This is a genomic window from Paenibacillus mellifer, assembly GCF_023195895.1.
Lineage (GTDB): Bacteria > Bacillota > Bacilli > Paenibacillales > Paenibacillaceae > Fontibacillus > Fontibacillus mellifer.
In genome coordinates this window covers 57672-110286 of the sequence record NZ_JALPRK010000017.1, presented here as the reverse complement: position 1 = coordinate 110286, position 52615 = coordinate 57672, and the positions used below count along the sequence as shown (strand labels likewise).

At 52.6% G+C, this 52615-nt stretch carries 47 protein-coding genes and 2 other annotated features (1 of these 49 running past the window's edge); all 47 genes read right to left on the bottom strand.

The genetic code is table 11. The features are described 5' to 3' along the window. Positions 1–344 precede the first annotated feature (344 nt). The gene (locus M0651_RS17180) at positions 345–2450 is read right to left on the bottom strand and encodes a LysM peptidoglycan-binding domain-containing protein (protein WP_248552951.1); all 2106 of its coding nucleotides are present in this window, start codon (positions 2448–2450) and stop codon (positions 345–347) included. A gap of 164 nt (positions 2451–2614) precedes the next feature. Next, positions 2615–3493, bottom strand: coding sequence for a branched-chain-amino-acid transaminase (ilvE, locus tag M0651_RS17175; RefSeq protein WP_248552950.1), 879 nt, complete (start codon positions 3491–3493; stop codon positions 2615–2617). Beyond that, a complete protein-coding gene (gene pheA / locus M0651_RS17170; protein WP_248552949.1) occupies positions 3493–4389 on the bottom strand; it encodes a prephenate dehydratase in 897 nt (298 codons plus the stop codon). Before pheA ends, ilvE begins: the two co-directional genes overlap by 1 nt. A 78-nt stretch (positions 4390–4467) precedes the next feature. After that, positions 4468–5424 (bottom strand): homoserine kinase, encoded by a 957-nt coding sequence (thrB, locus tag M0651_RS17165; RefSeq protein ID WP_248552948.1) that lies wholly within the window; start codon positions 5422–5424, stop codon positions 4468–4470. After that, the gene (gene thrC / locus M0651_RS17160) at positions 5421–6491 is read right to left on the bottom strand and encodes a threonine synthase (RefSeq protein WP_248552947.1); all 1071 of its coding nucleotides are present in this window, start codon (positions 6489–6491) and stop codon (positions 5421–5423) included. Before thrC ends, thrB begins: the two co-directional genes overlap by 4 nt. 32 nt (positions 6492–6523) lie before the next feature. Continuing rightward, a complete protein-coding gene (locus tag M0651_RS17155) occupies positions 6524–7810 on the bottom strand; it encodes a homoserine dehydrogenase (protein WP_248552946.1) in 1287 nt (428 codons plus the stop codon). A 51-nt stretch (positions 7811–7861) separates the two neighbouring features. Beyond that, positions 7862–8299, bottom strand: a complete 438-nt coding sequence (locus M0651_RS17150; protein ID WP_248552945.1) for an ACT domain-containing protein — start codon at positions 8297–8299, stop codon at positions 7862–7864. A 124-nt stretch (positions 8300–8423) separates the two neighbouring features. Then, a complete protein-coding gene (gene obgE, locus M0651_RS17145; RefSeq protein WP_248552944.1) occupies positions 8424–9737 on the bottom strand; it encodes a GTPase ObgE in 1314 nt (437 codons plus the stop codon). Further along, the gene (locus tag M0651_RS17140) at positions 9728–10492 is read right to left on the bottom strand and encodes a Spo0B domain-containing protein (RefSeq protein WP_248552943.1); all 765 of its coding nucleotides are present in this window, start codon (positions 10490–10492) and stop codon (positions 9728–9730) included. Before M0651_RS17140 ends, obgE begins: the two co-directional genes overlap by 10 nt. Positions 10493–10647: 155 nt before the next feature. Then, a complete protein-coding gene (rpmA, locus tag M0651_RS17135; RefSeq protein WP_036620517.1) occupies positions 10648–10959 on the bottom strand; it encodes a 50S ribosomal protein L27 in 312 nt (103 codons plus the stop codon). 18 nt (positions 10960–10977) lie between these two features. Then, the gene (locus M0651_RS17130; RefSeq protein WP_248552942.1) at positions 10978–11310 is read right to left on the bottom strand and encodes a ribosomal-processing cysteine protease Prp; all 333 of its coding nucleotides are present in this window, start codon (positions 11308–11310) and stop codon (positions 10978–10980) included. A 14-nt stretch (positions 11311–11324) separates the two neighbouring features. Beyond that, complete coding sequence (gene rplU, locus M0651_RS17125; RefSeq protein ID WP_059040908.1) at positions 11325–11636, bottom strand: 50S ribosomal protein L21; 312 nt, start codon at positions 11634–11636, stop codon at positions 11325–11327. A 13-nt stretch (positions 11637–11649) separates the two neighbouring features. Further along, positions 11650–11737: a sequence feature (ribosomal protein L21 leader region), on the bottom strand. 55 nt (positions 11738–11792) lie between these two features. Continuing rightward, a complete protein-coding gene (locus M0651_RS17120; RefSeq protein ID WP_248552941.1) occupies positions 11793–12980 on the bottom strand; it encodes an Rne/Rng family ribonuclease in 1188 nt (395 codons plus the stop codon). Between the two features lie 91 nt (positions 12981–13071). After that, positions 13072–13929 (bottom strand): M50 family metallopeptidase, encoded by an 858-nt coding sequence (locus M0651_RS17115; protein WP_248552940.1) that lies wholly within the window; start codon positions 13927–13929, stop codon positions 13072–13074. Next, a complete protein-coding gene (locus M0651_RS17110) occupies positions 13922–14833 on the bottom strand; it encodes a M23 family metallopeptidase (RefSeq protein ID WP_248552939.1) in 912 nt (303 codons plus the stop codon). The genes M0651_RS17115 and M0651_RS17110 overlap by 8 nt, the downstream gene beginning before the upstream one ends. A 145-nt stretch (positions 14834–14978) precedes the next feature. After that, on the bottom strand, positions 14979–16124 hold the full coding sequence (locus M0651_RS17105; protein ID WP_248552938.1) for an FtsW/RodA/SpoVE family cell cycle protein: 1146 nt from the start codon (positions 16122–16124) through the stop codon (positions 14979–14981). A gap of 3 nt (positions 16125–16127) precedes the next feature. Then, positions 16128–16925: a septum site-determining protein MinD gene (gene minD / locus M0651_RS17100; RefSeq protein ID WP_248552937.1), complete on the bottom strand. Its 798-nt coding sequence runs from the start codon at positions 16923–16925 to the stop codon at positions 16128–16130. A 3-nt stretch (positions 16926–16928) separates the two neighbouring features. Next, positions 16929–17588, bottom strand: a complete 660-nt coding sequence (minC, locus tag M0651_RS17095) for a septum site-determining protein MinC (protein WP_248552936.1) — start codon at positions 17586–17588, stop codon at positions 16929–16931. A gap of 78 nt (positions 17589–17666) precedes the next feature. Then, positions 17667–18197 (bottom strand): rod shape-determining protein MreD, encoded by a 531-nt coding sequence (gene mreD, locus M0651_RS17090; RefSeq protein WP_248552935.1) that lies wholly within the window; start codon positions 18195–18197, stop codon positions 17667–17669. Further along, a complete protein-coding gene (gene mreC, locus M0651_RS17085; protein ID WP_248552934.1) occupies positions 18194–19072 on the bottom strand; it encodes a rod shape-determining protein MreC in 879 nt (292 codons plus the stop codon). Before mreC ends, mreD begins: the two co-directional genes overlap by 4 nt. A gap of 96 nt (positions 19073–19168) precedes the next feature. Then, positions 19169–20203 carry a rod shape-determining protein gene (locus M0651_RS17080; protein WP_248552933.1) on the bottom strand — a complete coding sequence of 345 codons (1035 nt, stop codon included), beginning with the start codon at positions 20201–20203 and terminating at the stop codon, positions 19169–19171. 153 nt (positions 20204–20356) lie between these two features. Beyond that, on the bottom strand, positions 20357–21046 hold the full coding sequence (radC, locus tag M0651_RS17075; protein ID WP_248552932.1) for a RadC family protein: 690 nt from the start codon (positions 21044–21046) through the stop codon (positions 20357–20359). A 125-nt stretch (positions 21047–21171) separates the two neighbouring features. Beyond that, a complete protein-coding gene (locus M0651_RS17070) occupies positions 21172–21777 on the bottom strand; it encodes a Maf family protein (RefSeq protein WP_248552931.1) in 606 nt (201 codons plus the stop codon). 217 nt (positions 21778–21994) lie between these two features. Further along, on the bottom strand, positions 21995–23206 hold the full coding sequence (locus tag M0651_RS17065; RefSeq protein ID WP_248552930.1) for an SPOR domain-containing protein: 1212 nt from the start codon (positions 23204–23206) through the stop codon (positions 21995–21997). 97 nt (positions 23207–23303) lie between these two features. Beyond that, positions 23304–25595, bottom strand: a complete 2292-nt coding sequence (locus M0651_RS17060) for a glycerophosphodiester phosphodiesterase family protein (RefSeq protein ID WP_308195535.1) — start codon at positions 25593–25595, stop codon at positions 23304–23306. A 63-nt stretch (positions 25596–25658) separates the two neighbouring features. Then, complete coding sequence (locus M0651_RS17055; protein ID WP_248552929.1) at positions 25659–26324, bottom strand: hypothetical protein; 666 nt, start codon at positions 26322–26324, stop codon at positions 25659–25661. A gap of 147 nt (positions 26325–26471) precedes the next feature. Next, complete coding sequence (locus tag M0651_RS17050; protein ID WP_248552928.1) at positions 26472–27284, bottom strand: carbohydrate ABC transporter permease; 813 nt, start codon at positions 27282–27284, stop codon at positions 26472–26474. 14 nt (positions 27285–27298) lie between these two features. Continuing rightward, complete coding sequence (locus M0651_RS17045; RefSeq protein WP_248552957.1) at positions 27299–28159, bottom strand: carbohydrate ABC transporter permease; 861 nt, start codon at positions 28157–28159, stop codon at positions 27299–27301. A gap of 39 nt (positions 28160–28198) precedes the next feature. After that, positions 28199–29560 (bottom strand): ABC transporter substrate-binding protein, encoded by a 1362-nt coding sequence (locus M0651_RS17040; protein ID WP_248552927.1) that lies wholly within the window; start codon positions 29558–29560, stop codon positions 28199–28201. A 58-nt stretch (positions 29561–29618) separates the two neighbouring features. Beyond that, positions 29619–30443, bottom strand: a complete 825-nt coding sequence (locus tag M0651_RS17035) for an HAD-IIA family hydrolase (protein ID WP_248552926.1) — start codon at positions 30441–30443, stop codon at positions 29619–29621. Positions 30444–30625: 182 nt separating this feature from the next. After that, complete coding sequence (locus M0651_RS17030) at positions 30626–31189, bottom strand: glycerol-3-phosphate responsive antiterminator (RefSeq protein ID WP_248552925.1); 564 nt, start codon at positions 31187–31189, stop codon at positions 30626–30628. 128 nt (positions 31190–31317) lie between these two features. Further along, positions 31318–32691, bottom strand: a complete 1374-nt coding sequence (gene murC, locus M0651_RS17025) for a UDP-N-acetylmuramate--L-alanine ligase (RefSeq protein ID WP_248552924.1) — start codon at positions 32689–32691, stop codon at positions 31318–31320. Between the two features lie 8 nt (positions 32692–32699). Continuing rightward, on the bottom strand, positions 32700–34079 hold the full coding sequence (locus M0651_RS17020) for a bifunctional folylpolyglutamate synthase/dihydrofolate synthase (protein WP_248552923.1): 1380 nt from the start codon (positions 34077–34079) through the stop codon (positions 32700–32702). A 315-nt stretch (positions 34080–34394) separates the two neighbouring features. After that, entirely contained in the window at positions 34395–37070 is a 2676-nt protein-coding gene (locus M0651_RS17015) for a valine--tRNA ligase (RefSeq protein WP_248552922.1), read from the bottom strand. Positions 37071–37186: 116 nt separating this feature from the next. After that, positions 37187–37447, bottom strand: a binding site (T-box leader). Between the two features lie 85 nt (positions 37448–37532). Further along, a complete protein-coding gene (locus tag M0651_RS17010; protein ID WP_248552921.1) occupies positions 37533–38972 on the bottom strand; it encodes a LysM peptidoglycan-binding domain-containing protein in 1440 nt (479 codons plus the stop codon). A 122-nt stretch (positions 38973–39094) separates the two neighbouring features. Next, the gene (locus M0651_RS17005) at positions 39095–40024 is read right to left on the bottom strand and encodes an RluA family pseudouridine synthase (RefSeq protein ID WP_248552920.1); all 930 of its coding nucleotides are present in this window, start codon (positions 40022–40024) and stop codon (positions 39095–39097) included. Further along, positions 40021–41325, bottom strand: coding sequence for a glutamate-1-semialdehyde 2,1-aminomutase (gene hemL / locus M0651_RS17000; RefSeq protein ID WP_248552919.1), 1305 nt, complete (start codon positions 41323–41325; stop codon positions 40021–40023). The genes M0651_RS17005 and hemL overlap by 4 nt, the downstream gene beginning before the upstream one ends. Positions 41326–41371: 46 nt before the next feature. After that, positions 41372–42376, bottom strand: a complete 1005-nt coding sequence (gene hemB / locus M0651_RS16995) for a porphobilinogen synthase (RefSeq protein WP_248552918.1) — start codon at positions 42374–42376, stop codon at positions 41372–41374. A gap of 54 nt (positions 42377–42430) precedes the next feature. After that, on the bottom strand, positions 42431–43978 hold the full coding sequence (cobA, locus tag M0651_RS16990; RefSeq protein ID WP_248552917.1) for a uroporphyrinogen-III C-methyltransferase: 1548 nt from the start codon (positions 43976–43978) through the stop codon (positions 42431–42433). Between the two features lie 6 nt (positions 43979–43984). Further along, positions 43985–44947 carry a hydroxymethylbilane synthase gene (gene hemC, locus M0651_RS16985; RefSeq protein WP_248552916.1) on the bottom strand — a complete coding sequence of 321 codons (963 nt, stop codon included), beginning with the start codon at positions 44945–44947 and terminating at the stop codon, positions 43985–43987. Between the two features lie 2 nt (positions 44948–44949). Then, entirely contained in the window at positions 44950–45600 is a 651-nt protein-coding gene (locus tag M0651_RS16980; RefSeq protein WP_248552915.1) for a precorrin-2 dehydrogenase/sirohydrochlorin ferrochelatase family protein, read from the bottom strand. Positions 45601–45783: 183 nt separating this feature from the next. Beyond that, complete coding sequence (hemA, locus tag M0651_RS16975) at positions 45784–47223, bottom strand: glutamyl-tRNA reductase (RefSeq protein ID WP_248552914.1); 1440 nt, start codon at positions 47221–47223, stop codon at positions 45784–45786. Positions 47224–47428: 205 nt separating this feature from the next. Next, positions 47429–47827, bottom strand: coding sequence for an adenosylmethionine decarboxylase (speD, locus tag M0651_RS16970; protein WP_248552913.1), 399 nt, complete (start codon positions 47825–47827; stop codon positions 47429–47431). Between the two features lie 323 nt (positions 47828–48150). Further along, positions 48151–48735, bottom strand: coding sequence for a non-ribosomal peptide synthetase module (locus M0651_RS16965; RefSeq protein ID WP_248552912.1), 585 nt, complete (start codon positions 48733–48735; stop codon positions 48151–48153). Positions 48736–48931: 196 nt separating this feature from the next. Then, positions 48932–49576 (bottom strand): ribosome biogenesis GTP-binding protein YihA/YsxC, encoded by a 645-nt coding sequence (yihA, locus tag M0651_RS16960; RefSeq protein WP_248552956.1) that lies wholly within the window; start codon positions 49574–49576, stop codon positions 48932–48934. Positions 49577–49628: 52 nt separating this feature from the next. Then, positions 49629–51965: an endopeptidase La gene (gene lon, locus M0651_RS16955; RefSeq protein ID WP_248552911.1), complete on the bottom strand. Its 2337-nt coding sequence runs from the start codon at positions 51963–51965 to the stop codon at positions 49629–49631. A gap of 148 nt (positions 51966–52113) precedes the next feature. Beyond that, positions 52114–52615, bottom strand: the final stretch of a protein-coding gene (gene lonB / locus M0651_RS16950) for an ATP-dependent protease LonB (protein ID WP_248552910.1). Its footprint extends 1217 nt past the window's final position; 502 of the gene's 1719 nt are visible here — the last part of the coding sequence; its start codon lies off the right edge, out of view; it ends in the stop codon at positions 52114–52116.

Here is a 52615-nt window from a genome sequence, read left to right as displayed (position 1 = left end):
ACAAACTGACGAGATTTAAAATCTCAGTTATTACTCACTCGTTGTTCAGTTTTCAAAGATCAACTTCGTTCTTTCATTCACCGCTGCGTTTCAGCGGCGACTTAAATAATATAACATATCGAGAACAGAATATCAAGCACTTTTTATTAAGCATTTTGTTCCAAGTGATTGGCAGCTCGTTTCTCTCTATTGCTCCTCCCTCAAACCAATTTTCTAGTAGTTTTCGGGGGACATTTAATATATCACATTCCGCTTGCAGGCTCAAGTCCCTTCCTAGAGGAAATGTAAACAACTCTGACAAAATACAAAGCAGGGGGATCTATCTCCCCCCGCTCCGATTTATCTTAATCGTTAATCCATGGATTCCGTCGTCCATTCGTTTTGTTGGCACGCTGCCGAGGTTTTGAAGTAGCCGTCCCTGCGCCGGTTTTACTCTGTTTACTTGTAGTTGATTGTGAGTCAAGACGGCCTGAAATTTTCACGTTTTTCTTGGGGGAAGCTTGCGTTCTAGATTTGGTTTCTGTTTTTTTTTGCCCGCTACCCTCCGATTCATCGTTGGATGCTGAAGCCTGGATCTCCCGGCCAAGGTGCCCCTTCATATTTTCGATCCCGCCAACTTCCCCTTTTAATGATTCGTTGGCGATCGGAGCCAGATTGTTCTCCCCAGGATAAGCCATCGGATACCCAGGCATCGGAGGAACGGAATAAGCGGCTGGCAATACTGAAGTAGGATAACCTGGAACGGGCGGACCAAAACAAGGCATATGTCCCGCTTGATGTCCCCAATCCATCGTCTGAGGATAGAAGGTGTTGCCATACGATTCAGGGGATACGGCTTGCGGCAAGTTCCCGTAAGGCTGATACCCCGCGTTTAGCGCTTGACTAGCGTATGGGCTTACTCCTCCCAAGTCGGGCATTTGTGAGAAAGGTGCATTCACATTTGAAATCCCCGGGTACTCCCCTTCCGTCGGGGAGAGTGCTGATGGTTGCTGTGGCATTGGAGTGTTGTCGTAAAAAGCGGATACAGGTTCGGCTGCCACCGGATATTGATAAAATGGAGGATAAGCTTCCTGGTCCGTATACGGATACGGGGTAGCTCCCGAGCACCCGCATGGCGATGGGGCGTAACCCATAGCAGGAAGTACAGTCGGAGATTGTTGTGTTGGATAGAACTGTGGCATACCATAACTCGGATACGAGGAATGTGCGTACAAGCTAGGTTGCGCATTCGGCCCATAAGCATAAGGACTGACTCCTGTAGGTTCGCCTTTCATCGGCTCATAACCATAAGGGCTAACTCCCGTTGGTTCACCTTTCATCGGCTCATAACCATACGGACTGACTCCTGCATGTTCGCCTTTCATCGGCTCATAACCATACGGACTGACTCCTGCATGTTCGCCTTTCATTGGCTCATAGCCATAAGGACTGACTCCAGTTGGTTCGCCTTTCATTGGCTCATAGCCATAAGGACTGACTCCAGTTGGTTCGCCGTTCATCGGCTCATAACCATAGGGGCTGACTCCTGTTGGTTCGCCCTTCATTGGCTCATAGCCATAGGGACTGACTCCCGTTGATTCGCCTTTCATCGGCTCATAACCATAGGGACTGACTCCCGTTGGTTCGCCTTTCATCGGCTCATAACCATAGGGACTGACGTTCGTTGGTCCATAGTTGTTAGGTGCGGTATTCATCGGTTGATATTTATAGGGTTCAACTTTAACCGGTTCCTGCTTTTGCGGCTGATATTGGATCGGCTGGAGTTTCGTGGACTCGTATTGAATTTGCTCCACTTCAATTTTGATCTCCATAGGTACTGTTTTAGGTGGTTCGACATGCACCGGTTGCTGCTTCGGCGGCTCCACATTGATGGGTTCTACCTTCGCTGGTTCTACCTTCGCCGGTTCTTCCTTCGGTTTCGGCTTTTCCGTTTGAATAGGCTCTACCTTGGGAACTTCCATTTTCGGCGGCTTCGGCGCCGTCATTTCCGGTTTGACACCTGTTGGAGCTTTCGTCCCCGCACCGGCAATAGGGGCTGTGTTCTTCTTACCGGTTTGTGCCGGCGACAAACTCATGTTAGGTCCTGGCGGGTTGGCGGCCCCACCGCCGGGCGCTCCCGTCCCCGTAGGTATATTTACAGTATCCCCTACCTTCAACTGGTTCGGATCGCCAAGCTGAGGATTTGCTGCAATTAGGGTCTGCAAAGGCAATCCCCAGGCTTTGGACAACTTCCACAACGTGTCCCCTTGCTTCACGATGTGCTTGTAGATATTGCCCGGTTCACCGCCGATCGGCACAGCCACGGCCGGAATCTTCACTTTGTCGCCGACGTTCAACTGATCCGGATTGGCGAACTGCGGGTTAGCTTCGTTCAGTTTCTCCAGAGGCACGTTATACTTTTTTGAGAGCTCAAACAAAGTATCGCCTTTTTTCACAATATGGATTTTCACGCGATAAAGACCTCCTAGGTTTCTTCTCCGGTACGTGATGATCGCCCGGGGCCCATTTATTACATCCTATGCAGACGCCCGGTTTTTGACATCCAGGAAAAGAAAAAATCCTATCTCCCTCTTAGGTCAAGGAAAATAGGATTTATGCCAGCTCGCGCGCGTTCTTACCAAACCTTCAATCCGTCCTGATCTACGATCGCACGGAATTCCTCCAGCAGCTTCAGCGTGATTGGACCGGCATGTCCCTCACCGATGATGCGGCCGTCGACTTCACGCACGGCGATAACCTCGGCAGCTGTCCCTGTCAGGAACACCTCGTCAGCGACATACACATCGTGAAGCGTAAACGGCTGTTCTTGGATGCTGTAGCCTCTCTTGCGGCAGATTTCGATGATCGCCTGTCGGGTAATCCCGTCCAAAGCGCCCAAATAACAAGGAGGGGTGGTGATCATTCCGTTCTTGATGATGAAAATATTATCGCCCGAGCCCTCCGTGACGTACCCTTGCGCGTTCAGCATGATTGCTTCGCCTGCGCCGGACAGGTTCGACTGGATTTTCACCAAAATATTGTTCAAATAATTCAGCGATTTGATTTTCGGATTCAAAGCATCGGGAATGTTGCGGCGCGTCGATACCGACACGGTTTTCAACCCGGTCTTGTAAGCTTCCTCCGAGTAGATGGCGAGTTGCTCAACAATGATGACGACCGATGCTTTCGGACAGCGGTTCGGATCTAACCCTAAGTTACCGGCGCCACGGGAAACAACCAGACGGATGTAACCGTTACGCAGCTCATTGCGGCGAAGCGTCTCGACCAGCGCATCCTCCATTTCTTGATACGTCAGCGGAATCTCCAACATGATGGATTTTGCTGAATCGTAAAGACGGTCCAGATGCTCCTTGCATTTAAAAATATTTCCGTTATAAATGCGGATGCCTTCGAAAATGCCGTCCCCGTATAAAAATCCATGGTCGTATACGGAAACCTTTGCTTGATCTTTAGTTACGAATTGTCCATCTAAGTAAATCCATTGCTCTGCCATTATTTTGGCACCTCCGCTTTTTGTTCTCCAAACGATAAGCTGGGATAACTCCCCAATACGCGTACCTGACAACCCAATGCCTCGATTTCTCCAATTGCGGATTTAAGCAGCACCGCATCAAGAGATTCAAGCACATCCATAATAAAGTAGTAATTTCCAAGCCGTTTCTTGGTAGGGCGCGACTCAATCCGCGATAAATTCAGTTTACGCCATGCGAACGCGGACAATACCTGATGCAAGGCACCTGGAAAATCCTCCGGCAGCGTCACAAGCAGGCTTGTTTTGTTCTGGGCTGCCGGGATTGCCGGTTCCAGCGGCCGAGGGCCGATTAGAACAAACCGGGTATAGTTGTTATCGTGGTCCGTCACTTGGCGGGCCAGGACATCCAAACCGTACCGTTTGGCCCCGAGTGCCGTCCCGATCGCCATCCAACCTTGTCCCGGATTCTTCTTCACCAATTCCACGGCTTCCGAAGTGCTGCCCGCATGCTCCAATTCCGCTCTTGGCATCCGTGAACGGATAAATTGCAGGCACTGAGCCATCGCAACGGGGTGAGACAACACCTTCGTCACTTTGGAGTAATCAATATCGCCAGGTTGTTCTCCCGATTGAAACTCCTCCCGTTTACCGATCAAATTCTGGATGGAAGGATATACCCATTCGATCTGCATCGGAATATCCACCTCATGGACAAGCCAGTCCATATGGAGGCTGACAGAGCCTTCGATCGTGTTCTCCATGGGGATGACGCTGTAATCACTGTGACCGCTGACAGTAGCCAAGAATACATCGGAAATCTGCTTGAAATGGAGCAGTTCCACCGGCTCATCGCCGAACAGGTGCAGCGCTGCTTCATGGGACACCGAGCCTTCCGGCAGCAATGCTATTCGTTTCATCTCCACTACTCACTCCCTAACTTCATCCAACGGTCTCGGTGCTCCAAATCGATTGAATGCAGCCGGTTTATCCGCCCTTTAAGCCTGGATATAATCCAAAAATGAACCTTCACTCTCCATAGTAAGCGCCACGGTCCCCATTGTGCAAGGTTTCAGCCGCATTGTCTGCGCGGTGATGCCCTGCTCGCCAAGCACTTCAAGCAGGAACGCTTCAAGCTGATCGTCCGCACCCTGGCGGCGATCCGTTAAACAGAGCAGTGTTGGGCCAGCCCCGCTCAAGGCAGCGCCTAACGCCCCGTGGGCCGTCGCCTCCTCAAGAATCCGCGCCATGCCCGGCACAAGCGAAGCCCGGTAAGGCTGATGCAGCCGATCGCGCATAGCGGCCGGGATCAGGTCCAATCGGCCGGCGGTCAGCGCCGCGGTCAGCAAGGACGTACGGCTGACGTTGTATACCGCATCCTGCAGACTGATTTGCTTAGGCAGCGCCTCGCGAGCCTTGGAGGTGGACAACTGAAAATCAGGGATGGCCACTAGCACCTCTAAATCCGCCGGCGGCTCGATGCGCAGCACATCCGCGTGAGTTCCGTCCCAGACGGCAGTGATGATCCCGCCGAAAAGGGAAGCACCCACATTGTCCGGATGCTTCTCCAGCGCCGTCGCCATGTCGAACAGCTTCGCTTGGCTCAAGGGTTCTCCGATCAGCAAATTGGCGGCAAACAGCGCCCCGACGATCGCCGAAGCGCTGCTGCCAAGCCCCCGAGTCAGCGGAATATCCGATTTCATCGAGATTTCCAGTTCCGGTAAAGTCACGCCGGCTTCCGCGAACACTGATTGCGCGACTTGATACACCAAATTGCTTTTATCGGTCGGCAGCCCCTCCAGGTTTCCCCCATGCAGGCGGAAAACCGTGGAATCGACCGGTTTCATTTCGATCCAGGAATAGAGATTCAGCGCCATCCCCAGCGTATCGAAGCCAGGACCTAAATTTGCCGTACTCGCCGGCACCTTCACCCGGACGCCTTCTTGGCGAATCATGCCCGGGCTCCTTGCAGCTTGGCGATTGCATCCAACACCGCTTCTTCCGTGTCCTGCACGACCAGCGGTTCGCCGCCGATGCTCTTGATGGCGATATTCGGGTCCTTCAGGCCATGCCCCGTCAATACGCAGACCACTGTCTCTCCGCCTTTGAAATAACCTTCCCGATGCAATTTATAAACGCCGGCGATAGAAGCAGCCGAAGCCGGCTCGGCAAAGATGCCTTCCTTGGCGGCAATGGTCCGATACGCGTCGAGAATTTCATCATCCGTTACATAATTGATCTGCCCGCCGGATTCTTCCGCTGCAGCAACAGCCGTCTTCCAGCTTGCCGGGTTACCGATCCGGATGGCGGTCGCAATGGTTTCCGGTTCCAGGATCGGTTCGCCTTTGACAATCGCCATCGCACCTTCGGCTTCGAAACCGACCATCCGCGGCAAGGAAGTCGATTTGCCACGCTCATGATATTCCTTGAAGCCTTTCCAGTAAGCCGAGATGTTACCGGCGTTGCCGACGGGAATCGCCAATACGTCAGGCGCCTTCCCTAGTTGGTCGCACACTTCGAATGCCGCCGTTTTCTGGCCTTCGATGCGGTAAGGGTTCACCGAGTTCACCAACGTGATCGGATGCTTGGCGGTAATGTCGCGCACAATCTCGAGCGCCCGGTCGAAGTTTCCTTCGATCGCGATCACTTTCGCGCCGTAGATCATCGCCTGAGCCAGCTTGCCGAGAGCAATGTTGTTATTGGGAATCAATACGATACAATCGATCCCTGCACGGGCGGCGTAAGCCGCAGCAGCGGCTGATGTATTTCCCGTAGACGCGCACATGATTGTCCGGCTGCCTTCCTCGACTGCTTTGGCAACGGCCATGACCATACCACGATCCTTAAACGAGCCAGTCGGGTTCAACCCTTCATATTTGAAGTATAGGTCAAGTCCCAGCTCCTTCGAGAGGTTCTCGGCGCGAACCAGCGGGGTATTGCCTTCCTGCAGTGTTAACTTCGGCGTCTTGTCGTTCACCGGCAAATATTCCTTGTACGTTTCCAGCAATCCAAGATATCTCATCCAATAAGAACTCCTTTATCTGATTAATGTGATTATCCCTCTACGCGGTACACGCTTTTGATCCGATGGATGACGTCCAGCGATTCGAAATGGGCCAGAACCTTATTCATACTAGCCTTGCTAGCGTTGTGCGTCACAATCATGATCTCAGCGCCGTCCAAATTCGTGTTCGGCGATTGCACGACCGATTCCAGGCTGACCTCGTATTCGGCGAACACTTGAGTGATTTGCGCCAATACGCCAGCTTTGTCGTCGACGTGAAGCAACAGGAAGTTCTTGTAGGCGATTTGTTCGTCCGTTTTCAGCTTCTTCGGCTTATACGGGACGATCGCCTTCAAACCGTTGACGCCAAGCTTGAGGTTCTTAACGACAGCAACCAGGTCCGCGACCACAGAGGTGGCGGTAGGCATCTCCCCGGCGCCTGCTCCATAGAACATCGTTTCGCCAACGGCTTCCCCGTGAACGTACACCGCGTTGTAAACGCCGTTTACGGCCGCGATTGGATGCGTTTTTTTGACCATGGTCGGCTGCACCGTAATGCTGAATTCGTCATCTTGCCGTTCGGCGATGCCAAGCAGCTTCATCTCGTAACCGAGGCGCTTAGCATATAAAATATCTTCCCTCGACACTGATGAAATCCCCCGGACATGCACATCATTCAATTCCACGTTCGTGCGAAAGCCCAGCGTCCCAAGAATCGTCATCTTACGGGCCGCATCCAATCCCTCCACATCGGAGGTCGGGTCCGACTCCGCATAACCGAGCTGCTGCGCTTCCTTCAGCACATCCTCGTAGGAGGCGCCTTCCTGGCTCATTTTGCTCAGAATATAATTTGTCGTTCCATTGACGATCCCCATGATTTTCATGATCCGATCGGAGGAGAACCCTTCAATCAACGTCCGGATGATGGGGATGCCGCCGGCCACACTGGCTTCGTAAAATACGTCGCATTGATGCTCCATCGCCTTGGCCAGAATCTCCGAGCCATACAGGGCCATCAAGTCCTTGTTGGCGGTTACGATATGTTTGCCGCGTTCCAGCGCCTCTAATATATAAGCTTTGGTCTGATCAACGCCGCCCATCACTTCCACGATGACGTCGATCTCCGGGTCGCGAATCACCGACCAGGGGTCCTCTGTCAGCTTACGCGGGTCCACGTCGATGCTGCGTGATTTATCTAATGTCTTCACGGCGATCTTCTCGATGACAATCGGCGAGCCGACCTGACTGCTGAGATCCTCCTGATGTCCTTCCAAGATTCGGACAACGCCAGTCCCCACCGTGCCGAGTCCGAGCAGTCCTATTTTCACAGGCTTCACAGCCGTCCCCTCCCGTTATCCAATTGCGGTATTCCCGCATGGCTTCTTCTCTTATCCTTGCCCAACGATCTGTGTTCTTCTTACTCCCGGAATGCCTTGCAGCGTATTCAGCATTACATCCAGCTCCTCGGTTAAGCGCGAAGTTTCCACGGAGATCACGACATTGGCTTTCCCTTGGAGCGGAATACTTTGGTTTATCGTCAGAACGTTACCGCCGGATCCAGCGATCGACGCAAGCACCTTCGACAAAATTCCCGACCGATGCTCCAGGTCAAACGAAATCGTCACGATGCTTTCCCGTTCAATTTGATTTAATTGATGAATGCCATCCTTGTATTTGTAGAAAGCACTGCGGCTCAACCCCACCTGAGCAACGGCTTCATGCACCGTCTTCGCGTCGCCGGAGGCCAGCAGCTGCTTCACCTGCAACGTCTTGACCACTGCTTCAGGTAAAATATCTTCACGTACCAAATAGTAATGCTCTTTCACAAACGTCCTCTCCTTAGAGACTCTTGTTTTCGTATAGTGGACATTATAACGGATATACAGTACGGTGGCAATGCTTTTTATCCCGTCTTATATAAAAAAAGCACCCAAAAGGTGCTCTTCTTCATCAATAATAGTAGCTGCTGCCTTCGACGAATTCAAACTCAAAGTCGCCGATACGTACCAGCGTACCGTCCTTAGCGCCTCGTTTGCGCAGCTCTTCATCAACACCCATATGCCGCAGCGTGCGGGCCAGTTTCAGAATCGCGTCATGGGAATTCAGCTGCATCCGCTTCATCATTCGCTCGATTTTCACGCTTTCCACAACAAACGTCTCGTTCTCACGACGAATGGTAAAGCTCTCGTCTTCCGTTTTATCCAATTTAAAGATTTTACGCTCCGCAAGCTCAGTGACTTCCTCGATCGCCGGTGCTTCTGGAATTTGATCGAGCAGATCCGACACGCGGTACAGCAGCTCTTGGATCCCCTGACGGGTCAGCGAAGAAATCGGCATGATTTCCAGATCCCCACGTACCTTCGCGACTTCCTCGCGGAATCTCTCCAGATGCTCCGCCGCTTCAGGCATATCCATCTTATTTGCGGCCACGATCTGTGGACGTTTCTCCAAATCCGCGTTGTATTGACGCAACTCATCATTGATCTTCTGCCAATCGTCAAACGGGTCGCGGCCTTCCGAACCGGCCATATCAACGACATGGACAATTAACCGCGTTCGCTCTACGTGGCGCAAGAACTCATGCCCAAGTCCAACGCCTTCATGGGCGCCTTCAATCAAACCAGGCAAATCCGCCATCACGAAGCTGCGCCCGTCACCCACTTCTACGACCCCGAGATTCGGAGTAATCGTTGTAAAATGGTACGCACCGATCTTCGGCTTGGCTGCGGATACGACCGACAAGAGCGTTGATTTCCCCACGCTTGGGAATCCAACCAACCCGACGTCGGCCATCACCTTCAGCTCCAGTACGACCCAGCGCTCCTCGCCTTCCTCCCCATGCTCTGCGAGTTCAGGCGCTGGATTGCTTGGCGTGGCGAACCGGATATTGCCGCGTCCGCCGCGTCCGCCGCGAGCGACAACGACCTGTTGTCCATGGCGTGTTAAATCGGCGAGTACTTCTTGGGTGTCATCATCGATCACGACCGTTCCCGGGGGAACCCGAACAAGCATATTCTCCGCATTCGCCCCGTGCTGACTTTTGTTCCGCCCTTTCTCCCCGCGCTGCGCCTTAAAATGCCGCTGATAGCGAAAATCCATCAACGTTCTGAGGCCCTCGTCAACGCGAAAGATCACGTCGCCCCCTTTACCACCATCGCCACCGGCTGGACCGCCCTCGGGTACGTATTTCTCCCGGCGAAAGGCCACGAGCCCATCGCCGCCGTCGCCCCCTTTGACATAAATTTTCGCTTTATCTACAAACATGCGTTCACCTCGTTTATTTTTCCGCAAAGCACCCGAAGCCGCAGCGAACCGTTCGCCGCATCACCCCGGTCAGTCCGTACTCGCATCCCCGAAATCCCTTCATCGATATGGCGAGCAAGCGCCTCTGGATTCGCTGTCGAACCGGTCTGATCAAATCGAACCACCACATCGCGGTCTTCGCGGTACATCGACATTTTCAGTTGCAACGTCTCGCCCCACGAAGAACGCCCGTTAAACTGAAATACACGGACCGTTTCCACGATGGCTTCCGTCAGTTCTTCCGATTCCTCGACAGTAAGCAAGCCGTCCAATTGCAGCTCGTCCTCAATGTCAATCTCGAGTTGAACCGAACCGTTCACCTCGCGGAATGATTGTAAATAGAAGACCAGAGCCGGAATCCCGAGCCTTGCGATTTTGCTCTCCACGGCCATTCGTCCTTTTATTCTTTCCACGCAATCGGCCAGTTTATCAATTTTCCGAAGCTGGATATATCCGTACAAAATCTGCAGATCGTTCATCCAATCATGACGATGATGACCTAAGGTAGCGGAGGCGGTTCTTTGGATCGACTCCAACAAATGCTTCCGCTCGGTTTCGGCCGTCTTCCGTAGATGCCGAACATACACCCAAAACAACACGAAAAGAGCCCCGCACAAGAGAACTTGTCCGATCGGCGATTTCAGGAAATAAGCAAGTGTCAGGCTAACGGCCGCAAGCAGCACGAACATTGCCCTCACCATGAACCGATGTTTCATATTTTCCCCGTTCCTCTAACAAATTGGGTGGAACCAAATTCCCACCCTGGCATCACTACCCAGTATAACACACCTAAATCAAGTTCGCTCTCGTTATGTATGTAAAAAAAGATAAGCCCTGACACCAACGTGCCAGGGCTCTTGCTTATAAGCTCTTAAGCTTCGACTGTAGCCGCTACAGGAGCGGTTTCCACAGGGTAGACGCTCACTTTTTTGCGATCGCGACCCCAACGTTCGAATTTCACAACGCCGTCAACTTTAGCAAACAGCGTATCGTCCGAACCGATGCCTACGTTCGTACCTGGGTGAATCTTCGTTCCGCGTTGACGAACGAGAATGCTTCCGCCCGTTACGACTTGACCGTCAGCACGTTTCACGCCAAGGCGTTTCGCGATGCTGTCGCGTCCGTTCTTCGTGGAGCCTACGCCCTTCTTGGAAGCGAATAACTGGAGATCCAATTTCAACATTGTAGTCTACCTCCTTCTTCAAATAATGACGTCCTGTATCTGAATATACTTCCCGTATGATTCTTCGATACTCTTCAGCATAACGACAAGCGAGGCAAGCAGCAATTGCGCTTGTTCTCCGGCTTCCGTCTGGGCCGCATTAGGAAGATTCGCGCTAAGAAAGCCGTTCTTCATCCTGGAGTCCATTACGATGCCCGTCAACGCTTCGATCGAATTGACCGTACCAACGGTCACGGCCGAAACGCCCGCGCAAACGATGTCCTCCCCAGCCTTGGCGTAGCCGGCATGGCCTTCCACCTCAAAGCCTGCGATGCCGTTATCGTTACGGCGCAATATGGAGACGATAATCAAATTATCGCACCTTCTTACGCTTGGATTTTCTCGATGGTTACTTTCGTGTAAGGTTGACGATGACCTTGCTTCTTGTGGTAGTTCTTCTTCGGCTTGTATTTGTAAACGATCACTTTTTGGCCTTTGCCGTGTTTCTCGACTTTCGCCGTTACACTAGCACCGGAAACCAATGGAGCTCCCGTTACCAAACCTTCGCCTTTGGATACTGCCAACACACGGTCGAACGTTACGCTTGCACCGTCTTCAGCGTTCAATTTCTCGATGTAAAGTACATCGCCTTCTTGAACACGGTATTGTTTACCGCCAGTTTCGATAATTGCGTACATTTGCTTGCACCTCCTCATGTCTCAGACTCGCCTGATTCAGGTGCCGATAGACCCCAAGGTCCAGCGGACTTGTAACCCGATCGGAGCGGTTGCAGCATGTGCACAAGCTGACTTATGACACATACCCTAATATACTATCATGGGCCTCGCAAAAAATCAACTGATTACCGTATTCTCTTCTCTCATTCTTTTCCGCGTCATTTCCAGCAAACCAAGCTTCGTCCAGCCCAAGATATGATGCTGCGTCCGGTCGCCGGACATCGCTTGCTCCAGTCGCTCACAAACGTCTGAGCGATGCTCGTCGCTGTCCATATCGATAAAATCGACAATGATAATTCCGCCGGTGTCCCGCAGCCGAATCAGCCGAGCCATTTCCTGAGCGGCTTCCAGATTCGTACGGAATACCGTGTCTTCCAGGCTGTCGCCCCCTGTAAATTTACCGGTATTGACGTCGATAACGGTCAATGCCTCTGTCGTATCCCATACCAGATAACCGCCCCCAGGCAGCCAGATTTTCCGCTGAAAATCCTTCTCCAACTGCGGCTTCACCTCATAATGATCAAATAATGGCGTTGCACCTTCATGCACGATGACGCGCGGTGTCTCCCCCGGCAGCATCGCCTGCAGGAAGGCAAGCGCCTCCTCCGCCTGCTCCGGACAATCCATGATCAGCTCGTCCGTTTCCGGGCTGTACACGTCCCGCATTAGACGTTGGATCATACTTAAATCCTGGTGCAACACGACCGGCGCCGCAGCGTGCTTCGCCTTCTCCAGGATGGCGGCCCACTGCTTGCGTAGCTGAGCGAGGTCATCTCCGATCGCTTCACCGTCTTCTTCATCGGCAACCGTTCGCAAGATCAGCCCTTCCTCTTCCTCACGCAGCTCCTCACCGAGCATCTTAAGACGGTATCTCTCCTCTTCGCGCCCGATTTTTTTAGAAACGGCAACATAACCGGACGTCGGCATATAAACAATCCAGCGTCCCGGCAAGGAATAATGAGTTGTTACCCGCGCCCCTTTATTGCCGATCGCTTCCTTTACAACCTGAACAACCAGCTCTTGGCCTGGCTTCAGCAGCAGCGCAATCGACGGCTTCTGCTTCGGCTGCTTCTCCAAATGGGGATGCAGCACGTCGTCGATATAAAGAAACGCATTCTTTTTCTGACCGATATCTACAAAAGCGGCCTGCATGCCCGGAATGACATTAACCACCTTGCCTTTAATGAAACTGCCAACCAGTCCTCTATGCTGAGAACGCTCTGCCGCATACTCCACCAGTTTGCCGTTTTCCAGAAGCGCGATCTCGGTAGAGCCGGGTCCGCAGTGAACCATCATCCTTTTCATGATTTCACCCTTCATACGTTCGTCATCCATGGATCATGAACTCGCCTTATCAAGTAACATGCCTGTTTCATTATATCACGACTTTCGTGCTTCAAGCCCCGGAACCCCCCTGTAAGAAAGAGGAAATCACTCGCTGTTCCGGCACGACCGCTACGATGTTCCCTTGGTGGTTCATCACATAAATAAAATGGTATTTTTCTCTTTTAAATAGACGCAAAATATGATCCAAAGGTTTCGTCTTATCGGCAACGATTGGCTGAGCCAAAGACCCGGTCAACAGATGTCTTGCGAAGCTGCGATCCCGGTTTACCAGAAAACGCAAGAAACGATAAGGAATGTTTCGATAATCCGTCAGATTGGAATATAGCAGAAAAAAGCCGATCAGCAGAAGATTCAACTGCATTCCCCCGAGTCCTAGCAGCAACGGCAAGAAGGAATACACCAGCAGCAAGGCGCTGAACAGCAGGCTGATGCGGTAGGACCAAATCAATGTGGCATAATAAGGCATCGTCAAGCTGCACAATGCCTGCGAGACTTTCCCGCCGTCCAACGGCAAGATGGGTAACAGGTTAAATAGGGCAATAAGCAGATTACTTTGGATAAAATAGTCCAAAAAGGGCCCGTCCCACATACCGGCAACATGCAGCAACAGGGAGGCGCCGATCAGCAGGACGTTCTGGAGCGGTCCCGCCAAGGCGATGGCAATCTCCCGTCCGGCCGTCATATCGCCTGCATCCTCCATAACCGCCACGCCCCCAAACGGAAGCATTTGAACGGTCAATACTTTAATCCCATACATGCGGGCCGCGAACACGTGGCCCATCTCATGAACGAACACGATCGCGAATAATGCAAGCAACTCTAGAAAATGACCTGTTAGCACCGACGTAAGCATAATGATGACGAACAAAGGATGAAAAGAAAACGCGATGCCTCGCCATTTAATCAAACGGAATCACATCCGCCGGATCGATATACCGGTCATCTTTTTGGATTGCAAAATAAAGCGTTGGTAATGGGGATTGCGTTCGCGGAGGAAGACTGCCCAGAACATCGCCCCCTTCCAGCCAGTCCCCTTTCTCGACGGAGATCTGCTCCAAATGTCCGTACACAGAGAGGTAACCGCCGGCATGCTGCACCGTCACCGTCTGACCGGTAACGGCATCCCGGGCAACGCGGAGCACCCGACCGGTCTCAATCGTTTTCACCTGCGAACTGCCGGTGTCAGGGATAATTTCGATCCCCTTTAAGCTAAGGGCAAATGGGCTGGCCAAATGGCCAGTGATCGGTGACGAGAATCCAGCCGCCGCTCCAACTCGCAGTCCGCTGTCCTCATTGGTTTTAAATATTGGAATAAACGACGGTGCTCCGCCGAAATATCGCGTATACCAGGCTTCGACCGCTTGAAAATCCATCTCCACCGTAAGCGACTTGGCAATAAACGTTCGGACCGGCGTCGACCAGGACGGCTCGTATCGGTTCATGCCCCAGATTGCCGCAAACAGAAGCGCGCTGATTACCAATCGGACGAACATTGCAGACCAAAATGTAGACCGTTTCCCCGGCCCGGGAACGATAGGTTCCTCGTTCCGACTTCCGTAGGCGCTCCCGTAGGGATCCTGCCAGCGGCCTTGCCCTCGTTTCCATAACAGTTCGGGATCGGGATCGGAACCGGCGATATCCGTACTCTCTACCTTCGCCTTTGGCTGAGCATGTTCCCGCCGCGGGACCGCAGCCTGTCCGGGTGCCGTTTCCCACCCCCGTTCCGGCGGCAACGGACCTGTGGCATCTTCCAGCGTCAGTTGGCGAATCCGCTCCGCTCTCCGTTTCTTGACATTTGATTTCACGTCCATGCTCTCATCCCTCCGGTCCAATGCACAGTTTGTCCTTGGCCTGTACTTATACTTATGAACCGCTATGAAGGAATATGAACACCCGGATAGCCCGCTACACCCACCGTCTACGCAAAAAAACCGATGCCCCTTGGCACCGGTTTGTCTATTCCACCTTATATTTCTCTTGATGCAGCTTAATGCTGAACACCAGTCCGATACATAACATATTGATTAAGAGCGAGGTTCCCCCGTAGCTGATAAACGGCAACGTAATGCCGGTGATCGGCATCAGGCCGATCATCATCCCCACATTCTCGAAAATCTGAAACAGGAACATCGCCACGATTCCAACGATGATGTAAGCTCCCCGTTTATCGATACAATGCAGGGCGATTAAGATCATCCTGTAGATGAATAAGAAGTAGAGCAACAGCAGCACCGAAGCCCCGATGAACCCAAACTCCTCGCCAACGACAACAAAGATCGAGTCCGAATACGGATACGGAACGAACTTCTTGTTCTTCAAGTCGCCTTTCATGTAACCGTCGCCGAGTAGTCCCCCGGAGCCGATGGCGATCTTGGCGTAGTTCGATTGGTGTCTGTCATCACTCGACGCTTGATCCGGGTTAATGAACGTATTGATCCGTTGGTACCAGTGGAGCTTCTGATGCTTCTCCAAATAGTCCTGAATCTGCGTGTTGTAGGCGTTAAACAACGTGACGAACAAGATCAATGCCGCCACGGCGGCCGTCAATGCGATCAAAACATGACTGTATCTGGCATTGCCGATCCAAAGCATTCCTACCAGCACGACCAGATAAATGATGGCATTCCCCAAGTCCGGCTGAATCAGCACCAAGACAAACGGCAGCAGCGTCACCAGCGTGATCGGAATGATGTCGCGCCGGAATTGAAGCGGTTGCCCCATTTTTTTGCCTAATAGATACCCCGAAGTTAGGATCAGAATAACCTTCACCAGCTCGGCTGGCTGAAACTGCAAGCCTCCGATCCGGAACCAGCTGCGCGCCCCGTTGATTTCCGGTGCAAACAGGTAGACCATCACCAGCAGCATGCAGCCCGCTCCGTAAACAAACCAGCTGTAGCGAAGCAGCGTACGATAATCGACCAAAGCCATGCCGAACACGACAACAAATCCCAGCAAGTAAAAAATAATCGTCTTTACATCGTAACCCTGGAACTCCGTTTCATAAGGAGCAATGGCACTGCGCACCAGGAGGGTACTGAAAAGCATGAACAAAGCGAGTATCCCCACCATGAGCCAGTCCACTTTTCTAATTTTAAAGAACAACGATTATCCACCCATTCCAAAAAACTTCTTGAAGCGCGTAAATACGCCCTTCTTCTGATCCAGCAGCATGAGCGGCACGGTGTCGCCCAAAATCCGCCGCGCAATGTTGCGGTAAGCGATCGCCGCCGAAGATTCCGGATTCATCACCGTAGGTTCGCCGTTGTTCGCGGCTTTGATGACCAGTTCGTCGTCCGGTACAATCCCGATCAAGTCGATGTTCAGCACTTGCAAAATCCCTTCGATATCCAGCATGTCCCCGGATTTCATCATATTGATCTTAATCCGGTTCACGACCAACTTCGGCGAATCGATATGCGAGTTCTCCAGCAGGCCGATAATCCGATCCGCATCTCGCACCGCGGCATGCTCCGGCGTCGTAACGACGATGGCTTGGTCCGCACCGGCAATGGCGTTCTTGAAGCCTTGCTCAATCCCGGCCGGGCAGTCGATAATAACGAACTCGAATTCCTTCTTCAACTCCAAAATAATATCCTTGACCTGTTCCGGTGAAATCGCATTTTTGTCTTTCGTTTGCGCCGCCGGAAGCATATAAAGCTCGTCGAACCGCTTGTCCTTGACCAGCGCTTGATTTAACCGGCAGCGACCTTCTGCAACGTCGATCAAATCATAGATGATCCGATTCTCCAGTCCCATGACCACATCCAGATTTCGCAAACCGATGTCCGTATCGACCAAGCAGACTTTTTTCCCCAGCAGCGCAAGCGCCGTTCCGATATTGGCAGAAGTGGTCGTTTTACCGACCCCGCCCTTGCCGGATGTTATTACGATAGCTTGTCCCATGATTCACACCCCTTTAAACACGTTAAGGTCCGGTCTTACCCGGGTCATACTAATGATCTTGTCGATCTGCATCTTCCCTTCTCGAAGAAAAGCGAACTCCATGCTCGTCTCCCGATTCTCCCACTCATCTGGAGGCCGGCTGATCGTCTCCGCAATCCGAAGCTGTGTCGGAGACAGGTACGAGGCTGCAATGATCGAATTCTCATTGCCCTCGAGTCCCGCATGGGCCATTCCGCGCAGGGCGCCAAGAATTAGAATGTCGCCGGTACAGCGGATCGTCCCTCCCGGATTAACGTCCCCGATAAACAGCAAGTTACCCTCATGGTGCAGCACCTGCCCTGAGCGGACGATGCCCGCAATCGTAGTCAAAGCCTGCGGACCATCGGCTCGAACGATCTCCGGCATTTCGAAGGAGCGTACAAGCAGATTGCCTTTTTGCTTCAATATATCAAGAATCAATTCTTTCTGATCGTCGGTGACGAGTCGCATCCCCAGCTTCACATCGACATGGATGATCGGCCCGGTCAAAATATGTTGATGGCTAAATTCCAATTTATACTTCAATTCCTCCAGAAGACTTGAAAAATCGCATTTGTCGTCCAGAAGGAAAACCAGGCCATCTTTTATGCCTTTAATCGTCACGTGGTTGGATTTCACTGTCATTAGCCTGTCCCTCCCCCCTAATCAATTCGCGCCGAAGCCGAAAAGTTCCTGCTTACGGCAAGCAAAATAAGCGGGAAGTCAGGCGTTCTCCTCAGGAGAGCGTCTACGGGTGATGATTTCGAGCTGACGCCGCAGCGGGACGTAAATCGCCAGGGCAAATACGAACTGGACGAACACGTTCGGGATAATATGATTTTTCAGCGCCCACGTGAACGGCTGGTGGATCAGTTCAAACAGCGAATACGTGCCAAACAGGATCGAGTCCAGTAGCAGGCTGCCGAGCAGGACAATGATCATCATCAGCGGCAGGGGCGCCTTTTGGTTGCGAGACAAGAGCCCCAGCAAATAACCGGACAGCCCCATAGCGAAGGAATAAGCCCCAATCAGCGCGCCGTAAAAAACGATATCGTGCAGCATCCCAAATACTAGCCCCAGGATGAGTCCCGTATGCCGGTTCTCATAGACAGAGAAATAAAGAATAACCATATAAACCAGGTGTGGAGCTATCCGCGATTGCCAAGCCGATGGAACCAGCCAGGGAACCAGCGTCCCCTCCAGAATGAACAACAGGAACATCAACAGGAACAGAATCAGTTTTCTCTTGTTCACTCGCCTTCACCTTCCGGTGTAAACACGATAAACAGTTCCTTCCAGTCCGTGAAGTTTGCAGCAGGTTCTACCGTAGCGGTATAGGTTAAGCCGTATTCACCAACCTGGATGTCCTTCACGGTACCCACAACCATCCCCCGAGGGAACACGCCGCCGATCCCCGATGAGACGATTAAATCTCCCTCCTTCAGCGGAGTGGCATCTTCAATCCGTGTCATCAGGAACATCCCCTGTTCGCGATCAAAAGTCTCGATCATGCCAAAGACGTCGTTCTCTTTCCCTTGCGCCGTAACAGCAATCCCATTAGAATTCGGGTCCTTGGCATCCATCGCCGTAGCGAGCCGGACGGTGGAAGTAAAGTTGCTGACATGGCTAATTACACCAACCAGACCTTTCTCGGAAGAGACGGCCATCCCCTCCTTGACGCCTTCCCGCGCCCCGAGGTTAACGACGATCGTGCGATTGACGGGGTCGTCGTTAACGCTGACAACTTGAGCGATCTTCCACGTATAGTCGTACATACGCTTCTGTTGCTCCGTAAAGTCGAGTTCATCCTTCAACCGCTTGTTTTCCTGCTCGATCCAGTTATAGGTCGCTTTGTCGCGAGTATAATGCGCCAGTGCGATCTTGAGCTGGTCGTTCTCCTCCTGCAGCGCGTGGAGATTCGAAATATCTTCAAACAAGCCCGCTACGTAGCTAGCGGGCTTGTAAAACACGTATTGCACGAAGCCAACCGTGTCCTTCACAAATTTCTCCGGCCAGGACAAGTTCGTTCTTGGCCCTAGCGTAAACCCCATCACCGCAATAAATAAAATAAGTCCCATCAACAAAATAAATAATCTTTTGTTGCCAAGCAGCTTAAACAGTTTCCGCACCCTCCAACCATACATTTTTCTTGGAAAAACGGCATAGGCCGTCCAATTCAGGACGGCGCCGCTTTAATATCAGGGGTGCCTTCTCCCGCGCGAACATTATCGTTTGGAACGAAGGGCTGAACTACTTTTTGATTTGAACAAATGAATATTATCCAAGGCGCGGCCTGTACCGATTGCCACGCAGTCCAATGGATTCTCCGCCACGATCACCGGCATGCCGGTTTCGCTGGCCAGCAGTTTATCCAGGTTGCGCAGCAACGCGCCGCCGCCAGTCAACACGATTCCTCGGTCCATAATGTCAGCAGCCAACTCCGGCGGGCATTTCTCTAAGGTGACCTTCACCGCGTCAACGATAGCGCCTACCGTATCGCTAAGCGCGTCGGAGATTTCGTCAGAGGTGATCGTGATCGTCTTCGGCAACCCCGACACAAGATCGCGTCCGCGGATTTCCATCGTTTCGACCTTCTCCAACGCAAGCGCGGAACCGATATCCATTTTGAGCTGCTCAGAGGTTCTCTCGCCGATCATCAGGTTATATTGGCGTTTGATGTACTGGATAATCGCCTCATCCATTTCGTCGCCCGCGACGCGGACGGATTTGCTGGTGACGATCCCGCCAAGGGAGATTACTGCGACCTCCGTCGTCCCGCCGCCGATATCCACGACCATACTGCCGGTTGGTTCCCAAACCGGCAAATCCGCGCCAATCGCCGCAGCAAAAGGCTCTTCGATCGTATAAGCCTCGCGCGCGCCGGCTTGCTTCGTCGCGTCTTCTACCGCCCGCTGCTCAACGGCCGTGATCCCCGACGGAACACAAACCATTACGTTCGGGTGGCGTTGAAACAACGAACGCTGTTTTTGCGCTTGGCTGATAAAATATTTAATCATTGTTGCCGTTGTATCGAAATCGGCGATCACGCCGTCCTTCATTGGACGGATCGCCCGAATGTTGCCAGGGGTTCTGCCGATCATCTTCTTGGCGGATTCGCCGACGGCCACGATATTCTTCGTGTCAGTATGAATCGCTACTACGGAAGGTTCCCGGACGATAATGCCCTTGCCTTTCGTATATACCAGCGTATTTGCCGTCCCTAAGTCAATACCCAAGTCTTTTGTAAATCCACCCAACATGCTGCTTCTTCCTTTCCTTCTGTATCTAACCCATTATATTAGAGGTTGTTCAAAAAGTCATCTTCCGATCACGAAGCCCCTCACTGAAGCGAATGCGGCGGCGAATCTTGAATTCAGCCGGGTCTTCCGTTGCTCACGTAGATCTGTCTACGCTTATATCAAGCCCCGCTCCTTCAAACTGACGAACTTCCCATCCCCGATGACGATGTGATCGAGTACGTCGATCCCTACGATCTCCCCTGCTTCGCAAAGCCTTCGCGTCATCCGGATATCCTCCGGACTCGGGCTGGGATCGCCGCTGGGATGATTGTGGGCGCACACGACGGAAGCGCTGCTGCATTTGATCGCCGCGCGGAATACCTCTCGCGGATGCACGATCGAAGCGTTTAGGCTTCCGATGGAAAGCGTCTCCTGAGCAATGATATGATTTTTCGTATTCAAAAAAAGACAAACAAAATGCTCTTTCTGTAAATAGCGCATTTGCTCCATCAGAAATTCGGCCGCATCCTCCGGGCTGCGAATCGTGCCTTGCTCCGGCAGCCTCGTTTTGGCTAATCGCTGTCCCATTTCGATCCCCGCCTTCAACTGGATCGCTTTAGCCGGTCCGATGCCTTTCAGCTTGGTCATTTCGTCCAGGCTGACATCCACCAGCCCGCGGAGTCCGCCTACGCCGGACAACAGCCGCTGTGCCACATGAACCGCCGACTCCTGGAGTGTTCCCGTGCGCAGCAGGATGGCCAGCAATTCGGCGTGGCTGAGCGCACCTGCGCCGTATTTGATCATTCGTTCCCTTGGCCGCTCCTCAGAAGGAAGATCACGCAGCATATAGGGAGCTTGTTCCATCGTTATCCCCCGCTTCCGAATGGTTTCGAGCAATCCCCGGCGATGCCGTTTGCCCGTCCTAAGTTCGGAAGGATATGCTTTATCACTTCCTGATGACCTATCATCGCGACAAGTCTAACTGCTATTTACAGCACCTGAATATTAAAATCCTCCAGCATGTCGACAAGCAGCGATAAAGGTAAGCCAACGACATTAAAATAACAGCCTTTAATCCCGGTAACGATGGTCGCGCCTAGTCCCTGGATGGCATACGCCCCCGCCTTATCCAATCCTTCCCCGCTTCGGGCATAAGCCTGGATTTGCGCTTCGGACAAGGCCTTCATCGTTACAGTCGTCGCTCGGTAGTCGACAAGGCGTGTGCCGGTCAAGGCGTCCACGCAAGCCACGCCGGTATACACCACATGGTCTCGTCCCTGCAGGCTACGCAGCATGTCCGCGGCCTCTTGCACGTCCCGCGGCTTGCCTAAGACGTCTCCGTCCCGGACCACAATCGTATCACTGCCGACGATTACTGCATTTCGGTCTCCCGCTGGGTCGAGCCCACGGTAGACGGCATCCGCTTTACGTCCGGCAAGCTCCTTCACGATTTGCTCCGGCGACAACGTCTCCTCATAAGATTCGTCCGTATGGCTGGGTACCACCTCAAATGGAATCGCCAGTGACGCGATTAATTCACGCCTACGGGGTGAAGTGGAAGCAAGTATGATTCGGCGTAAATACGCGGTATCCAATGCGGAGCTCTCCTTTGAAAAGACGATTTGATGTCCTGATTGGTTACAAACCTAAGTTAGCAAAAAATGGGTGAACATTCGACAGTGAATGCTGTCATCCCCGCCATTTTTTGACACTAATCTATTATAAGATTATTTTAGCCCCAGGCGCAAACACAAAAAAGACAGGGGAAACTTTTTCCAGCCCCCTGTCTTGTCTTACGTCAACGGCATCTGTCTAGACTCCCGCGTCTACTAGAGATTGCTCGGCCATGATGAAGCGCATCATCTCATTTTGCACTTCCCAGAGCAAGGTTTTTGCACCGCTTTTTTGGTATTCGCCCATGGCCTCTACTGCGCCATTAATCGCTTTCTCCATTTCACCGGCCAAGTGTGCTCCGGCTACTGACCATTTGCCGCGGATGGCCGAGGCGCTTTCCGTCCAGGCTTGATGCTTCGCGCCTAACTGCTCCAGCTCCGTATGTCGCTGCGGCTGTGGATCCGCCTCGGTCAGCAGAGCCGCAGACGTGGTGCTAAGCAGGCGAACCAGCTCTGCGCTTTGGGTCATGAAGCCTGCCAAAGCCTCGCGTTCCCCGGCAAATTCGAGATTGGCCGCCGCCGGGAACGAAATTTCGTGTAGAATAAGATTCACACCGGCCGCCTTCAGTTGGCCGCTGAGCAATTTCGATTGTTCACGGTCTGTCGAAACCCCGGCGTACACCCGTTTCTCGTCGACGGTATCCCTCGCTGCGGCGATACCCGAAGTCTGCAGCTCCTCCTGCGCGAGCTGCACCCCTTGTGCGGTGCTGAACACCCCATATTGCAGGAAATAATACGTTTGTTCCGGTATCGCAACACTGATAAGCGGGATATTCTCTTCCAGTGTCGTCACCGACTCTTCCATGTCTCCCATGGCCGGCAAACTCGCCTCCTCCCCCATATCGGTCTGCTCTGGCACACCTATTCCCGGAATCGGGAACTTGATATCCTGATTAAATAAGGATAATACGACAAACCCAAACAAAGCGCCCGTAACGATCGCACCGGTCAAAGAGCCCGCGACCTTCCACCACGAGGTCTGTTGGGGACGAGAATAGGACGGTGGAGCTTGCTCCTCCTGCCATTGGGTCTGCCAGGGGTCCTTTCCGTAGAGTTCCTCCCAATCATCGGCCGCGGGAGTGGTATAGTCCTTCGTATATTCCATTTCACGTTCGACTTGGTCGACCTCTCTCGTGTCTGGATTCAGATGGCGATCCCGTCCGCCCGGAAACACGGTCAACCCCATTCCCGTATGGTCCGTAAAAGGATCTCCCCATTCGTCCACCGTCTCGACCGCTCGATAACGAGGCGCCGCCTCCCGCTTCGGCATCTTCGCAATCTCCCGCGGCAGCTCCGGCCGGATTTCCCGACCTTCCCCATCAAACCGGAATGTCATTTTGGCTTTGTTCACGGTCTGCACGCTCCTTGTCCATTCTTCTACCCTATCCATATGAATGTTAAAGGAACGATATGCAAATTCCTCTTACTTTCGCAGCAATGTCATGCCTTTACTTACCGCGCCCTTTCTTAACTACAAGGAGGACCGGTTCCGTGTATACGTCATACTGGTTCTCCTCATCAATTACCGACGTATATCTAAGAAGCGCATAGGTTCGGCCGGCCTTATTTCCCGTTATACGGTTTCCTTCCACAGATACGATTCCGTCGTCTTCCAGCAACACGATGCTTGGTTTCACCGCGGTTCGAGCCCGATTGTAGCTCTCCACGTTAGCCGAAACCTCCATGCTGTTCCCAACCTCAAGCACATACTCCGCTTTTTCTGGTTGAACGGAGTATACCCAATCCTTGGACCAATACGCATAATCGGTTGTAATTCCATATGCACCTTGCAAGAAAACACCTTTATAATCGGATAAATTGTTATAAGTCCATGGCGAGATTAGAAGACCACGATGATGCGCCGCCTCCATAAACTTCTCGCCCAGGCCGCCGTAACTAATATTTAACGTACTGTTGTAGGTTTGCACGGTCCTTAATGCATCGCGAAGACCTCTGTTTACATTGTTTTCGTTGGCATATCCCGACGTCAGAAGCCCAAGCGGCATGTCCGGTAATTGTTCGGCAAGCCTGTCTAGCTGACTGGTATTAAAGGACATTACGTTGATCAAGTCCTCCGCTCTCTTCTTCTTCACCAGTTTCACAAAAGCGTCCACCGCCGCAGGATTGTCCGTTTTAATCTCCGCGTAGATCATCGCTCTTCTCTTTCTTGCCAAATCGATCTGTTCCTCAAGAGTCGCGATTCGCGCCTCGGGGTAATACGTCCCCGGCACTTGATTCACCTGGAGCTGGCGCAATTGCTCCAGTGTAAACTCCTCGACACGCCCTGATCCATTCGTCGACGAGTCTACCGTGCTATCGTGAATGATAACCAGATACCCGTCCTTGGATAAGAAGATATCATTTTCGATAAAATCCGCACCAGTGTCCAATGCCAATTCGTTGCTGATAATCGTGTTCTCCGGCGCGACGGACGGCATCCCCCGATGCCCAATAATCAATGGTTTACGGATAAGCGTCCTCGTATGGGAGTAAACCTTGAGCGCCCGGAAGGCCTCACTTGGCGAAGTAGTAACGATGCCATTTGCACCGGATGTTATCATCTGATGTAGACTCACGTATTGCTCGTTGCGATGTTTTGTTGTATCTTCCTTCACCCAAACGACAATCGTCCGTTGCTGCAGATAGGATACGTGCTCAATTGTAGCTTCTGCCTGCGACAAGATAGCAATTTTGGATTGGGCTAAAGTTGTCTTTTTGCGTATCTTCATAAGATCTCCGGTCGTACCAACTCGCTCCTTGCTGAAGTCCATGATGCCCCGAAGCATCGGATATCCCTCTCTTGCTCGAGCCACAAGGTCAGCCTGGTCGGACACGACAAAAGCATCCTCCAGCTCCATGCTTTTCAGATAAGGAACCAGCGCATCGACGGTTTGCCGATCATTGACGTAAAAGGCGGGCATCATTCGGTTGCCTATGGCATCCAGCGCATCCTCAAGACTTATCATGCTTGTTCTTCGATCCGAGGTTTTCACCCTTAACCGAGCATCCACATGCATGATGACCGTAGCTGGCAACTGGCCATGATCCATATTCTCCAACTGATGCTTACTACTAAACTCTGTGATGATAGAAGGTGCCATGGCGATTTCGGTATCCACCTCTCTCACCTGAACGAAGTGATCCTCCGGACGAGGTGGAAGCTCCTTGAGCTGTAACGCGATTCTTAGGTTGTCTACCTTCATTTTACTGCCGTTCGCCTGCAGACCAATGCCGCCTTTCAAATAAGAGCCTCCATTATCCGTGTCGATCAGCAATTCATCATTGATAAACTCCCGCACCCGGTTCCCTTGAGTCTGAATGGTATAGTGGTACATTTGGCCGGCGTCGATCGGTTCGCTAAAAGCACTTTTATTCATCACATTCCATGCGTTGGCGCTTGTGCGCTCTGCGAATTCAACGCCGTTAGGTGCCGTGGCATTTTGTCTTACCGCCATTTGATAATACGGGTAATTATTGTTTTGGATACGGTACATGATCGAATGCCATCGGGTTGCTTCATTGGCGGACAGATGAGTTACATCCGCTTCAATCTTGTAATCACCGAACAAATTTAAGTACTCTGGAAGCAGTAGCCTGGAAGGGTTATCTGGAGATGTGCTCGCATCAATCTCCAAAGCGCCGGATTTAACAGCAGCTTTATCGGCTGAAGTTCCCTCAATGCGACTCCAACCGGTCGGTAACGTCCCCTCCGCTTCAGCATCAAAATCATTTTCATAAATGACGTACTCTGCGTCATCTCCCCCCTTTACTACAATCAGGATCGTTACGGTAACGTCATCCTTCTATCCGATGACGAAGTGAACACCTTGGGACAACGCCATCAATTCGCCTCCATCCACTACCACCTCACTATCTTCTGTGGACCAGGTCAAATCCGAACCCGTTAACGTCGCTGTGGAAGAATCACTCATCACCGCTTCGAATTCCAGGTCCTTTAGGGAGATTCCTTCCCCCGTGTTCGCCAGCACATATCCCGGATCATGCGAAAGCGACGTAAGGGTCGCCTCAGCCTCAACTGCGGAAGGCGTGACGGTGATTTCCCTTGTCCATTCTGCATTTCCATAAATTGCGGTAAGCGTGACCTTCCCCGGCTTCATGGGGTACAGCTGATCCCCGGTCACCTTTAGCACGTTTTCATCCGAAGAAACGAGCTGAACGCGGTCCATCGGAAGCGGTTCGTACGCTCCATCTAGAAAATAAACGCTTCCTGTTACGGTCACGGGACCTGTCAAAGCTTCCAACAAATCGGGCACATCCAAGTCAAGGTCTAGTTCTAGCTCAGTAGAATCATCAAGTTCTTCATCGATGACAGGTGCTGGTAAGGCTTCCCCTCCTTCCACCGACTCTGCGCCTGCGGCTGCTGCTGTAGAAATCCCTAAAACCTGAACGACATTACCCAACAACACCACAAGCAAAAACAAGCTCATAAACTTTGCATTTCTCCTCATTTTCTATCTCCTCCTCATCGTTTGGACATATGACAACGCAAAAACCCTTTATCGCAACAGATCAGAATGCGTAAATCGCGCTCCTCCGTTGGATAAAGGGTTTTCTCCGCGTCTCCTACCCTTGTTCCTGGTCCATCTATTTAGTTTTCACTTGATGCCAGCGTGCATAAAACTCTCGACGAACTGTTTCTGGAAGAAGAAAAAGGCAATCAACAATGGCGATATCACCAGGAGGGTCGCGGCCGTAACGACTCCCCACTGCGCCCCAGTCTCAAAGGATTGGGCGAATATCGCGATACCGACAGTAAGCGGTCGATTAGCCACGGAATCTGTAACGATGAGCGGCCACATAAAATTGCTCCAATGTGTACTGATCGAGATTAACGCAAATGCAACGTATGTAGGAATCGTAGAAGGCAAATAAATATGCCACAGCGTTTGCCACCACCTGCACCCGTCCACCCTAGAGGACTCATCCAGCTCGTAAGGAATTTGCTTATATGACTGCCTCAGCAGGAAAACGCCAAACGAGGAAGCCCAGTACGGAATCATGATCGCCCATTTCGTGTCGATAAGATGAAGCTCTTTCATAATCGAATAGTTGGGAAAAATCAAAATATCCGGCGGTATCATAACTTGTACAAGAAATAAGATGAACATGGCACTTTGTCCGAGGAACCGTAACCTCGCGAAGGCATAAGCCGCCATCGTAGCGGTCAATAGCTGCACTCCCAATATCCCTCCTACGATCAGCAGCGTATTCCGGTAATAGACCGGAAACGGGATGGTGCTCCACGCCTCAAGGTAATTGGCAAAGGTCGGATTCTGTACCGCAAACGGGTTAATCCGAGTGAGCATGTTTTCCGCTGGTGTGACGGAAGTGACCGCGGTCCAAAGCAAGGGGATCATAAATAGCAAGCCAAGGCATATGATCCCTATCCTGTTAATGATGCGATGCATCCCCGACTCCCCCTTTAGTAATGAATCCGCTTGTCCAAAACGCCGTAATAAATGATGGAAAACGCCAGCAAAATGACAAGCAAAATTACGGTGAGCACAGACGCATTGCCCATATCCCAGAAGCTAAAAGCCGTCTCATAGATATGATATAGCAGCAGGTTGCTAGCGTTATTGGGTCCACCCTTAGTCATAATGTATAGGTGGTCGACCAGCTTAAATGAATTAGTCGTAGCAATGATTAAGACAAACAAGGTCGTCGGCATTACCAGAGGAAAGGTCAGCTTCCTAAATCTCTGGAACGGTTTAGCTCCGTCCAGAGCTGCCGCCTCATACACCTCCTTCGGCAGAGCCTGAAGCCCTGCTAGGTAAAAAATCATGAAATAACCCGCTTCCTTCCAGATGAGCATCACCATCATGGAGATCAGAACCCACTTCGGATCGCCTAGCCAGCTTTGCCCCTCGAGGCCAAAACACCCCAGGAACTTATCCAGCAGCCCATAATCCGGGGTATAAATGAACAGCCAGATATTCGCGATAGCAATCATGGGAAGGAGGGTGGGATAAAAGAACGCCGCCCGGATCAGGCTGGTGCCCCGCATTTTGTCATTCACCCAGACCGCCATGTACATTGCGAGCAAAATGCTGATAGGTACGGTTACGGCGGCCAGCAGTAAATTATTGCGCAGTACCTTTAGAAACACTTCATCTTGAAATACCTGCTGATAAAGATCCACACCAACGAACCGTTTGACGGACATGACGGATTCATAAAAACTCCAATCCAGCACTTTGATGATCGGATAAAACGTGAATATGGCAAGAAACGCAAGCGAAGGAAACAGCAGCGCGTAAGCCAGTAAGTTGTCCTTCAGCATTTGCTTCGTCAAAATAGTCTCACTTCGCTTCCTAAATCTCTATTTGCGATATTTTTGCAAAATTTCATCCGCCTGCTGCTGCGATTGGTCGAGTGCCTCTTCCACTGTCATATTCCCGAGCAACGCGGCCTGGATATTATCATTGAAGAGCTTTGTAATTTGCCCGTTCTGATAGGTGGACAATTCGCTGGAGGCATATTCCATTTGGTCGCGCGCTACAGCCGCTTGAGGGAAATCAGCCACATATTTTTTCAGCAGCTCCGTTTCGTAGGCAGCCGGTGTCGTTCCTACGTATCCTGTATCGATAGACCATTGTGCTACGCGCTCAGGCTGAGTCAGGAATTCGATAAACTTCAACGCCGCCTGTTTGCGTTCTTCAGGAATATCCTTGAACACGTACAAATTACCGCCGCCTGTCGGTGAACCGTAAGTTTTGTTGGCTGGTAGGTACGCTACGCCGAAATCAAAGCTCGCATCGGCCTTCACCTTCGAAAGATTGCCGGTCGTATGGAACATCATCGCGGTCTTCCCGCTAATGAAGTCAGAAGGAACTGTCGCCCACTCGAGCACGCCTTCGGGCATTACTTTGTCCTTCCGACCCAGGTCCACGTAAAATTGCAAGGCTTCTTTCACTTCCGGCTTATTCAAATATACTTCTTTCCCGTCGTTCGAGACGATATTGGTCCCTGTCTGAAGGGCAAGCGCCTGAAGCATCCAATATTGATATCCCGTGCTCGGAATTTCCAGACCCCACTGGGTCACTTTACCGCTACCGTCTTTTACCGTCAGTTTCTGGGCGTAATCTCTGAGTTCATCCCAATTGGCCGGCGCTTGCTCCGGATCCAGGTTCGCGGCTTTAAACTTATCTTTGTTATAATAAAGAACGATGGTGCTTCGTTGGAACGGCACGCTCCAAACTTGATCCCCCGCTTTGGTGTTGCTCATGAACGCTTCATAAAACCCGTCAAAGTATACGGGCTCAAAACGAGTGGTTAATTCCTCCAGCGCGTTGATTTCCAGCAAGCTATATAGTTCTGTGGACAAAAGCACCGCAAGGTCCGGCGAGTTACCGCCCTGCACGGCCGTAACCACCTTCGTCATCGTATCCTGATAGCTGCCCGCATAGACCGGTTTTATTGTGATCGAGGGATTTTCGGTATGAAAATCAGCGGCCAGTTTATCGATAAAGCTCGTAATCGGCCCGCCGACTGCTACCGGAAAATAAAAGCTAAGCTCAACCGGCTCCTCCGCCGGTGGGTTTTCCGTGCCGCCGCTTGCCTCTGAGGTATTTTGCGTTGACGCCGCCCGGTTGACACCGCTCCCACCGTTATTGCTTGTCCCCCCCCCGCATGCTGAGAGTATCAGCACGAAGGCTATAAGCAAAAAGCTTAATTTCTTCATGTTCTTTCCTCCTCATTAATCTACTTATATTGGCTCCTTCATGCTGCACAATTGAAGGTTACACCCCAAGTTTCTCTGCATAATCCAACTCGTTCTCCTCGACAATAGTTCTAATGGATGGCAACACGTAATCGGGAACGATTCCCGTCCGCCTTATCGCTTCCCGATTGTCCGCCCCAGTCAATACTAACGCGCTACGCATCCCAAACCTGATGCCAAGCACAATATCCGTATCCAGACGATCGCCGACCATTAGACAGGCTTCGGGCCTGCAGCCCAGCTGTTTCAACGCATAATCCGCATAATATTTCGAAGGTTTTCCTACGATCGCATCGACGGATAATCCGCTAGCCGTTTCAATGGCTTTGACGATGGACCACGTATCCGGTACCGGCCCGTCCTCAGTTGGACAAAAGGGATCCGGATTCGCAGCAATAAGCCTCGCCCCATTCCTTAGGGCTTTCATGCCTAACGTCAGTTTTTCAAAATCAAATGTCTTATCCAAACCAACAAGCACATGCGAAGCCCGGTCTGCTTGATACGTCATTTCGATGGCGTTTCGCTCCAGTTCTTCCCGCATGGCCTCTCCGCCAAACAGCAGCACCTTAGCGCCGGTTGCATAATCCCGAAAATACATCGACGATGCGGTGGCGGCCGTAATGATCTCCGCCGTCTTGCAGTCAATATCCAACCGGGTCAGCTTGGCTTGGATCTCTTCCCTCGTATACAGCGTCGAATTCGTCGCAAATAAAAGCTTCTTCCCTCGTTCACGCAGAGCTTGAATCACCATAGAAGCACCGGGTACAACCTCGTCTCCCAAGTAAATCGTGCCATCCAGGTCAAACAAATAATTCGCATACTTTACCAAACCTCTCGGATGCATTCCTTCTCAAGCTGCTCCCTTCCAACAAAAATAACCCTTGTTCAATGCAATGGGACACGAAACAAAGACCGTTTGGCGGCCTTGCCGAATCCACATTACCGAACAAGGGTTTTCTCCTCATCTCAACCCATGATTACAGTAATCTGTTAAGTGAAGTATAGAAGCCGATAATCATTGGAGAGTTATGGTGATGTCATTTTTGTGTAAAGTCGCCAAATTTGCGGGTCGCCGCTGGAAATGTAATCGGCGCCACAAGCTAAAGCTTCTGCGATTTCATGCTCGTGCCTGATCAACCCGCCAACGATTAGGGGTTGCTTGATCATCGTCTTCAGCTCTCGGATTACACGCGGCATCAATCCCGGCATCAATTCGACTTCGTCCGGTTGGGTACTGTTAATCATCCGTATCGCGGTATTGATCGCGGCAGTATCGATGGCGAAGAAGCGTTGAATGCTCTTCAGACCGGCTTGTTTGGCGGCCGCAACCGCATTGGTTTTCGTAGTGACAATCCCATCAGCATGAAATTTATCACTTAAATAAGCAATCGTGTGCGCATCTCTCCCCAGTCCGGCGATCATTTCGATGTGCACATACACCTGTTTACCGGCCTCATGAAGCCGCTCGATAAAGCCTTCCAAATTCCCGATATGCCCTGCCATTAAATTAACCCGTTCGACCTCGCTGGCCAACACTTCGTTGAGTTGTTCCTCGGCGGTTATCGAAGCGATGATTGGATAATCCCTCATTTTTTCACCTACCTCATGATCTAGTCCAAAGTCTAACAGCCGAATATTCGTGAAGTGTTAACGCATTCTAAAAAGCCAACAAAAAAGGCCCCTTCCTCAAATCATTTGAGAAGGGACCTTCCGATAGGTTAATCCGCTAATTTCTTCACCAGCTCATATCCGACTTTATATATGTCGCCCGCGCCCATGGTTAGCACAAGATCGCCAGGCTCCAACCGGTTTTGCAAATCCACAAGCACATCCTGCTTCGTCGGCAGATATCGGGCTCCGGCATTACTGTTCTCCTTGATCAACTCGACCAGCTTTGAGGAATGAACGCCCTCAATCGCCTTTTCCCCTGCCGGCGAGTAAATATCGGTAATGATCACTTCATCCGCTTCCCCAAACGCCCGGCTGAACGCATCCAGCAGGAAGAAAGTCCGCGTATAACGCTGCGGCTGGAATACGGCGATGATCCGCTTCCCAGTCGCTTTGGCCGCTGCGATCGTCGCTTGGATCTCCGTCGGATGATGAGCGTAGTCATCGATGATCAGGATGCCGTTTTGTTCTCCAAGCACCTGGAAGCGGCGTTTTGCTCCATGAAAGTGGCGTAAAGCCACTGCGATTTCGTTAAACGGAATACCCGCTTCCAAGCAGACGATAACGGTAGCCATTGCATTGTAAACATTATGCCGACCAGGCACAGACAACTCCACTGTACCGAGTTCCAGATCGCCTTGATTCATTTTGAAGGTGACGCAGCGGTCCCCAAGATCAATCTCGTGAGCCGTATAGTCGCATTTCGATTCAATGCCGTAAGTAATGACCTTGCTTTGAACCTGAGGCAGCAGTTCTCGGACGTTCCCGTCGTCCCCGCAAACCACCGCTTTTCCATCCGGCTTGATCTGATTCAAGAATTGTACGTAGGCTTCCTTCAGCTTGCCGAAATCCCCGCCGTAGTTCTCCAGGTGATCCGCCTCGATGTTGGTCACCACGCCAAGCGAAGGGTGGTACTGCAGGAAGGAGCCGTCACTTTCGTCAGCCTCTGCGACCACGCATTTGCCTTGCCCGGCTTTCGCATTGGTGCCCATGTCCATTATTTCCCCACCGATAATGTAGGTCGGGTCCGTCCCGCAATGCTCCATCACGAGCGCGATCATCGACGAGGTCGTTGTTTTTCCATGAGCCCCGGCAACGGCAACACCGGTCCGTTCATTTAACAGCCGGGCCAGCATCTGGGAACGGTGCAGTACCGGGATCCCTTGCTCCTGAGCTTCCAACCGCTCCACGTTATCCTTCGGCAGCGCGGTCGAGTAAACGACCAGATCCGCCCCATGCACGTGTTCGGCGGTATGGCCGATGTAAATCTTCGCTCCCTTCGCAGCGAGCTTCTCCGTCAATTCTTGGGAGGCAACGTCCGATCCCGTGACGGTATAACCCATTTCCAGCATCACACGAGCGATGGCACTCATGCCATACCCGCCGATACCGATAAAGTGTACATGTTGTTCGGTCGTATTCAACAAAATGGTCACCAGCCTTTTTCAGAATCGGTTTGATGCAAAAGGGCCGCCCGCACATCCGAGATCAGATACAACGTGCCGGTTACCACCCCAAGATCTTCCCGTTCCGTCCGTGACTCCAAAAGTGAAAGGGCTTTTCTCCAGTCACGTTCCACGATGATATCCAAATCCGCCTTCGCTTCCGTCCCCTGTAGTTCGGCCACGAGTTCGTATAACGCCTCGGCGTCCATTTTTCGGCGAAAATCGGGCTCGGTCAGAATAAGCGTATCCACTATTGGTAATATATGCTTCAAGTAGCCATGATGATGCTTATTGGCCAGCATCCCCATCATCAAATGCAGTTTTCGGTAACTGAACGCTTCCGGCAGGCTTTGCACTAGCGAAGCGGCTCCTTCCGGATTATGCGCTCCATCCAGTACCAGACGCGGTTCTTCTCGAACCACCTCCAGCCGTCCTGCCCAAGAGGTAGTGCGGAAACCGTCCTGCACTTGCTCATCCTCGAGCATAAAAGCCATGTATTGCCGCAGCACTTCCAATACCATCATCACACCGGCGGCGTTCTTGCATTGGTGCTCCCCAAGCATGCGGATCGTAAAGTCCAAATCCCGGAATGGACCTTTGAAATGCAACTCCTGCTCCTTGGCATCAACGCTAAGCCGCTCGTATCGGAACTGCTCGCCCATCAGATATAGGGTGGCATGTTTGGCCGCGGCCGTTTCCTTCAGTACGGAGATCGCCTCGGGCTGCTCGACACAGCTGACTACAGGCACACCCGCCTTGATAATGCCGGCCTTCTCAGCGGCGATTTGTTCAATCGTGTCCCCAAGAACGTCCATATGATCATAACCGATATTCGTAATCAGAGAGACGATCGGAGTCACGATATTCGTAACATCCATCCTTCCCCCAAGCCCCGTCTCCCATACTATTACATCGGGATAACACATCTCCGCAAAATACAAAATGGCGATCGCCGTGCTCACTTCAAACATCGTCGGAGAGCCCAGATCGGTGCCAGCGATTTTTTCTACCAACGGAACAACGCGATTTGCCAGCTCCAGCAGCGCCGTTTCAGAAATGTCCTCTTCATCATACTGGAAGCGGTTGGTGAACTTCGTGATGTATGGGGACGTATACGTCCCCACATGATAGCCACATTCCCGCAATGTCCGAGTTAAAAAAGCGCAGGAGGAGCCTTTACCGTTCGTCCCCGCCACATGAATGAACTTCAGCCTCCGCTCGGGATGCCCCAATCGTTCCATCATGAGCTCGATTCGTTCCAAGCCGGGCCGAATGCCAAACGGCAGCAACCCGTTGATCCAATCGACCGCTTCAGCATAGCTGTTCAGCGGCAGCGGTCGTATTTCTTCCTCTGTACGATCCCCCATATCAGTCACCTTCATCAATTAATGGTAGTCAAAAAGTCATCTTCGGATCACGAAGCAGAACCAACGAAGCGGACTCGACGTCGAATCTTGAATTCACCCGGTCGCTCCGTTGCTCACGTAGATCCATCTACGCTCCGCTACTCACTCCCTAGCTTCGTTCAACCTTCTCGGTGCTCCAAACCTGACTTCTTGAACCTTATTGAAATGGTAGTTCAAAAAGTCATCTTCGGATCTCGAAGCAGAACCAACGAAGCGGACTCGACGTCGAATCTTGAATTCACCCGGTCGCTCCGTTACTCACTCGCTCAAGTTCACTTAACCCTTCAGCTCCGCGATTCGGGCCAGTACCTTGTCGCGCTTCTCGGAATAATCGGCCATCTTGGCGCGTTCTTCCTCGATCACCTTCGCCGGCGCTTTCGCCACGAAACCTTTGTTCGCCAGCTTCTTCTCGACGCGTTCCACTTCTTTGTTCAGGTTGTCGAGTTCCTTCGTCAACCGTTCGATTTCCTGACTGATGTCAATGAGCCCCGACAGCGGCAGGAACAACTCAGCCCCGGTCACGACAGCGGTCATCGCCTTATCCGGTACGGCCGCGGTCAGCGCTGCCTCATACTCGGACGTATTGCAGAACCGGCGAACGTAATGTTCGTTGCGGGTCAGCACTTCCAACACGTCGGCGCTGCCCGGCTTGATCACCAGCTCAATCTTTTTGCTCATCGGCACATTCACTTCCGCGCGGATATTCCGCACCGAGCGAATTACGTCGATCAGCAGATTCATTTCCTGAACGGCGTCCGGCGCCTCTAACGAAGCGTCATATTCCGGCCAGGCCGCTAGCATAATCGTTTCGCCATGATGCGGCAAATGCTGCCATATTTCCTCGGAAATAAACGGCATAAACGGATGGATCATACGCAGCGTACGATCAAGCACGTAGGCAAGTACCGATTGGGTTTTCTTCTTAGCCGCAGCATCTTCTCCGTACAGGGACAACTTGGCGAATTCGATATACCAGTCGCACAGATCGTCCCAAATGAAGTTGTACAGCAGCCGACCGGTTTCCCCGAATTCGTAAGCGTCGATCAGGCGGGTAATTTCCTTGGCCGTCTCGTTCATCCGGTGCAAAATCCAGCGGTCGGACGTCGACAGATCGCTGCTGATATCGATATCCTCGTAGGATACGCCTTCCAGATTCATCAAGGCGAAGCGGGAAGCGTTCCAGATTTTATTGGCGAAGTTACGCGCCTGCTCAACACGCTCCCAACGGAAACGTAAATCCTGCCCCGGCGTATTGCTGGTGGACAGCATGTAGCGCATCGCATCGGTGCCGTATTTCTCGATGACCTCAAGCGGGTCTACGCCATTCCCAAGCGACTTGGACATTTTGCGTCCTTCGCTGTCGCGGACAAGGCCGTGCATCAGCACGTCTTTAAATGGCATTTCGCCGGTAAACTCCAGCGACTGGAAAATCATCCGGGCTACCCAGAAATAGATGATATCGTAACCGGTCACGAGTACGTCCGTTGGGAAATAACGTTTGAACTCTTCGTTGTTCTCGTCTGGCCAACCCAACGTAGAAAACGGCCAGAGAGCCGAGCTAAACCAGGTGTCAAGCACGTCATCATCCTGCTTCAGATCTTCACGCCCCAGCTTGGCGCGCGCTTCTTCCTCGCTGCGGGCGACGACCATCTCTCCAGTAGCTTCACAATACCAAGCCGGAATGCGATGACCCCACCAGAGCTGGCGAGAGATGCACCAATCACGTACGTTTTCGATCCAGTGCAAATAGGTTTTTTCGAAACGGTCCGGCACGAAATTAACGCCTTTCCCCGATTGTTGCGCTTCGATCGCCGCTTCAGCGAGCGGCTTCATTTTGACGAACCACTGGGTAGACAAATACGGCTCAACAACCGCTCCTGTCCGCTCGCTATGGCCAACTTGATGCAGGTGATCTTCGATTTTGATCAAGACGCCCATTTCCTGCAAATCCTTCACGATTTGCTTACGGCATTCGCTGCGGTCCAAACCTTGATATTTACCGGCTTCGCCGTTCATCGTGCCGGTCTCATCCATAACGTTGATCTGCGGCAGATTATGACGCAAACCTACTTCAAAGTCGTTCGGGTCATGTGCGGGAGTGATCTTCACAGCACCGCTGCCGAACTCTTTCTCAACATACTCATCCGCGATAATCGGAATTTCACGGTCCACGATCGGCAAGCGTAGCGTTTTGCCGACCAGATGGCGGTAACGTTCATCCTCCGGATGGACAGCGACGGCGGTATCGCCCAGCATCGTTTCAGGACGAGTCGTTGCTACCGTGATATGACCGCTCCCATCGCTTAGCGGATACTGAAGATGGTAAAGGTGCCCGTTGACTTCTTTGTATTCAACCTCGATGTCGGATAGGGCCGTGCGTGCGGCCGGATCCCAGTTGATGATATATTTCCCGCGGTAAATCAGACCCTTCTCATAGAGCTTAACGAAAACCTCGCGAACCGCTTGAGAAAGCCCCTCGTCCAACGTAAAACGCTCTCGCGAATAATCGAGAGCGAAACCCATTTTGGCCCATTGCTCATGAATGGTAGCAGCATATTGGTCCTTCCATTCCCACACCTTCTCCAGAAACTTCTCACGTCCCAAGTCATACCGCGTTATGCCTTGCTCGCGCAGCTTCTGCTCTACCTTCGTTTGAGTCGCAATTCCCGCATGGTCGGAGCCTGGCAGCCACAAGGCATCGTAACCTTGCATCCGCTTCGTCCGTGTCAGAATATCCTGCAGTGTAAAATCGAGCGCATGCCCGATATGCAGCATTCCTGTTACGTTTGGCGGCGGTATCACAATCGTATACGGTTTGGCATCCGGCCGTTGTCCCGCTTTAAAGAACCCGCTCTCCAGCCAATAACGGTACCATTTCTGTTCCGCCGATTTCGGATCGTATGTCGTCGGCATTTCCGCCGACGAGGCTTGTTGACCTTGATTTTCTGTCATCCTATTCAACCTCCGTTACAAATAAGCATAGCCTTGGCGATCCCAAGATAGTCGTCTGTCGTCGGCTTTGCGCCTTTATTCTTGGTGTCTAAGAAAAACAAAAAAAGCCTTTCGTCTCAAAGGACGAAAGGCTTTACTTTCGCGGTACCACCTTTGTTTCGCACATCGGTATCCGAGCCTTCCGGCAACCGGCACATGACATGCGACACTCATGCAGATAACGGCTGCTACCGGTCCGTTCTAACCATCGTAAAAACTGCCTCAAACGGACAACTCCCGGGCGACTTCGGCGAGCTACATGTCCTGCGGAATCTCTCAGCCGTGGGTTCCGCTCTCTGAAGGGTATGCTGCCTACTCTTCCCGTTCCAAGTCTTTGCCATAGATCTAATTGCTTGAATCTATATTATCATAACTTGGAAAGGAACGGGAGTCAATCATCCGCCTTTTTTCGCAGTCTAAACTTTATGGAATGTACAAGATTTGTCCCTCATTGACCTGGTGCTCAGCGAGTCGGTTATACAACTGCAGCTCCCGCGAACTTAAGTGGTAGCGCTGAGCGATATCGTCCAGCGTTTCCTCGCGCTGCACGATGACCAGCCGTACTGTGCGGAAAGGAGTTTGATCTTCGTTACTGATAAACAGGTTCTTCCACCGCAGTTCTTCGCCTTCTCCCTGATCACTGCCAGCAATCGGCAGCTCCGAGGCGTCCTCCAGCGCTTCCTGGATTACCCGCGAGGAGGAAGAGATTAACTTCGTTAACCCAAAGCTTTCTCTTCCGCTTTCGTCCCCTTTTTTAGCCCCCAGAGCGATCTTCATTTCTTTCTTCTCTTCTGGCTGATGGTCCGCCTCAACGGCCGCTTCAGGCTCACCCGCGGCCTCAGCAAGGGCCTCGTTTGGTGTTCCAGCGTCCTCTTCACCTAATTCGAACGCAGCCCCAGACTCCGCCGCTTCAACTTCTACGGACTCACTGGCACGATCGGTCGCCTGGAATTCCTCCGATGGGCGAACCTCATCCTTAAACCATATGTTGGCGTCCGATTCCTCCGCATGCTCCGCAAAGGCTTCCGCAGAAGCACCAAAGTACGCAACGGATTCCTTGTCCGTCCAAGGGTTGGACTCCTGGAATGCCGATACGTCTTCGGTCCAGACTGGGACCTCCTGCGGCTCGTCCGCATTTCGTTTCTGGGCATTCAGCATATCATCCGGAAACGCCTGCCACGAAGCAAATTGAGGGACATGCGGAACCTCTGAATCTTCTTGCGCCAGTTCCAAATCCAGTTCTGCTCCCGGCTCTTGCTCTACATTTGCATCCTCGCGCGCTAACGAATTCCAAGAGAATACCGGCTCCTGGCGCACCTCATCGGTAAGCAATGGCTCTGGACGGATAGGATCTGGTCCTGATTCCTCTTCCGTTTCGAAAGCCGCCAACTCCGCCGTGTCCGTATCCAAGTTCGCTTCCGGCTCGTCGCCTCGGATGGCGGATACGACATGGGCCGTTGTAAACTCCCGATCCTTCCAGGCATCTTGCTCGGCCAACAAAGAGGAAGTCTCTACACCTTGAAGCGACAATACGCCTGTAATATTCAAGCTGCGCGAACTGAGCAGGTCAACGTCGAAATTCTCAATTTCGACCGTGATATCCTCCAACCGATTAACCCGACTTAGCGGGATCGTGATTTCGACGGGAATATAGTGCGCAAGCTCCCGTGTCTCTCCTTCTCCCCGGTATAACCCCGACAACAGCAAATGGCCGCGCAGCGCGGCATACTCTTCCCCGGGAATTACCTGGATTTTCGGATAGAGCTCGATCTCCTCTAACTCTTCAATGCCGATCACATCTTCAGAAAGATGTATGCGCTCGTAAATATCAAACCTGAGACCATAGGATTGATCAGCCAACATGTTACCTCCCTTCAGCATATCCAAACGTGATTTAAAATCGATGAATCATGATCCAAATCATCCTCGTTTAATCTATATGCTTAAAATAGGAGTGCATGCCAGCTTTTTACCCACGCGCTAGATTAACCTCTAAAGCGATCGCGGAGATGAATCAACGCCGGGGGCCACGGATCGTCAAGCTCCACCGCATCTCCTGAGAACGGGTGCGGGAACGACAAACGTTCCCCATGCAGCGCCTGATGAGACAGCCACTTCGTACTACCGCCATACAGCGCGTCACCCACAAGCGGGTGACCCGCCGCGCTCAGATGGACGCGAATTTGATGGGTCCGACCGGTTTCCAAGGTGAGCCGAACAAGACTTATGCCATGGTTCGGATAAACCTCCAACCGCTCTACATGCGTTACAGCCGGTTTGCCGCCGGGAGAAACCCGGCGCCGCTGGTTATGATGCCGGTCCCGGCCGATCGGCTGATCGATCACTTTAAGCTCAGGGCTAACGATCCCTTGTACGAACGCAATGTAGGTCCGGTCGATCGCTTTGCGGCTCATCGCTTCATCCAGCTTCAAATGGGCATATTCATTTTTGGCAAACAACACCGGTCCTGACGTATCTTCATCAAGCCGGTGAATATGTGCAGCGGCGACAGGCTCACCAAGGGCGGCATACCACCCGGCAACGCGGTTGGCGAGCGTGTCTGGCGAAACCAGCGGCTGGCTAGAAGTTTCGCCGCCGTCCGGATGGACCTTAAGCCCTGCCGGCTTGTGCACGACAAGGCAAAAATCGTCCTCATATAAAAGCGGAAGCTCCGCCTCAAGCGGAGCATATTGTGAAGCTCTAGGCGGAAATGCCAGCAACCTCAAACGATCTCCGGCGAGCTTGATACCATCTTCGGCCCGCAGCTTACGCAGCAGCTTAGGAGGAGCCAGCAGCTCCTCCTCCAGCCAAGCCGCCGCTGCATCCAGACGGTTCTGCCCTTCGCGCAAAGGCAGTTTGCCAGGCATCAGTTCAAGCCATTCCCCGCGCCGGGTCCACGATAGTTTACGGCTCACAGCTTTTGCAACGCCAACCGATGCGCTTCGATCGTCAGTTCGATATCTTCATCGGTATGCACGCCCGAGACGAACATGCCTTCGAACTGCGAAGGTGCTACGTTGATGCCTTGCTCAAGCAGTGCCGCGAAATAACGGCGGAACAGGTCGAGGTCGCTCGTTTTGGCCGTATCGTAATTGATAACTCTCTCCTCCGTAAAGAACGGGCAAACCATCGAGCCAACGCGATTTATCGTGCACGGAATCCCCCGTTCCTTGGCGTTGCGTGTGAAGCCCTCTTCCAGCTTCGCCGACAGGCGTTCCAGGCGATCGTATACTTCCGGAGTGAGCAACGACAACGTCGTATAACCCGCAACCATCGCCAGCGGGTTTCCGCTTAGCGTCCCGGCTTGATAAATCGGCCCGCTTGGCGCGATTTGCTCCATAATTTCACGTTTTCCGCCATACGCTCCGACAGGCAATCCCCCCCCGATGACTTTGCCGAGGCAGGTCAGGTCCGGCGTGATGCCAAAGCGTCCTTGCGCACAGTTCAGACCAACACGGAAGCCTGTCATGACTTCGTCGAAAATCAGCAAGCTGCCGTATTGCTCGGTGATCCGGCGCAAACCTTCAAGGAATCCCGGCAACGGCGGTACGACACCCATGTTCCCGGCCACCGGCTCGACGATCACGCCGGCAATCTCCTCGCCGAAACGTTCAAACGCCAGCTCTACAGAGGCCAGGTCGTTATATGGCACCGCAATCGTATTGGCGGCGACGCCCTCCGGTACACCCGGGCTGTCCGGCAATCCCAACGTGGCAACACCGGAGCCCGCTTTGATCAGCAGACTGTCGGCATGACCGTGGTAAGAGCCCTCGAATTTCATGATTTTACTGCGGCCGGTATACCCCCGCGCCAGACGAATCGCGCTCATGGTGGCTTCAGTCCCTGAGTTGACCATGCGCACGACATCAATCGAAGGCACACGCTTCGCAACCAGTTGGGCCATTTGCGTCTCCAGCAGTGTAGGCGCTCCAAAGCTTGTCCCTTTGGCGGCCGTCTCCTGCAGGGCTTGAACCACCTCCGGATGAGCATGACCCATAATCAGCGGGCCCCAGGAACCCACATAATCGATAAAGCTGTTGCCATCGATGTCGTAGATCCGAGAACCGCTCCCATGTTCGATATACATTGGCGTCAAGCCAACGGATTTAAACGCCCTCACCGGGCTGTTGACACCGCCGGGCAAGACCTTCTTCGCTTCTTCAAAGGCCAACCGCGATCGTTCGTCGCCCCGCCGGCCTATTGTGTCCATGCTCATCGATACCCCTCCTAAGCTCTTCAGTAAAGCCGATACTCGGCGAAGCTTATTGCTTCTCGCGCAGCCAGCGTGCCATATCTTTGGCAAAATACGTAATGATGATATCCGCGCCTGCCCGCTTCATGCCAAGCAGCATTTCGGTGACGATCGCTCGCTCGTTGATCCAGCCTTGCTGAGCAGCTGCTTTAACCATCGAATATTCACCGCTCACGTTATAGGCAACCAGCGGCAAATCAAACTGATCGCGCAGCAAGCGCAAAATATCCATAAAGGCCAGCGCCGGCTTGACCATCAGCATATCCGCGCCTTCCATCACATCGGATTCCGCTTCCCGCAATGCCTCGCGGACGTTGGCCGGGTCCATCTGGTACGTCTTCCGGTCGCCGAACTGCGGCGCCGAGTCGGCCGCTTCACGGAACGGCCCGTAAAAGGCGGAAGCGTATTTGACGGAATACGACATAATCGGCACATGGCTGAAGTCGGCTTCGTCGAGCCCGGAACGGATGGCTTGCACAAATCCGTCCATCATGTTGGACGGGGCGATGATGTCGGCGCCCGCACGTGCTTGGGAGACGGCGGTTTTCACCAACAGCTCCAGCGACTCGTCGTTCATCACGTCCCCGCATACATGCCCGTCACGTTCAAACGTATGTACCATGCCGCAATGCCCGTGGTCGGTGAATTCGCACAAACAGGTATCGGCAACAACCAGTAAATCCGGATACCGTGACTTAATGATTCGTGTCGCTTCCTGAACGATACCGTCCTCCGCGTAAGCCGAGGTGCCCACGCTGTCTTTCGTTTCCGGAATCCCAAACAACAGCACCGCTGGAATACCCAGATCAACGATCTCCTTTACCTCTTCCTCCAGCGTGTCGAGCGAAAAATGAAAAACCCCGGGCATCGACGAGATTTCATTCTTAACGCCGCTCCCATAAGCCACGAAGATCGGTTGAATAAAGTCGTCCACCGTCAGAACCGTTTCACGTACCATCCCGCGAATGGCGGCCGACTGACGCAGACGGCGATGTCTTACGATAGGAAAATTCATGGTTTGTACCCTCCTAGTATGTAACACGGGGCACCCCCGTGCTGTTAAATCCATTCACTCCGCCGGAGTGCTCCGTTCTTTCCAGGCGCACAGCGATTGAATCAGGCTGTCGATGGTTGCTTCTTCTGCAAGAATCGTCACGTTCAGACCGGCGTCCTCCGCCGTTTTGGCCGTAACCGGTCCGATGCAGGCGATGTCCACGTCCCGCAGCGCCGCGGCTGGATCAGCCACGCCCATGGCGCTAAGTGCAGCCAGCAGGTTCGTCACCGTTGATGAACTGGTAAAGGTAACGGCATGGATCCGTCCTTTTTCAAGCATCTTCAACAGCTCGTCGTCCGTTTCCCCGGCAGGCACCGTTTGGTACATGACCGCTTCGGTGACGGTTAAGCCCTGCTCACTTAGGGCAGCGGGCAGCCAGGCACGGGCGAGATCGCCGCGCGGCAGCAATACGTGCTGCCCCGACTGCAGTTCACTGCCGAAGGTTTCCATCAGGCCCTCGGCCTGGAACTTGCCCGGCAAGCCTTCCGCTGCGATACCGTGCTGGCGCAGCGCCGCTTGCGTCGCCGGCCCTACGGCCGCGATTCTCGCTTTGTGCAGGCCCCGTACGTCTTTCCCCAGTCTCTCCAGGTGCGAGAAGAAATACTCGACGCCGTTCACGCTCGTAAAGAATACCCAATCGTATTGTTCCAGCTGTGCCAGTGCATCGTCGGTATGAGTCAACTCGCGGCCTTCCGGCATCACGATGTCGATAACGGGGAACTCGTATGGCTCTCCGCCAAGCTCCTCGATGCCGCGCACCAGTTCGCTCGCCTGCGAACGCGAGCGGGTGACGAGAATGCGCTTGCCGAACAACGGCAACGATTCCGCCCACTTGAGCTGCTCGCGCTGAGCCACAACCTCGCCAACGACCGTAACGGCCGGCGGTTTGAAGTCAGCTTCGCGAACTTTCTGCTCAATATCGGCAAGCGTGCCGATCAGCGTCTCCTGCTCCGCCCTTGTCCCCCAACGGATAAGGGCGACCGGCGTTTCGGGCGGGCGTCCATAATGGATCAGCTGTTTGCTGATATGACCGATATTCGCTACGCCCATCATAAACACCAGCGTGCCGGTCGCGTTGGTCACTTTTTCCCAATTGATCGACAAGTCGAGTTTATCCGGGCTCTCATGCCCCGTAATGATCGACACGGACGAAGCCATATCCCGGTGGGTTACCGGAATACCGGCGTAGGCAGGTACTGAGATCGCAGCGGTGATCCCCGGCACGATTTCATACGGGATGCCATGCCTGCGGAGCAGTTCAGCCTCCTCACCAACGCGTCCGAAGATCGTCGGGTCCCCGCCTTTCAGGCGAACTACCGTTTTGCCCTCAAGCGCCAAATCGACCAGCAGCTGATTGATATGCTCTTGCTTCATCGTGTGACGATCGGTTCGTTTGCCAACGTAGATTTTTTCCGCCCCGGGTTTCGTTCTTTTCAACAGACTCGGATTGGCCAGACGATCATATACGATGACATCGCCTTTTTCCAGGCAATCGAGCCCTTTCAGTGTAATCAATCTTGCATCTCCGGGTCCCGCGCCAACCAGATAAACTTTACCGGCCATTCTCCATCACTCCCCGGTTTCTTGTAATAATGCCGCTGCTCCCAGGGAGATCAACCGACCGGCAACCTGCTCGCCTAGTTCAGTTGGATCCACCCCTTCCGCGCTCTCCTTCAAAATCTTCGCTCCATCCGCTGAGCCGACCATCCCTGTCAATTGTAGACGCTGGCGGCCGCTTGAATCGGAGGCTCCTTCATCCGGCAGTAACGTCGCGTAGGCCCCAATCGGCACCTGGCAGCCTCCATTCAGCACGCCGAGGAAACGACGTTCTGCGGCCACCGTTACCGCTGTTTCCGAATCGTTGTATAAGGATAAGAGATGGCGAACCTCAGCATCGTCTTCGCGGCATTCGATCCCAAGCGCCCCTTGACCAACCGCTGGAAGACAAACCTCCGCCGGGAGATAGGCCGTAATTCGATGCTCCCAGCCCATCCGAAGCAACCCGGCCGCCGCCAAAATTATCGCATCGAAGCCCTCCTCCTCCAACTTGCGCAAACGGGAATCGATATTCCCGCGGATCGGCTCGAGCACGAGATCCGGACGATAAGCCTTCAATTGGCTGGCGCGGCGTAAGCTGCTGGTCCCTACCTTGGCGCCTTGCGGCAGTTCGTCAAGACTTAGGTTGTTTCTCGATATCAGCGCATCCCGCGGGTCTACCCTCCGCGGTACCGCACCGTTGATCAGTCCGTCCGGCAACACGGACGGCATATCCTTCATACTATGTACCGCCAGGTCAATTTCCTTATCCAACATCGCCTGTTCGATTTCCTTTACAAATAATCCTTTGCCACCAACTTTGGATAAGGTCACATCCAGGATCCGATCGCCCTTGGTCACAATCTTACGGATTTCAAAATCAAATTGCAGGTGATGCTCCCGGCACAACGCCTTCAAATCATCGATGACATGTCCCGTCTGTGTTAGTGCCAGTTGGCTTTGTCTCGTCCCCACCACAATCGTTCGTTTTGTCATGCTTATTCCTCCGTCTGTTCCTCGATCCAGGTTATCATCGCCGCTTCATTCCACGGTTGGAAGCTCCCTCCTCGGATCGAGGACATAATATCGGTCTCGGCTAATCTCCGAAATAGACGTTTTCGCCTGCCGGGATCGCTGATCCGCTCTTTAATGAAAGCCCGCGCGGAGCTTAAAAAGTCAATATACTTCTCGTAATTCTCTCCAAATTGTTCGTCAATCTCCCGAATCAGCTCCCGCGCCGCCGTCGGTCCCGCCCCTGAGGTAGAAACGGCCACCACCAGCCCGCCGCGCCGCAGAACGCCGGGAGTTATCATACTTCCTCGCGCGCCATCTCCGGCGTCGTTCATCGGAACCCCCTCCGCCTCGGCCTCGGCAGCAACCGCGGCGTTCACTTCTGGCCGATTCGTCGCGGCGTAGGCCAAGAACGCACCGGCCAAATCCCCACGTTGATACTCGCGTTGGATCCAAACGACTCGATGATGCTCATGGAGGAGCCGCAGCAGACCATCTGTGACGTCAGGACTTACTACAACCGTTTCTGCTCCCGCATCCGCCAGCATTGTCACCTTTCGCTCGGCAACCGGCCCGCCTCCGATCACAACACAGCGACGGTCCGCCAAATTTAACAGGACGGGTACATAATAAGGCAAGGCGTATCACTCCCGACACTTCTCTTCAACTCGTTAATAGCATACCCTACCCTGCCGCATTTTTCCATGTTTCATCCCTTCAAAAAAAGCCCTTTGCCATCCGCATCAGCGTCGAATCAGCCTTGCGATTCGGGTGCATACGGCAGAGGGCTCAGGGCGTTCTCGCAGTTTAGCCTATCAAGTTTATACGGATACCTTCGCCAGCGGCAGCGAAGGCTCCGGCTCAAAAGGGATCCGGCCGGAAACCACATCTTGGAGATCCGTTACGTCATCGGACTCCCGGGGCGGCAGAATCTCTCGCGTTTCCAAAGAAGCCGAGGTCTCCTTGCCGGACGGCGCTTCATTTGGTGCATCCAAACGTTCCTCGAGCGCAAAGATTTGGGTAAACAGCTCCAAGGCTTCCGTGCCTTGAGTTTCCCCAGCCAGTTCCTTGATCCGATTGATCGGATCATGCATCATTTGGTTCAGGATGCTCTTGGTCAGGCGCCGGATCACTTTGCGTTGCCTTTCATCCAGCTCCGGCAGCTTGTTGAACAGACTGTCCAGCGTGCTTTCATGAATATCGGAAGCCTTCTCCTGCAGCGCTCGGATAACCGGCTTCACACCTAGCGTTTGCAGCCAGGTTGCAAAGGCAGCCATTTCTTCCTCGATCATTACTTCGATCTTGACCGCTTCCGCACGGCGCATCTCCATATTGCTCTCCACGATCCCTTCCAGATCGTCGATATCATACAGGAATACCTGATCCAGCTCGCCGATGGCCGGCTCAATATCGCGCGGTACGGCGATATCAATCATAAACAACGGGCGATCTTGTCGCCCTTTCATACTCCGGGCAACCTGTGCCGAAGTGATGACATATCCTTCCGCTCCGGTTGAGCTGATTAGAATATCGACCTCTTCGAGTCGCATCATCGCTTCCTGCATCGTGCAAGGCACGCCTTCGCATTTCGCGGCAAGCTCCTGAGCACGAGCATAAGTCCGATTGGCCACCAGCACCTCTTCTGCACCGGCACCGCTCAGATGTTTGGCCGTCAGCTCGCTCATTTTACCGGCACCAAGGATCAACACGCGTTTCCCCTCAAAGCTGCCGAATATCCGTTTGCCCAACTCGACGGCTGCGTAGCTGATCGAAACGGCACTTTCGCCGATCGCCGTCTCGGAATGAGCCCGTTTGCCCAGCGTTACTGCTTGTTTAAACAGCATGTTAAACCAAGTTCCGGTTCCTTTCTCACTTTGCGACACCAGAAACGCATTCTTGACCTGGCCGAGGATTTGCGTTTCCCCCAGCACCATCGAATCCAAACCACAAGCGACACGGAATAAATGGCGAATCGCTTGTTCATCTTCATACATATATAAATGGCGGGTAAATTCTTCGCGAGGAACGCCGAACCAGCGTTCCATGAAACTGCGAATAAACGCCCCGCACATGTGCAGACGATCGACTACAACGTAGATTTCTGTACGATTGCAGGTGGCGATAATCACGCCTTCCAATACACTCTTGGTGCGTAAGAGCTCCTGCAGCGCTTGCGGCATATCCTTGTCCGCAAAAGAAAAGCGTTCCCTGACTTCCACAGGCGCCGTCCGATAGTTTAACCCAACTACGACGATGTGCATTGCAAGTTCACCTGCCTTGAAATAGATGTCGTTAGCATTTACTGAAAACAAACTATGTTAATTATATCACAGTAGCCCCAAACTCCCCGGCGATTTCTATGAGTTTTTTATGAATTATTTATGAATTTCATACCGTCAAAACAAATAACCATGGAAGCTCCATGGTTATCCTATTTTATCCAAATTTCCGATTATCTATTAAGGGTTATACGAATTCAGCCTGATTCGAGCCCGGTTCGGCGATTTCCAGTTCGCCCATTCCGCGAATCAGCTTCTTTGCGTAGGTTTTATCCGGATTCAAAACGGACATCAGGTAATCAATCGCCAGCTGCGGATCAACCCATTCCCCGCAGGTGTAGCAATCAATGGCAGCAAACCCTCTCTCAGGATACGTGTGAATCGAGAGATGGCTTTCCGACAACATCACAAGAACAGTGGTACCCTGCGGCTCGAACTGTCTGGATTGGATGGACAACACGGTGGCTCCGCAAGCTTCCGCCGCTTCCACCAAATGAGCTTCCAACAACCCTGCGTTGTTCAGCACCTCAAAGTCGACTCCCCAAGCATCAACGGCAACGTGTCTTCCGAAAGTTGAATATTCCATCCTCCGGATCCCCCTTCCTAGGAACAAAATGTTTGAAAAAATTTCATCCGCTAGGACCTACGTCATTCACTTCCCGAGGGAAAAATCTCTCGCAACATCTCCATGTCCTGAGTGAATCCTGGTTCCTATATTCTTTTCAACGAGATTAAAAATAACATCTCTTGAGGACAAATGCAACCTATTTTTTCAGGCGGAAATCCCGCATCGACCCGCGAGATTTCGATTAAAAAACTACCCTGATATCAGGGTAGTTATCACTAGTACATTATGTTGCCGCCCTCTCCCTGGTGACAGCCGTTAAGAGGAGGATCAGCATCAATTTATTAAGCCTCGAGAACGAACAATCTCCGCGAGCAGTGGCGCAATTGATCGTCGATATGATCCACATCCGCTTCACTTGCAATAAATCGTTGGTCAAGCAGAGCATTCACGTCCTTGCGGATCCGAGCGATTTCCAGCTCGACATCGTTATTCCGGTACACCTGCTGCAGCTCCATCGTCGCATCCTTGAATTCAAACACCAGCTTATAGGAATCTCGGGAATACTCGACGATTTTGCGAACCCGGCCTTCCTGATAATAATACATCATCATGAATCCGTTATAAATTCGGGTGACCATGCCGGAGCCTTTAAACGCCGCGAACAACAGTCTCATTACGTTCGTTAAATGGGGTTTTTCCAAGCGGAAAGACATTTCGCAGACATAATATCCGTCAACACGTTCAAATGGCAGATGCACTTCTTCTCCGCCGTCATCCTCCAGCATGACCTCCTGCCCGCCGTTATCCAACACCTTGACTCGTTGGCGAACGTGAGGATCGTATACTTTGTGAACAAACTGCGACATCTGGACTTCCGTTAAACGCATACTGGCATTGACATACTCTGTGGCTAACCGCTGAGCCATACAAATCTCCTCAATTCTAAATCGCTTTATCATAATTATACACTACGATTCCAGCCGTACGCTCAGCCGCCAAAACGTGAATTCTTGCCATTTTCCAGAAAAAACGGCATTAAGCCGTTTTTAACCTGAACAATCCCGCTGCATGCTCACTTTCCTGCTGAAACTGCTTCAAATCCCTTCCGCATCCAACGAATTCTTAACTTTTTCCATTTTCGGCCTCGGCAGCCTCTGGGCTCACCAACTCTGTCTCCTCCGAAAGCTCAGCATAATGTGCGATCTGCGCCCATAACTCATCCTTCCCAATCCCCTCTTCTGCGGAAAAGAGAATCAGCGGATCGCCTGCCCGCAGGACCAGTCCTTCCTTGACGATCTTCAAATGCTTCTGCCATCGCGATTTTGGAATCTTGTCCGCTTTGGTGGCAACGACGCAAACGGGAAGATCGAATGCCTTCAGCCAATCGTACATCAGCTCGTCGTCTTTGGTCGGCGGATGCCGAAGATCGATAATCTGCAGAACCAGCTTAAGCGTCTCCCGCTCCTGCAAATATTTCTCGATCATTTTCCCCCAGACCTCACGTTGTGTCTTGGATACTTTGGCATACCCATAGCCGGGCACGTCCACAAAATAAACCCGATCGTTGATCCGGTAATAGTTGAGATGCTGGGTTTTACCGGGTGTCGAGCTCGTACGCGCCAGATTCTTACGGTTTATCATTCGGTTGATCAGCGACGATTTGCCCACATTGGAACGCCCTGCCAGAGCAATCTCTGGCAAGGCGTCTTCAGGATATTGGTTGGGGCCGACGGCGCTGATAATAAATTCAGCCTTGGTTACTTTCATCATTCAATTCCTCTCTTAAGCGGCGGTAGAAGCTTGCGCCGCGCCTTTCATGCTAGTGCACTTCGGGATGTTCCACGAGGGCATGCTCGAGTACTTGGTCCATATGGGACACCGGCACGAATTCCAGATCATCCTTCACGCTGTCCGGAATATCGCGCAGATCGCGCTCGTTGTCCTTCGGCATCAGGACCTTGCGGTAGCCCGCGCGATGCGCGGCGAGCGATTTCTCTTTCAATCCACCGATCGGCAGCACGCGTCCGCGCAATGTGATTTCGCCAGTCATGGCGACGTCCTTGGAGACGTGGCGGTTAGTCAATGCCGAGATTAACGCAGTTGCGATTGTAATTCCTGCCGAGGGACCGTCTTTCGGAATGGCCCCTTCGGGGATATGAATGTGAATATCGTTTTTCTCGTGAAAATCAAGCGGAATCCCGAGCTCCGCCGCTTTGGAACGAGTATAACTGAAGGCCGCCTGCGCGGATTCCTTCATGACATCACCCAGTTTACCGGTTAATGTGAGCTTCCCGGCACCTGGTACGACCGTCACCTCGATCACCAGTGTTTCTCCGCCGACTTCCGTCCAAGCCAGACCGGTCACGGTACCGATTTGATCCTCCAGCTCAGCCATGCCGTAGCGAAATTTCGCCACACCGAGGTGATCCTTCAGGGTGTCCGGGGTGATGACGATTTGCTCCTTGTCTTCGGAAACGATCTGCTTCGCAGCCTTGCGGCACAGTGCAGCCACCTGTTGCTCCAAATTACGGACGCCGGATTCGCGAGTATATTCGCGGATCACTTTCAGCAGCACGTCTTCGCCGACCTCCAGCTGCTCCGTTTCCAGCCCATGCTCGCGTTTTTGTTTCGGCAGTAAATATCGGTTTGCGATCTGGAGTTTCTCCAGCTCCGTATATCCGGGTATAAACAGCGTTTCCATCCGATCGAGCAGCGGACGCGGAATGTTATGCACCGCGTTGGCGGTCGTAATAAACATCACGTTCGAAAGATCAAACGGAACTTCGATAAAATGATCGGAGAAGGTGTTATTTTGCTCCGGATCCAATACCTCGAGCAACGCCGATGAGGGATCGCCGCGGAAATCGGAGGCCATCTTGTCGATTTCGTCTAACAGAAAAACCGGATTCAGCGTGCCCGCTGTTTTCATGCCCTGAATAATCCGTCCCGGCATAGCACCGACGTAAGTGCGGCGGTGTCCACGGATCTCCGCCTCGTCCCGCACGCCGCCTAGCGAAATCCGAACGAATTCACGGCCCAGTGAACGGGCGATCGAACGAGCCAGCGACGTTTTCCCGACCCCCGGTGGTCCTACCAGGCAAAGAATCGGTCCCTTCAGCTTTTTGACCAGCTTCTGCACAGCCAAATATTCCAGGACCCGTTCTTTCGGTTTATCCAGGCCATAATGATCTTCGTTCAGCACCTGCTCCGCTTTGGCGAGATCCAGATCATCCTCGGTCTTATTACTCCACGGCAAGCTAAGTAGCCAATCCACGTAGTTGCGGATGACACCGCCTTCCGCCGAGCTGGCCGGCATTTTCTCCAGGCGATCGATTTCCTTCTCGACCTTCTCCCGGACGTTCTCCGGCAGCCCCTTCTCCTCGAGTTGGGTCCGCAGCTCTTCCGCTTCTCCGGCCCGGCCTTCCTTCTCGCCGAGCTCCTTCTGGATCGCTTTCATTTGCTCGCGCAAATAATATTCCTTCTGCGTCTTCTCCATCTGTTTCTTAACGCGTTGGTTGATTTTGCGTTCCAGCTCAAGCACTTCGCGCTCGTTATTCAAGATGTCGAGCAGCTTCTCCATCCGCTTACGGACATCGATCGTTTCGAGGATTTCCTGCTTATCTTTGATTTTCAACGACAAATGGCTGGTAATGACGTCTGCCAAGCGTCCGGCTTCTTCAATGTCCGATACCGCAGCCAGCGTCTCTGGCGTGACCTTCTTGGATAAATTGATATAATGTTCGAATTGGGTTAACACCGTACGCATGAGCGCGTCCACTTCGGGATCGACCGTTTCTTCCTCCGGGCGTTCCTTGGCCATAACCTCATAATATTCGTCATTATCCAAATATTCGATAATTTCCGCGCGTTCCATGCCTTCCACCAGCACCCGAATCGTGCCGTTCGGCAATTTCAGCATCTGGCGCACCTTTGCGACGGTGCCGATGCGAAAGATATCTTCCTGGGTCGGTTCTTCTATGTTCACTTCCGATTGAGAACAGAGGAGAATCAGATTATCTTCGACCATTGCTTTCTCCAGCGCCTTCACGGATTTCTCCCGTCCTACGTCCAAGTGCAGCACCATGCTTGGATAGACGAGCAGACCGCGCAGCGGTAGCAGCGGGAAACGCCGGCCTTTGGATTTATGGGGTCCCATCGCTTATGCACCTCCAAACGTTCTCTGTTGATATCATTGCTATTTTAGCAAATGTTACATAAAAACACCAACGAGGAGCGGCTGCTTCAGGCAGCCGCCCCCCGGAAAGCAAACGAGCTGGACGTTTTCGAATTCCTATCTTGCCCGATTACATCGCCCCGCCTTGCGAAGGGGACTCCGCATGCAGGAAAGGCGCTGGAGCAGCTACCGGGGCAAACAGATCGCCGCCAACCGGCAGTTCCAGGTTCTTCTCCGCTTCGGGACCAAAAACATGGCGGAACACATCTCCTAAAGTCTCGACGGCTATGACCTGCAGCCCTTCCAAACCTTCAAACAACGTCTGCCAGTTGTCCTTTGGAATCAATACTGTTGTCGCGCCTGCCTGAAAAGCTGCCTCCACTTTGGCCACAACGCCGCCAACCGGCTTCACTTTGCCATGGATCCCTAACTCGCCGGTCATCGCAATCTGATGGTTCACCGGTACTTGTTTGATCGCCGACGCGATAGCGGTGGCGATCGCTAACCCGGCGGACGGACCGTCGATCGGGGTCCCGCCCGGGAAATTGATATGAAGGTGATAGTTCGATGGATTCAAGCCGATCCGCTGCAGAACGGTCAGAACGTTCTCCACCGAACCTTTCGCCATACTC

Coding starts and splice junctions, on each gene's coding strand:
- hemB (WP_248552918.1), bottom strand. CDS start 42,376: ATGAATTTTCCTATCGTAAGACATCGCCGTCTGCGTCAGTCGGCCGCC.
- rpmA (WP_036620517.1), bottom strand. CDS start 10,959: ATGTTGAAATTGGATCTCCAGTTATTCGCTTCCAAGAAGGGCGTAGGC.
- rplU (WP_059040908.1), bottom strand. CDS start 11,636: ATGTACGCAATTATCGAAACTGGCGGTAAACAATACCGTGTTCAAGAA.
- hemC (WP_248552916.1), bottom strand. CDS start 44,947: ATGACAAAACGAACGATTGTGGTGGGGACGAGACAAAGCCAACTGGCA.
- thrB (WP_248552948.1), bottom strand. CDS start 5,424: ATGATTCGCCAAGAAGGCGTCCGGGTGAAGGTGCCGGCGAGTACGGCA.
- M0651_RS17015 (WP_248552922.1), bottom strand. CDS start 37,070: ATGACAGAAAATCAAGGTCAACAAGCCTCGTCGGCGGAAATGCCGACG.
- cobA (WP_248552917.1), bottom strand. CDS start 43,978: ATGGCCGGTAAAGTTTATCTGGTTGGCGCGGGACCCGGAGATGCAAGA.
- radC (WP_248552932.1), bottom strand. CDS start 21,046: ATGGAACAAGCTCCCTATATGCTGCGTGATCTTCCTTCTGAGGAGCGG.
- obgE (WP_248552944.1), bottom strand. CDS start 9,737: ATGTTTGTAGATAAAGCGAAAATTTATGTCAAAGGGGGCGACGGCGGC.
- M0651_RS17140 (WP_248552943.1), bottom strand. CDS start 10,492: ATGAAACATCGGTTCATGGTGAGGGCAATGTTCGTGCTGCTTGCGGCC.
- M0651_RS16965 (WP_248552912.1), bottom strand. CDS start 48,735: ATGGCTCAGCGGTTAGCCACAGAGTATGTCAATGCCAGTATGCGTTTA.
- speD (WP_248552913.1), bottom strand. CDS start 47,827: ATGGAATATTCAACTTTCGGAAGACACGTTGCCGTTGATGCTTGGGGA.
- M0651_RS17040 (WP_248552927.1), bottom strand. CDS start 29,560: ATGAAGAAATTAAGCTTTTTGCTTATAGCCTTCGTGCTGATACTCTCA.
- thrC (WP_248552947.1), bottom strand. CDS start 6,491: ATGAGATATCTTGGATTGCTGGAAACGTACAAGGAATATTTGCCGGTG.
- M0651_RS17050 (WP_248552928.1), bottom strand. CDS start 27,284: ATGCATCGCATCATTAACAGGATAGGGATCATATGCCTTGGCTTGCTA.
- M0651_RS17010 (WP_248552921.1), bottom strand. CDS start 38,972: ATGTTGGCTGATCAATCCTATGGTCTCAGGTTTGATATTTACGAGCGC.
- pheA (WP_248552949.1), bottom strand. CDS start 4,389: ATGAAACGAATAGCATTGCTGCCGGAAGGCTCGGTGTCCCATGAAGCA.
- M0651_RS17080 (WP_248552933.1), bottom strand. CDS start 20,203: ATGTTGGGTGGATTTACAAAAGACTTGGGTATTGACTTAGGGACGGCA.
- M0651_RS17030 (WP_248552925.1), bottom strand. CDS start 31,189: ATGAGGGATTATCCAATCATCGCTTCGATAACCGCCGAGGAACAACTC.
- M0651_RS17055 (WP_248552929.1), bottom strand. CDS start 26,324: ATGAGGAGAAATGCAAAGTTTATGAGCTTGTTTTTGCTTGTGGTGTTG.
- M0651_RS17120 (WP_248552941.1), bottom strand. CDS start 12,980: ATGAAAAGGATGATGGTTCACTGCGGACCCGGCTCTACCGAGATCGCG.
- minC (WP_248552936.1), bottom strand. CDS start 17,588: ATGACAGTGAAATCCAACCACGTGACGATTAAAGGCATAAAAGATGGC.
- M0651_RS17035 (WP_248552926.1), bottom strand. CDS start 30,443: ATGCATCCGAGAGGTTTGGTAAAGTATGCGAATTATTTGTTTGACCTG.
- lon (WP_248552911.1), bottom strand. CDS start 51,965: ATGGGACCCCATAAATCCAAAGGCCGGCGTTTCCCGCTGCTACCGCTG.
- minD (WP_248552937.1), bottom strand. CDS start 16,925: ATGGGACAAGCTATCGTAATAACATCCGGCAAGGGCGGGGTCGGTAAA.
- hemL (WP_248552919.1), bottom strand. CDS start 41,325: ATGAGCATGGACACAATAGGCCGGCGGGGCGACGAACGATCGCGGTTG.
- hemA (WP_248552914.1), bottom strand. CDS start 47,223: ATGCACATCGTCGTAGTTGGGTTAAACTATCGGACGGCGCCTGTGGAA.
- M0651_RS17045 (WP_248552957.1), bottom strand. CDS start 28,159: ATGCTGAAGGACAACTTACTGGCTTACGCGCTGCTGTTTCCTTCGCTT.
- yihA (WP_248552956.1), bottom strand. CDS start 49,576: ATGAAAGTAACCAAGGCTGAATTTATTATCAGCGCCGTCGGCCCCAAC.
- ilvE (WP_248552950.1), bottom strand. CDS start 3,493: ATGGCAGAGCAATGGATTTACTTAGATGGACAATTCGTAACTAAAGAT.
- M0651_RS17020 (WP_248552923.1), bottom strand. CDS start 34,079: ATGGGGGATCGTACAGAGGAAGAAATACGACCGCTGCCGCTGAACAGC.
- M0651_RS17110 (WP_248552939.1), bottom strand. CDS start 14,833: ATGGACGTGAAATCAAATGTCAAGAAACGGAGAGCGGAGCGGATTCGC.